62 protein-coding genes and 1 tRNA gene (1 of these 63 only partly in view) are annotated in these 55178 nt (G+C 64.1%); 40 read left to right on the top strand and 23 right to left on the bottom strand.

Annotation, left to right across the window (positions count from 1 at the left end; translation table 11 throughout):
• The 3 genes from HAH_RS05695 to HAH_RS05685 all read right to left on the bottom strand — a co-directional run.
• Positions 1-789, bottom strand: the 5' end (the start) of a protein-coding gene (locus HAH_RS05695; protein ID WP_014040059.1) for a type II secretion system F family protein. It extends 1659 nt beyond the left edge of the window; 789 of the gene's 2448 nt are visible here — the first part of the coding sequence; the start codon lies at positions 787-789; the stop codon falls past the left edge of the window.
• A gap of 1 nt (position 790) precedes the next feature.
• Positions 791-2410, bottom strand: a complete 1620-nt coding sequence (locus HAH_RS05690; protein ID WP_014040058.1) for a type II/IV secretion system ATPase subunit — start codon at positions 2408-2410, stop codon at positions 791-793.
• Between the two features lie 133 nt (positions 2411-2543).
• Positions 2544-3044 carry a TIGR04206 family protein gene (locus HAH_RS05685; protein ID WP_014040057.1) on the bottom strand — a complete coding sequence of 167 codons (501 nt, stop codon included), beginning with the start codon at positions 3042-3044 and terminating at the stop codon, positions 2544-2546.
• A gap of 102 nt (positions 3045-3146) precedes the next feature.
• On the opposite strand from HAH_RS05685, the gene HAH_RS05680 reads away from it, so the two are divergent.
• Entirely contained in the window at positions 3147-3572 is a 426-nt protein-coding gene (locus HAH_RS05680) for a DUF5793 family protein (protein ID WP_014040056.1), read from the top strand.
• A 15-nt stretch (positions 3573-3587) separates the two neighbouring features.
• On the opposite strand, the gene HAH_RS05675 is transcribed toward HAH_RS05680, so the two are convergent.
• Complete coding sequence (locus HAH_RS05675; RefSeq protein WP_014040055.1) at positions 3588-4370, bottom strand: NAD-dependent protein deacylase; 783 nt, start codon at positions 4368-4370, stop codon at positions 3588-3590.
• Positions 4371-4596: 226 nt separating this feature from the next.
• Between HAH_RS05675 and sucC the strand changes: the two genes are divergently transcribed.
• The 5 genes from sucC (at position 4597) to HAH_RS05650 (ending at position 9465) form a co-directional block, all read left to right on the top strand.
• The gene (sucC, locus tag HAH_RS05670) at positions 4597-5745 is read left to right on the top strand and encodes an ADP-forming succinate--CoA ligase subunit beta (protein WP_014040054.1); all 1149 of its coding nucleotides are present in this window, start codon (positions 4597-4599) and stop codon (positions 5743-5745) included.
• Positions 5742-6614, top strand: a complete 873-nt coding sequence (sucD, locus tag HAH_RS05665) for a succinate--CoA ligase subunit alpha (RefSeq protein ID WP_014040053.1) — start codon at positions 5742-5744, stop codon at positions 6612-6614. Before sucC ends, sucD begins: the two co-directional genes overlap by 4 nt.
• A 43-nt stretch (positions 6615-6657) precedes the next feature.
• Positions 6658-7650: an ATP-binding protein gene (locus HAH_RS05660; protein ID WP_014040052.1), complete on the top strand. Its 993-nt coding sequence runs from the start codon at positions 6658-6660 to the stop codon at positions 7648-7650.
• Positions 7651-7893: 243 nt separating this feature from the next.
• The gene (locus HAH_RS05655) at positions 7894-8130 is read left to right on the top strand and encodes a hypothetical protein (protein ID WP_004593153.1); all 237 of its coding nucleotides are present in this window, start codon (positions 7894-7896) and stop codon (positions 8128-8130) included.
• A 264-nt stretch (positions 8131-8394) separates the two neighbouring features.
• The gene (locus tag HAH_RS05650) at positions 8395-9465 is read left to right on the top strand and encodes a sensor histidine kinase (RefSeq protein ID WP_044951770.1); all 1071 of its coding nucleotides are present in this window, start codon (positions 8395-8397) and stop codon (positions 9463-9465) included.
• 20 nt (positions 9466-9485) lie between these two features.
• Here HAH_RS05650 and HAH_RS05645 read toward each other — a convergent pair whose 3' ends face one another.
• Complete coding sequence (locus HAH_RS05645) at positions 9486-9917, bottom strand: SRPBCC family protein (RefSeq protein ID WP_014040050.1); 432 nt, start codon at positions 9915-9917, stop codon at positions 9486-9488.
• A gap of 60 nt (positions 9918-9977) precedes the next feature.
• Here HAH_RS05645 and HAH_RS05640 point away from each other — a divergent pair, with 60 nt between their 5' ends.
• The 3 genes from HAH_RS05640 to HAH_RS05630 are packed head-to-tail and all read left to right on the top strand — an operon-like array spanning position 9978 to position 13836.
• Positions 9978-10880, top strand: a complete 903-nt coding sequence (locus HAH_RS05640; RefSeq protein ID WP_008309802.1) for an ABC transporter ATP-binding protein — start codon at positions 9978-9980, stop codon at positions 10878-10880.
• Entirely contained in the window at positions 10881-12755 is a 1875-nt protein-coding gene (locus tag HAH_RS05635; RefSeq protein WP_014040049.1) for an ABC transporter permease family protein, read from the top strand.
• Positions 12748-13836: an ABC transporter permease gene (locus HAH_RS05630; RefSeq protein WP_014040048.1), complete on the top strand. Its 1089-nt coding sequence runs from the start codon at positions 12748-12750 to the stop codon at positions 13834-13836. Before HAH_RS05635 ends, HAH_RS05630 begins: the two co-directional genes overlap by 8 nt.
• Before the next feature lie 23 nt (positions 13837-13859).
• On the opposite strand, the gene HAH_RS05625 is transcribed toward HAH_RS05630, so the two are convergent.
• Positions 13860-14273: a CopG family ribbon-helix-helix protein gene (locus HAH_RS05625; protein WP_014040047.1), complete on the bottom strand. Its 414-nt coding sequence runs from the start codon at positions 14271-14273 to the stop codon at positions 13860-13862.
• Between the two features lie 103 nt (positions 14274-14376).
• Here HAH_RS05625 and HAH_RS05620 point away from each other — a divergent pair, with 103 nt between their 5' ends.
• The 3 genes from HAH_RS05620 to HAH_RS05610 all read left to right on the top strand — a co-directional run bounded on the left by HAH_RS05620 (position 14377) and on the right by HAH_RS05610 (position 16663).
• Positions 14377-15264: a sulfite exporter TauE/SafE family protein gene (locus tag HAH_RS05620; protein WP_014040046.1), complete on the top strand. Its 888-nt coding sequence runs from the start codon at positions 14377-14379 to the stop codon at positions 15262-15264.
• Between the two features lie 70 nt (positions 15265-15334).
• Positions 15335-16312, top strand: coding sequence for an aldo/keto reductase (locus HAH_RS05615; protein ID WP_044951766.1), 978 nt, complete (start codon positions 15335-15337; stop codon positions 16310-16312).
• Between the two features lie 57 nt (positions 16313-16369).
• Positions 16370-16663, top strand: a complete 294-nt coding sequence (locus HAH_RS05610; RefSeq protein WP_014040044.1) for a hypothetical protein — start codon at positions 16370-16372, stop codon at positions 16661-16663.
• A 7-nt stretch (positions 16664-16670) separates the two neighbouring features.
• Here the strand turns inward: HAH_RS05610 and HAH_RS05605 are convergent, their stop codons facing one another.
• The gene (locus HAH_RS05605; RefSeq protein ID WP_014040043.1) at positions 16671-17171 is read right to left on the bottom strand and encodes a macro domain-containing protein; all 501 of its coding nucleotides are present in this window, start codon (positions 17169-17171) and stop codon (positions 16671-16673) included.
• Between the two features lie 119 nt (positions 17172-17290).
• On the opposite strand from HAH_RS05605, the gene HAH_RS05600 reads away from it, so the two are divergent.
• The 12 genes from HAH_RS05600 (at position 17291) to HAH_RS05555 (ending at position 24915) form a co-directional block, all read left to right on the top strand.
• The gene (locus HAH_RS05600; RefSeq protein ID WP_014040042.1) at positions 17291-17995 is read left to right on the top strand and encodes a YqjF family protein; all 705 of its coding nucleotides are present in this window, start codon (positions 17291-17293) and stop codon (positions 17993-17995) included.
• Between the two features lie 21 nt (positions 17996-18016).
• A complete protein-coding gene (locus tag HAH_RS05595) occupies positions 18017-18691 on the top strand; it encodes a DUF2071 domain-containing protein (protein WP_014040041.1) in 675 nt (224 codons plus the stop codon).
• An 80-nt stretch (positions 18692-18771) separates the two neighbouring features.
• Complete coding sequence (locus tag HAH_RS05590) at positions 18772-20157, top strand: response regulator (RefSeq protein WP_014040040.1); 1386 nt, start codon at positions 18772-18774, stop codon at positions 20155-20157.
• 36 nt (positions 20158-20193) lie between these two features.
• Positions 20194-20988, top strand: coding sequence for an HAD-IIA family hydrolase (locus HAH_RS05585; protein ID WP_044951763.1), 795 nt, complete (start codon positions 20194-20196; stop codon positions 20986-20988).
• A gap of 66 nt (positions 20989-21054) precedes the next feature.
• Positions 21055-21645, top strand: a complete 591-nt coding sequence (locus tag HAH_RS05580) for a DJ-1/PfpI family protein (RefSeq protein WP_014040038.1) — start codon at positions 21055-21057, stop codon at positions 21643-21645.
• Between the two features lie 227 nt (positions 21646-21872).
• Complete coding sequence (locus HAH_RS05575) at positions 21873-22097, top strand: zinc ribbon domain-containing protein (RefSeq protein ID WP_004962392.1); 225 nt, start codon at positions 21873-21875, stop codon at positions 22095-22097.
• Between the two features lie 2 nt (positions 22098-22099).
• The gene (locus HAH_RS19685) at positions 22100-22270 is read left to right on the top strand and encodes a hypothetical protein (RefSeq protein ID WP_158307636.1); all 171 of its coding nucleotides are present in this window, start codon (positions 22100-22102) and stop codon (positions 22268-22270) included.
• 170 nt (positions 22271-22440) lie between these two features.
• Positions 22441-22689, top strand: coding sequence for an MTH865 family protein (locus HAH_RS05570; RefSeq protein WP_008309827.1), 249 nt, complete (start codon positions 22441-22443; stop codon positions 22687-22689).
• A 129-nt stretch (positions 22690-22818) separates the two neighbouring features.
• Positions 22819-22968 carry a hypothetical protein gene (locus HAH_RS19895; RefSeq protein ID WP_008309829.1) on the top strand — a complete coding sequence of 50 codons (150 nt, stop codon included), beginning with the start codon at positions 22819-22821 and terminating at the stop codon, positions 22966-22968.
• Between the two features lie 82 nt (positions 22969-23050).
• Complete coding sequence (locus HAH_RS05565) at positions 23051-23743, top strand: metal-dependent transcriptional regulator (RefSeq protein WP_023843205.1); 693 nt, start codon at positions 23051-23053, stop codon at positions 23741-23743.
• Positions 23740-24447 (top strand): TMEM165/GDT1 family protein, encoded by a 708-nt coding sequence (locus HAH_RS05560; protein ID WP_014040035.1) that lies wholly within the window; start codon positions 23740-23742, stop codon positions 24445-24447. Before HAH_RS05565 ends, HAH_RS05560 begins: the two co-directional genes overlap by 4 nt.
• Positions 24448-24516: 69 nt before the next feature.
• A complete protein-coding gene (locus HAH_RS05555; RefSeq protein WP_023843204.1) occupies positions 24517-24915 on the top strand; it encodes a hypothetical protein in 399 nt (132 codons plus the stop codon).
• Between the two features lie 75 nt (positions 24916-24990).
• Here HAH_RS05555 and HAH_RS05550 read toward each other — a convergent pair whose 3' ends face one another.
• Genes HAH_RS05550 through HAH_RS05540 form a run of 3 tightly spaced genes read right to left on the bottom strand, consistent with a single transcriptional unit; the run spans position 24991 to position 27853 of the window.
• On the bottom strand, positions 24991-25965 hold the full coding sequence (locus HAH_RS05550) for a metal ABC transporter permease (protein ID WP_014040033.1): 975 nt from the start codon (positions 25963-25965) through the stop codon (positions 24991-24993).
• Positions 25962-26759: a metal ABC transporter ATP-binding protein gene (locus HAH_RS05545; protein ID WP_014040032.1), complete on the bottom strand. Its 798-nt coding sequence runs from the start codon at positions 26757-26759 to the stop codon at positions 25962-25964. Before HAH_RS05545 ends, HAH_RS05550 begins: the two co-directional genes overlap by 4 nt.
• 8 nt (positions 26760-26767) lie before the next feature.
• A complete protein-coding gene (locus tag HAH_RS05540) occupies positions 26768-27853 on the bottom strand; it encodes a metal ABC transporter substrate-binding protein (RefSeq protein WP_014040031.1) in 1086 nt (361 codons plus the stop codon).
• Positions 27854-28007: 154 nt separating this feature from the next.
• Between HAH_RS05540 and HAH_RS05535 the strand changes: the two genes are divergently transcribed.
• The 3 genes from HAH_RS05535 (at position 28008) to HAH_RS05525 (ending at position 33171) form a co-directional block, all read left to right on the top strand.
• Complete coding sequence (locus tag HAH_RS05535; protein WP_014040030.1) at positions 28008-28598, top strand: winged helix-turn-helix transcriptional regulator; 591 nt, start codon at positions 28008-28010, stop codon at positions 28596-28598.
• Positions 28599-28727: 129 nt separating this feature from the next.
• On the top strand, positions 28728-31364 hold the full coding sequence (locus HAH_RS05530) for a heavy metal translocating P-type ATPase (protein ID WP_023843203.1): 2637 nt from the start codon (positions 28728-28730) through the stop codon (positions 31362-31364).
• Positions 31365-31416: 52 nt separating this feature from the next.
• Complete coding sequence (locus tag HAH_RS05525; RefSeq protein ID WP_014040028.1) at positions 31417-33171, top strand: ABC1 kinase family protein; 1755 nt, start codon at positions 31417-31419, stop codon at positions 33169-33171.
• 30 nt (positions 33172-33201) lie between these two features.
• Here the strand turns inward: HAH_RS05525 and HAH_RS05520 are convergent, their stop codons facing one another.
• A complete protein-coding gene (locus HAH_RS05520; protein WP_014040027.1) occupies positions 33202-34728 on the bottom strand; it encodes a cryptochrome/photolyase family protein in 1527 nt (508 codons plus the stop codon).
• Positions 34729-34898: 170 nt separating this feature from the next.
• Here HAH_RS05520 and HAH_RS05515 point away from each other — a divergent pair, with 170 nt between their 5' ends.
• A complete protein-coding gene (locus tag HAH_RS05515; RefSeq protein ID WP_014040026.1) occupies positions 34899-35456 on the top strand; it encodes a halocyanin domain-containing protein in 558 nt (185 codons plus the stop codon).
• Positions 35457-35477: 21 nt separating this feature from the next.
• Here the strand turns inward: HAH_RS05515 and HAH_RS05510 are convergent, their stop codons facing one another.
• Together HAH_RS05510 and HAH_RS05505 are read right to left on the bottom strand one after the other, a co-directional pair.
• On the bottom strand, positions 35478-35780 hold the full coding sequence (locus HAH_RS05510) for a DUF7521 family protein (protein ID WP_014040025.1): 303 nt from the start codon (positions 35778-35780) through the stop codon (positions 35478-35480).
• Positions 35777-36139, bottom strand: coding sequence for a winged helix-turn-helix domain-containing protein (locus HAH_RS05505; RefSeq protein ID WP_014040024.1), 363 nt, complete (start codon positions 36137-36139; stop codon positions 35777-35779). The genes HAH_RS05510 and HAH_RS05505 overlap by 4 nt, the downstream gene beginning before the upstream one ends.
• A gap of 319 nt (positions 36140-36458) precedes the next feature.
• Here HAH_RS05505 and HAH_RS05500 point away from each other — a divergent pair, with 319 nt between their 5' ends.
• Positions 36459-37283, top strand: a complete 825-nt coding sequence (locus tag HAH_RS05500; protein ID WP_014040023.1) for a halocyanin domain-containing protein — start codon at positions 36459-36461, stop codon at positions 37281-37283.
• 41 nt (positions 37284-37324) lie between these two features.
• On the opposite strand, the gene HAH_RS05495 is transcribed toward HAH_RS05500, so the two are convergent.
• On the bottom strand, positions 37325-38098 hold the full coding sequence (locus HAH_RS05495; protein ID WP_014040022.1) for a fumarylacetoacetate hydrolase family protein: 774 nt from the start codon (positions 38096-38098) through the stop codon (positions 37325-37327).
• 163 nt (positions 38099-38261) lie between these two features.
• Between HAH_RS05495 and HAH_RS05490 the strand changes: the two genes are divergently transcribed.
• The 4 genes from HAH_RS05490 to HAH_RS05475 are packed head-to-tail and all read left to right on the top strand — an operon-like array spanning position 38262 to position 42253.
• A complete protein-coding gene (locus HAH_RS05490; protein ID WP_014040021.1) occupies positions 38262-38996 on the top strand; it encodes a prephenate dehydrogenase/arogenate dehydrogenase family protein in 735 nt (244 codons plus the stop codon).
• Entirely contained in the window at positions 38993-40477 is a 1485-nt protein-coding gene (locus HAH_RS05485; RefSeq protein WP_014040020.1) for a small ribosomal subunit Rsm22 family protein, read from the top strand. The genes HAH_RS05490 and HAH_RS05485 overlap by 4 nt, the downstream gene beginning before the upstream one ends.
• A gap of 36 nt (positions 40478-40513) precedes the next feature.
• Complete coding sequence (gene surE, locus HAH_RS05480; RefSeq protein WP_014040019.1) at positions 40514-41323, top strand: 5'/3'-nucleotidase SurE; 810 nt, start codon at positions 40514-40516, stop codon at positions 41321-41323.
• Between the two features lie 6 nt (positions 41324-41329).
• The gene (locus HAH_RS05475) at positions 41330-42253 is read left to right on the top strand and encodes a DMT family transporter (RefSeq protein WP_014040018.1); all 924 of its coding nucleotides are present in this window, start codon (positions 41330-41332) and stop codon (positions 42251-42253) included.
• 1 nt (position 42254) lies between these two features.
• On the opposite strand, the gene HAH_RS05470 is transcribed toward HAH_RS05475, so the two are convergent.
• From HAH_RS05470 to HAH_RS05445, 5 genes are all read right to left on the bottom strand, one after another.
• Positions 42255-43514: a serine-tRNA(Ala) deacylase AlaX gene (locus HAH_RS05470; protein WP_023843202.1), complete on the bottom strand. Its 1260-nt coding sequence runs from the start codon at positions 43512-43514 to the stop codon at positions 42255-42257.
• Positions 43515-44116: 602 nt separating this feature from the next.
• Positions 44117-44515, bottom strand: coding sequence for a hypothetical protein (locus HAH_RS05460; protein ID WP_044952198.1), 399 nt, complete (start codon positions 44513-44515; stop codon positions 44117-44119).
• 62 nt (positions 44516-44577) lie between these two features.
• Positions 44578-45390 carry an HD domain-containing protein gene (locus HAH_RS05455; RefSeq protein WP_014040015.1) on the bottom strand — a complete coding sequence of 271 codons (813 nt, stop codon included), beginning with the start codon at positions 45388-45390 and terminating at the stop codon, positions 44578-44580.
• Positions 45391-45436: 46 nt separating this feature from the next.
• On the bottom strand, positions 45437-45904 hold the full coding sequence (locus HAH_RS05450) for a peroxiredoxin (RefSeq protein ID WP_014040014.1): 468 nt from the start codon (positions 45902-45904) through the stop codon (positions 45437-45439).
• A gap of 56 nt (positions 45905-45960) precedes the next feature.
• Entirely contained in the window at positions 45961-46206 is a 246-nt protein-coding gene (locus HAH_RS05445; protein WP_004515651.1) for a hypothetical protein, read from the bottom strand.
• 639 nt (positions 46207-46845) lie between these two features.
• Between HAH_RS05445 and HAH_RS05440 the strand changes: the two genes are divergently transcribed.
• On the top strand, positions 46846-47085 hold the full coding sequence (locus HAH_RS05440) for a twin-arginine translocase TatA/TatE family subunit (RefSeq protein ID WP_014040012.1): 240 nt from the start codon (positions 46846-46848) through the stop codon (positions 47083-47085).
• A 77-nt stretch (positions 47086-47162) separates the two neighbouring features.
• Positions 47163-47236 (top strand) — tRNA-Arg (locus HAH_RS05435).
• Here the strand turns inward: HAH_RS05435 and HAH_RS19450 are convergent.
• Positions 47205-47570, bottom strand: coding sequence for a hypothetical protein (locus tag HAH_RS19450; RefSeq protein WP_144443751.1), 366 nt, complete (start codon positions 47568-47570; stop codon positions 47205-47207). The two genes, HAH_RS05435 and HAH_RS19450, sit on opposite strands and share 32 nt — an antisense overlap.
• Before the next feature lie 247 nt (positions 47571-47817).
• Between HAH_RS19450 and HAH_RS05430 the strand changes: the two genes are divergently transcribed.
• Positions 47818-49449, top strand: a complete 1632-nt coding sequence (locus HAH_RS05430) for a GMC family oxidoreductase (RefSeq protein ID WP_014040011.1) — start codon at positions 47818-47820, stop codon at positions 49447-49449.
• On the opposite strand, the gene HAH_RS05425 is transcribed toward HAH_RS05430, so the two are convergent.
• From HAH_RS05425 to HAH_RS05415, 3 genes are all read right to left on the bottom strand, one after another.
• Positions 49446-50024, bottom strand: a complete 579-nt coding sequence (locus tag HAH_RS05425; RefSeq protein ID WP_014040010.1) for a metal-dependent hydrolase — start codon at positions 50022-50024, stop codon at positions 49446-49448. The genes HAH_RS05430 and HAH_RS05425 overlap by 4 nt on opposite strands.
• 84 nt (positions 50025-50108) lie before the next feature.
• Positions 50109-50561: a hypothetical protein gene (locus HAH_RS05420; RefSeq protein ID WP_008309881.1), complete on the bottom strand. Its 453-nt coding sequence runs from the start codon at positions 50559-50561 to the stop codon at positions 50109-50111.
• A 48-nt stretch (positions 50562-50609) separates the two neighbouring features.
• Entirely contained in the window at positions 50610-51308 is a 699-nt protein-coding gene (locus tag HAH_RS05415) for a chemotaxis protein CheC (protein ID WP_004962484.1), read from the bottom strand.
• A gap of 255 nt (positions 51309-51563) precedes the next feature.
• Between HAH_RS05415 and hisC the strand changes: the two genes are divergently transcribed.
• From hisC to HAH_RS05395, 4 genes are all read left to right on the top strand, one after another.
• Positions 51564-52646 carry a histidinol-phosphate transaminase gene (gene hisC, locus HAH_RS05410; protein WP_014040009.1) on the top strand — a complete coding sequence of 361 codons (1083 nt, stop codon included), beginning with the start codon at positions 51564-51566 and terminating at the stop codon, positions 52644-52646.
• Positions 52643-53149: an adenylate kinase family protein gene (locus HAH_RS05405; RefSeq protein ID WP_014040008.1), complete on the top strand. Its 507-nt coding sequence runs from the start codon at positions 52643-52645 to the stop codon at positions 53147-53149. Before hisC ends, HAH_RS05405 begins: the two co-directional genes overlap by 4 nt.
• Positions 53146-53754, top strand: a complete 609-nt coding sequence (locus HAH_RS05400) for a CDP-alcohol phosphatidyltransferase family protein (protein WP_014040007.1) — start codon at positions 53146-53148, stop codon at positions 53752-53754. The genes HAH_RS05405 and HAH_RS05400 overlap by 4 nt, the downstream gene beginning before the upstream one ends.
• A 163-nt stretch (positions 53755-53917) precedes the next feature.
• Positions 53918-55159 carry an RNA-guided endonuclease InsQ/TnpB family protein gene (locus HAH_RS05395; RefSeq protein ID WP_014040006.1) on the top strand — a complete coding sequence of 414 codons (1242 nt, stop codon included), beginning with the start codon at positions 53918-53920 and terminating at the stop codon, positions 55157-55159.
• Positions 55160-55178: the final 19 nt, after the last annotated feature.

The following is a 55178-nucleotide window of genomic DNA, read 5'->3' as shown; positions in this document are numbered from 1 at the left end:
CTCGCGGAGGAACGGGGCCAGCGACTGGCCGCTCTGGAGGACGCTGGAGAGGTTCTCGGTGAACGTCTTGAACCGTTCGCTGGGCGTCCGCCGGGAGACGTGTTCGAGCGCCGTTATCATGTCCCGGCCGAACAGGTCCATCTCCCTGACAGCGACGCCGACCTCTCTGGCTGTGTCACCGTAGATTTCTTGATTCCGGGCCAGGACACGCATCACGTCCGGGAAGGACATCCCACCGCGGGACAGCGCGTACATGAAGGCAATGGTGCGGGCCATCCCCTCGTCGATGTTCCGGCTTCGCACGTCTGCCTGATTCTTGAGCCGTTCCCAGCGGTAGAGGTACGTGAGGCCGGCCGTCGCCGCGCCCGAAAGCACGCCGCCGCCGATGAGGATGTAGAGAGTCCCTGTCGGCGTCAGCACGAGTTCGAACGTTCGCAGGCCGAAGGCGTTCACCATCGTCGAGGGGAGCCCCTGTGCAAGGTTCACTAGCGCCGGTAACACAAGCAGAAAGCCGCCGATGGCGTACGCGCCGGTGATAGCGCCGGCGACAGCCCCCACACAGGCGTACACCAGCGTTCTGGCGGCGTAGCCGCGGTACGTCTCGTCGACGTATGCGGCTTCGAGCTGCCGTTCGCGTTTTGGCGACTGGCCTACGTACCGGCCGAAGAGCCGTCGGGACAGCCGCGTGACGTTGCGGTCGAAGCGCTCGTTGACGGTGCTGTAGCCGACCAGCCCGAGAATCCCGACGACGACGGCGAGCGGAGCCAGACCGAGCGGGTTCAGCGCCATGTCAGGCTATCGCATCGTCGATGTTCGCCATGACCTGTTCCTTGTCCGCGTAGTACTTGTTGACCATCGCCGTGAACTTCCGGTAGTCGGTGATGCCCTCGGACTGGAGGTAACGGAGGAACCGCTGTCGGTTGCGGAGCTCGGTCAACAGCTCCGACTGCGTCCAGCCGCGCTCGTCGCGGATTTCGTCCAGTAGCTCGCTGTTGTTCTCGGAGAAGCGGTCCTCTGTGGCCCGCCAGTTGTACGTCGTCGAGTAGTCCAGTTCGCCGGTCCGCTGGTCGATGCCTTCGATTTCGGCGAGCGTCTTCGCGCGGCGGACGCGCTCGTCGCCCGAGCGGGCCAGCACCTGCACACAGAGGATGTCGAGGCTCTGGACCATCGGCCGCGGGACGTTGATCGGCTCGTTCTCCAGCCGGTTGATGACGGTCTGGACCGAGTCCGCGTGCATCGTCGAGAACGTCGTGTGGCCAGTGTTCATCGCCTGGAACAGCGTGATGGCTTCTTCGCCGCGCACCTCGCCGACGATGATGTACTCGGGGCGGTGCCGGAGCGCGGACCGCAGCAGGTCGTACATCGTGATGTCCGAATCGTCCAGTCGCTCGCGGGTGACTGAGGAGAGCCAGTTGTCGTGATACAGGGATAGCTCGCGGGTGTCCTCAATTGAGAGTACCTTCGACCGGGGCGGGAGGAACATCGCCAGCGCGTTCATCGACGTGGTCTTGCCGGCCGCCGTTCCGCCGGCGAAGATGAGCGACTTGTTGGACTCGATGGCCAGCCAGAGGTACGCGAGCATCTCGACGGAGAACGTGCCATAGTCCAGCAGTTCAATCGGCGTGAACGGTTCGTCGGCGTATTTCCGGATGGTGAATGCCGAACCGCGGGGAGTCACCTCCTCGCCGAGCGCCAGTTCGATACGGGAGCCGTCCGGGAGCGTCGTCGAGACGACGGGGTCAGAGACGGAGACGTGCCGACCGGAGCGCTGGGCCAGCTGGATGACGAAGTCGTTCAGTTCGTCGGCGTCGTAGGTGATGTTCGTCTCGATGTCCGTGTAGCCGTCGTGGTAGACGAAGATGGGGAGGTTCGCCCCGTCACAGGAGATGTCCTCGATGTCCGGGTCGTGCATCAGGGGGTCGATGTGGCCGTAGCCCTGGAAGGAGCGATGTAGGTAATAAAACAGGCGGTAGAACGTCTCGGGTTCGATGACGACGCCGTACTCCTCAAGCCTGGCTTCGAGTTCTTCGGCGAGGACGCGCTCCGGGTCGGCGTCGACATCGTCGCGGTAGATAAGCGGGATGCGAATGTCCTCGAACAGACGGTCGAGCAGTTCTCGCTCGATGTCGGTCAGCGACGGCTCGACGACCTGATACAGGTGCTCGTCGCGGTCCGGGTCGTGGTTGATAGAGGCGAAGGCGAAGGGGGCGTTCAGCCAGTAGCGTTCGACCTCGTTGTAGCCGTTCAGGCCGTCGAACTCGACCAGCGTCCCGTGGCGGCTGGGGTCGTAGTTTGCCGTCGGAACCGCTGACCCGCTCAACACCGTCGCGGTCCGCGAGAGCCACGACTGGATGTGGCCGAGCGGGTCCGAAACGAAGGCACCGGGTTCGGGAGATTCTGGGTTCGACATCGGTGGTTCAGTGGGGAGCACACGGTGCTCCGCGGAATATACCTCTGCTATCGTATCCACCTACTTAAATTCGCTCGCCAAATTATCAGGAGTATAATCGCCAGCGGTCGAACGAACGAGACGGCACTGCCCGTCAGGCTCGGTCGACGGTCAACAGGAGATAGGCGAACACGAGCGCGACAAGCGCGCCGACGGGAACGGTGACGCCGGGAAACGACGTGATGAACAGCCCGCTGGCCGCGAGCGTGAGGACGCCGACGAGTCCAAGCAAGCCGCCAAACAGGCGAACCGGGTCCACGGGGAAGGTCGCTTCAACACGGTCCTCAGCGGCGTAGTAATAGAGGCTGAGGCCGAGCGGGAACAGGAAGCCGACCAGGGCCGCGACCCCGAGTGTCCCGGCGAGCGCAAGCGGCTCCGACTCCTGGAACGCGGCGACCTGCCACGCCCAGAGAAACGGCCGCTCTCCGGGGAGCGTCGCTCCGAAGATGAACTGGAACCGGAACGGAAGAAAGCGAAGCCCGACGACAGTTACCCCCTCAATCTCGAACAGCGACACCGACCACGGGGCCAGTCCCACGAGCCACGTCGCAAGCACCGCGAACTCGCCGGCGTACTCTGATTTCACCCAGGCCATGCTACTGTCAGAGGGTGGGCCGGTCCGGTAAAAGCTACCGATACCGACAGTCGGTGCGCCGTTACGTTCATTTGGCCGGGCCACGTACCTGTAAACACCGGAATGAGGCGTGATTACTTCACCGTCGACATCCAGGCTTCGGCCACCGACAACGACGACCCGACGATCGCGATTGTATACGATGGGCCGACAGGAGAGCTCCGCGAGCGCCTCAGTAAAGTAGACGGCGGCACACTCGATGGCGAAGAGATCGACGTGACCTTCCGCCGCCAGCCCGAAAGCGACGGGGTGCTTTCGCTGACGAACCGCCTCACCGGTGAGTACATTTTCGAGGCGACAGCACCGACGGCGGACATCGACGCGCTCGTTTCCGCGGCGGACGCTCAAGAAGACCCACAGTTTACAGTCCATCTCACCGACGGCGAAGACGAGTCACGGACCTACGAACTGCGGACGCTGCTCGTCTACGACCCCGACGGGAGCCTCCTGCGCGGGCAGAGCCTGATTCCCGGCGGCGTCGAGCTGTAGACCGCCTCCGCGCTGTTACACCCGCTCGACAAGCGTCGGAAGGACCTGCGTGACATCCGCACGAAGTACGTGCGCCGCACTCGCGTCACGCGGCGTTTCCTCGTAGTTTATCACGATCAGCGTGCTCCCCGCTTCCGCCGCGATTTTCGGAAGCAGTGACGCGGGCTGTACCGACAGGGACGACCCTACAGCCAGGAACACGTCGCTGTCCCGGGCGAGGCGCTGGCCTTCGTGCATCGCCACGTCGGGCATGGGTTCGCCGAACAGCACGACGTCCGGGCGGTAGACGCCGCCGCAGTCACAGCGCGGCGGTAAGTCGCTGCTTTCGGCGGCCTGTTCGAATACCGCCTCGGCCTCCCGACGGTGGCCGCAGTCGTCACAGACCACGCGCCGATGGGTTCCGTGCAGTTCGACGACCCGGTCCGTCCCGGCGGCGTCGTGCAGCCCGTCGATGTTCTGCGTGAGCACGGCGTCGAGGTGGCCGTCCGCTTCAAGCGCCGCCAGCGCCTCGTGGGCGGCGTTGGGCTCGGGGTCTATGTCGCCGTAGATGACCTCCCGCAGCGATATTCGGTCCGCCCAGAAGCCCGCCGGGTCGGCGTCGAGGCGACGGCGGTGGAAGTCCGCCGGGTCGTGGCGCTCCCAGATACCGTCGTCGCCGCGAAAGGAGGGGATGCCCGACGCTGTCGAGACGCCCGCGCCGGTGAGGGCGACGCCAGTTTCGGCGGTGCGAAGCGCCTCGGCCACAGCATCCAGCGTCTCGTCGTCGACGTCGTCGGTCCCGTGCCTGTCGTCGGCCATACGCTCGCTTCGCAGTGTGGCGCTGTGGGTCTATCGGATTGGATTCGATGTTGGGACGGCCGGAACGCTCCTTGGCATCCCGAGTCGCTTCAGAACCAGCCGTATCGCGCTACAGCGCGCTCCCGAACCACTATCCTCACCCACAGTAAACTGGGACGGATTCCGCGTGGTCGCCGGAAGAGAAACGGACGGATTTAAATCGCCACCGCTCGGCTTTCTGCATGACATGCGCTTGCACGAATACCAGGCGAAGCAAGTCTTCGCTGACGCGGGCATCCCGACGCCCGCCTCGCAGCTGGCCGAGACAGTGGACGAGGCCGTCGACGCGGCCGAGGAAATCGGATATCCGGTCGCCATCAAAGCACAGGTACACGTCGGCGGCCGCGGCAAGGCCGGCGGCATCAAGCTCGTCGAGTCCAAGGAGGAGGCTCGCGAAGCTGCCGAGGACATCATCGGGATGGACCTCAAGGGCTACCACGTCTCGAAGGTGCTCGTGGAGGAAGCCGTCGACTTCGTCAACGAGCTGTACGTCGGCGTGACGATGGACCGCGGCGAGGGCCGCCCCGTCGCAATGGTGTCCACTAAAGGTGGCGTCAACATCGAGGAGGTCGCCGAAGAGGACCCCGACGCCATCGCCCGGGAGCACATCGACCCCGCCTTCGGCATGCACCCGTTCCAGGCCCGGAAGGTCGTCTACGAGGCCGGTGTCGACCGCGAGGTCGCAAACGACGTGGCGAGCGTCCTCACGACGCTGTACCAGCTCTGGGACGACCGCGACGGCGCCGACACGGAGATCAACCCGCTGATGATCACGGCCGACGACGAGGTCATCGCGGCCGACGCTGTCATGAACATCGACGGCGACGCGCTGTTCCGCCAGCCCGAAATCGCGGAGATGGGCGAGGAAGCGGCGGAGGGCGACGAACTCGAACAGAAGGCCGACGAGTACGGCTTCGACTACGTCCGACTGGACGGCAATGTCGGCATCATCGGCAACGGCGCGGGCCTCGTGATGACGACGCTGGACCTCGTGGACTACTACGGCGGCGAACCCGCCAACTTCCTCGACGTGGGCGGCGGCGCGAAGGCCGACCGCATCGCCAACGCGCTCGACATGGTGTTCTCCGACGAGAACGTCGACTCGGTCGTGTTCAACATCTTCGGCGGCATCACCCGCGGCGACGAGGTCGCTAACGGCATCAACCAGGCGCTGGAGCAGTTCGACGAGATTCCGAAGCCAGTCACCGTCCGACTCGCGGGGACCAACGCCGAGGAGGGGATGGAGATTCTGAACGAGGACCTGGTCACGGTCGAGCACACGCTGGAGGACGCCGTCCAGCGTGCGGTCGAGTACGCAAAGGAGGTGGAAGCATGAGTGTTCTAGTCGACGAAGACACACGCGTCGTTGTACAGGGAATCACCGGCGGAGAAGGGAAGTTCCACACCGAACAGATGCTTGAGTACGGGACGAACGTCGTCGCCGGCGCAGTGCCCGGCCGCGGCGGCCAAGAAGTCGCCGGCGTCCCGGTGTTCGACACCGTGCAGGGCGCGGCCCGCGAGGAAGACGCCAACGCCGCCGTCGTGTTCGTGCCGCCGGCCTTCGCCGGTGACGCCTGCTTCGAGGCACTCGATGCAGACGGCATCGACCTCGTCGTCGCCATCACCGAGGGTATCCCGACCCAGGACATGGCCCGGGTCTACCGCAAACTGCAGGAGACCGACACGCATCTCGTCGGTCCGAACTGCCCCGGCGTCATCACGCCCGGCGTCGCCAAGCTCGGCATCCTCCCGGGGAACATCTTCTCAGAGGGGAACGTCGGTCTCGTCTCCCGCTCGGGGACGCTGACCTACCAGGTCGTCGACAACCTCACCAACCGCGGCATCGGCCAGTCGACGGCCATCGGTATCGGCGGCGACCCCATTATCGGGACGGACTTCATCGGCGCGCTCGAACAGTTCGAGGCCGACCCCGACACCCACGCCGTCGTGATGTGCGGCGAAATCGGCGGTGAAGACGAGGAGGAGGCCGCGCGCTTCATTGGCGAGCACATGGACACGCCGGTCGCCGGCTTCATCGCCGGTCGGACCGCACCGCCCGGAAAGCGCATGGGCCACGCCGGCGCTATCGTCTCCGGCTCCGGTACCGGGACCGCGCAGTCGAAGATTACCGCGCTTGAGGACAACGGCGTCCCTGTCGGTGACACACCAGAGGAAGTCGCCGACCACGTCGAAGACCTGCTGTAGGGCACCGTCGGTTTCTTGTCGTCCGTTTTCGTAGTGTCAGGTGATGACGCCTGCTCGTGGGACCGTCTATCTCGTGGTCGGTACCGAAGCGACAGACCTAGCTGCGGCACTCTCCGAAGCACTGACGACGGACGAGACAACCGCCGAGGCAGTCCCAGACACGAGCACCGTACAGGACCGGCTGAACGACGGGGACGTCAGGGGTGTCGTCGTCAGTGACGACGGCGACCACGACGGGATAGCGGTGTTCGAGGAACTGCGAGCGGCCGGGGCCGAGATTCCGATTGTGCTCGTCGCGACCGACCCCGAACCTGACCGGGTCACCGAGGCGCTCCGGGCCGGCGTCACCGATTACGTGACCGCGGAGACGCCGGCATCCCTGTTGGCCGCGAAACTCGAAGCGTACGCGACCCGGTGGCCGACCGACTGGCGGGTCGGTGCCGTACAGTGGGACGACATATCGAGCGGCGTCTCTCACGACGCGAAGAACCCGCTGAACGTCGTTATGGGCCGATTAGAGCTACTCGACATCGGTGAGCCCCACGAAGACGCATTGAATCGGTCCGTTCGCCGAGTCGAGACACTGCTCACCGATCTCTCGCGCATCGGGAGCACCGCGTGTCCCGTCTCGGAAACGGACTCGCTCTCGCTTTCTGACGTAGCCACTGAGGTCTGGGCCGCAGAGAGCTACGAAAATGCGACGCTGGAAGTGGTGACTGACACGTCTGTCGACGCCGAAAACGACCGACTGCAGTTGCTCCTCCGCGAACTGTTCGACAACGCGGTCACACACAGCGAGGGACCCGTAACCGTCACCATCGGTGCAACCGAGTCCGGGTTCTACGTGGCCGACGACGGCCCGGGGATTCCCGAAGCGGACCGCGACGAAGTGTTCGACCAGGGCTTCGGGACGACGCGGGAGGGGGAGGGATACGGACTGTTCCTCGTCGAAACTGCGGCGCGCGCCCACGGCTGGACAGTATCGGTCGGGAGCAGCGAATCCGGCGGCACGCGGATCGACGTGACGACAGCCTAGCGGTTATCTCACCCACAATCGCTGTCGGTATCTGGAAGACGGCGGCTGGGCTGGTCCCGAACTGGCTGTGGCCGAGATGTGTCGATAGCTATTCGGCCCTGTCGACCATTACTGTCCAAGATGTGAGATGTATGTGGTGCCGAAAACCGACGGACGGCGGCCGACCTGAACCTTCCGTCAACGGAAAGAAGCGGCCGTGAACGTTCCGGTATCGCTATAAGGGATGAATCTGTAGTTTCGAATATGCCTCATATTTGTCGGAACTGCAAGCGGACCTTCGGCACAGAACTCGAACTCGAACTCCACCGCGACACATGTTCGGACGGGCAGCTCTACTGCGACGAATGTGGCGACCGGTTTACCGAGCGAGCGGCGACGGAAGACGGCTGGCACTATCGATGTCCGAATGACGACTGTGACGGCACCGGGATCGACGACGACATCCACAAAGTATCGGACGCACGCGTAACCAAACAGTAGCTGGCAGGAAAACAGGCCGAGCCGACAGTAACACCGACGATAATGCTGGGAAATACGCCGCACACCTGTTCCGTTGGCCAGCAGATGTAAATGCACGTCTAACAAATCGATGCGGAAGTGACAGACCCAGATCGCCGCTCAGATCGCCTGCCAGCCCTTATTCAGGGAGTCGGGTGGCTGCTCCTCCTCGGAGGCGTCGCTAACTATTTTTATTTCTCTGATTCCGGCCTATCAGCGCTTGTTACTGCTGATTTCGTGGTCAGTATGCTGGCAATCGTTCCGTTTGCAGCGGCGATCATCGTCGGCGGGTTCTGGCTCAGCAACTCGGAGATCGAGCCGGACCACTACCGGCGTATCGGGGTCTGGTTCGCTGGGGGGCTGGTTTCTTTTCTGCTGTTGAATGTGGCGATGATTCTAACCTGGCCGACGGGGTCGCTAAGTGAAGACATCGGCTGGGCGCTGTTTGCGGCTATCGTCGGCGGCTTCGGTGGCCTCATGATGGGAATCTTCGAAGCGCGCGCGATATCCCGAGCCGTCGAGGCCGAGCGACAGCGACTCCGCCGGGAGGCCATCGAGCAGCGCAACGAACGCCTCGACGAGTTCGCGGCCGTCGTGGCACACGACCTCCGGAACCCGCTCAACGTCGCGTCCGGTCAGTTGGAACTCGAACGAATGGACCGGGACTCGGAACATCTGGAAACGGCTGCGAGAGCGATGGACCGAATGGAAACGCTCATCGACCGGACGCTGACGCTGGCTCGAAGCGGGCACGTCATCAGCGAGACGGAGGCCGTTGATCTCGCAGAACTGGTCGATAGCTGCTGGGAGGCCGTGCCGACGGCGGATGCGACGCTCGAAAACGAAGTGACAGCCGTCATCGACGCCGACCCGGATCGGCTCCGTCACCTGTTCGAGAACCTGTTTCGGAACAGTGTGGAGCATGGCTCCACAGGCAGTCGAACGGGGCCCGACGACAGTGTTGGGCATGGGTCCACGGGCAGGCAGTCACCGTCAGAGGACGCCCTCGAACGTGGCAGTGCTAACCTGACGATTCGTGTCGGCGAGATGTCTGAAGGGTTTTACGTCGCCGATGACGGCTCCGGAATTCCGTCTGAAAAGCGTGATGCGGTGCTCGACGACGGCTACACCACCACGGACGGCGAAGGCGGGCTGGGGCTGGCAATCGTCCAGCGCATCGTCGAAGCCCACGGCTGGGACATCGACGTGACCGAAAGCGACGGGGGCGGGACACGCTTCGAGATTACGGACATCACGAGAACGGATAGCTCCGAGAAAGACACCTACACGCGCTCGAAGACGCCGATACAGCCCTGACGGGTCGACGCGGTCACTGCCTACGCCTCTCGTCGTCGTGCGATAGCAGCGACGTGCTGGCACGCTCGGGCACACACCGGAGCGTAGCCGGTCGCCAGCGGCGGGATCTCGAACCCAACGACGGAGCCGGAAGCCCGTTCCTCGGCGAAGTGACCTGTTGCGGGGAGCCGAGCGACGTTCCACGTCCAGCGATACGGCGCACACGCCGTCACTTCAAACGGGAGCCACACCACGCCAGCAGCGCGAACGCGGCCGGCCGTCCCGTCATCGATATATCGGGTGTCTGTTTCGACGGTTGTGACCGACGGCCCCCAGTCGGACCAGCAGTCGGTGTCGGTCAGGACATCCCACACGGTGTCGACCGACGTATCGACGTCGTGCCGGACGATCAGCCGTCGCCCGTCCGGTGTTTTCTCGATCGAAACACTGCTCGTGCCGAGTTCGAGTGCCATTATCAGAAGCAATAGGCCGGAGCCAAGGTATAGGTTAGTTCACCCACAATCAATCGCCAGATGATTGACGCCCGGGATATTCGGAAGGAGTACGGCGGTTTCGTCGCTGTACAGGGCAGTTCGTTTTCGGTCGACCGCGGCGAGGTGTTCGGTATCATCGGGCCGAACGGGGCCGGCAAGACGACGACGCTGAAGATGCTGGCGGGTCTATTAGAGCCGACAAGCGGCTCCGCCGAGATAGCTGGGCTCGACACCGAGACCGCGGAGATGCGCCAGCAACTGGGCTTTCTGCCCGAAGAATCGCCGCTGTACGAGGAGATGACGCCGATCTCCTATCTGAAATTCTTCGCCGACCTCTACGACGTGGACCCGGACGTGGCCGAGGAGCGGATGCACGACACGCTGGACGAACTCGAACTCGAACACCGCGACCGGAAGCTCGGCGATATGTCCAAGGGGATGAAACGGAAAGTCGCCATCGCCCGCTCGCTCATCAACGACCCCGACGTGCTCATCTACGACGAGCCGGCGTCGGGACTGGACCCGCTGACGACGAACTACGTCATCGAGTTCACGGAGCAGTTGGCGAAGGAAGGCAAGACCATCGTTTTCTCTGCACACAACCTCTTTCACGTCGAATCTATCTGCGACCGGGTCGTCATCATGAACGAGGGCGAAATCGTCGCCCGCGGCGACCTCGAACAGCTTCAGGCCGAGTACGGCCACACGCGGTATCACGTCTACACCACCGTCGACGTGCCCGGCGCAGCCAAGGAAAACGGCACCTACGAGCGCGTCGTCGAGAGCATGGAGGCAGTCGAAACGACACGCAGGCAGGCCGAGAACCGGGGCGGCGACGTGGTCGACATACGGACGGAGGAGTCCAGCCTGGAGGAGGTGTTCCTCAACGTCGCCGAGGCCGGGACCCGCGGCACGCGGTACGTCGAGGAGGACGCGGAGTAGATGCAACCCGACAAGCTCCTGCGCGTCGCGAAGTGGGAGGTGACGAAAAACGCCGGCGGCGTCGACAAGCGGACCATCGTCGTAATGGCGCTGTCCCTCGTTGCGATGGGCGCGGTCGCCGCGATAGCCGTCAGCGGCGGCACTGGTGCGGGCATGGACGACGGCATCTACCGAATCGGCGTCGACGAGAGCAGTCCCTACTACGGCGTCGCGGCCGATGACCAGACCTTCGACATCCGTGAGCCGGACCCCGCTGCCATCGAGCGACGCCAGCAAGAACTCCTGTATCGGGGGACCCAGCTCCAGAGCGTTCCACGGACGGCGAAAGAACGGGCAGCGCTGGCCGAACTCCGCGACAGTACGGCGCAGTACAACGACCGGACACTCGCTCGGGACGACAACCAGACCGCCGCGTTCCCCGTTTCTGTGACGCTTGTCTACGAGCAACAGTCGGGGAGCAGCCAGCTCGACCCCCGAGGCGGCGACAGCAGTGACGGGTCGGGTTCCTCGGACGGCAGTGGGACAAGTACCGGCGGCAGCGGTGACGGGTCGGACACGAGCGGTACTGGCGGGTCAGCCACAACCGGCGGCGGGGACGGCGGAACCGCCGGCGGCAGCGGTGCGAACCTCGGCGCTATCGGCGCGCGGTTGACCGGCGACGTGCAGGGTGGCACCCCCTCGGACATCTCGCCGCCGTTCCCCTTCGAGTCGCTCGTGCTCGCCTTCCTCTACATCGTCCCGATGAACTTCGTTATCCAGGCCTACGGCTCGTCGATGCTCTCCGAACGGCTGAATCGCCGCGGCGAACTGCTGCTGGTGACGCCCGCCTCGCGGGGTGACATCATCGGCGGGAAGACGCTTCCGTACTTCGTCGGTGCTGTCGGCGTGGCGGCGCTCATCACCGCGGCACTGCGGTTCGGGAACATCGCGCCGGCGGGGAGCTACGTCGCGGTGCTGGCGGTGGTCCCGCTCGTGGTCCTCTTCCTCTCGGCGACGTTCTGCGGGGCGATGTTCGCCCGTTCGTTCAAGGAACTCACCTTCGTGACGGTGACGATAACGGTGACGCTGACCTCATACGCGTTCGTCCCAGCCATCTTCACCGACGTGACGCCGATTGCGCTCATCTCACCGCTGACGTTGGTCGTGCTCGACCTGACCGGTCAGTCGGTTGGGCTCTCGTCGTTCGTGTTCTCGGTGACGCCGCCGCTACTGACCGGACTAGTGCTGTTCGGTCTGGGAGCCGGGCTGTACCGGGAAGAGGATATGTTCACCCAGCGTCCGATTCCGCTGAAGGTGCTCGATGCGCTGGCCGGTGGTATCAACTCCCGCCGGAGCGCGCTAAAGATGAGTATCGTCCTGTTGCCGCTGGTCATCGTCGCCGAACTGGCAGCCATCGCGTTCTTGTTCGTCCTCGATTCGGTGTCGCTGAACGTCTTCGGGACGAACCAGTCGCTCGGCATCGTGCTCGTGCTCGGCGTCATCGTCATCGTCGAAGAACTGGCAAAGAGCCTGCACGTCTACGCCGGCTACGAGCACGCCCGTTACGAGCGGACGCTTCGGTCGGCGCTCGGCATCGGTGCGCTCTCAGGACTCGGCTTCTTCATCGGGGAGAAAGGGCTGCTTATCGCCAGGCTGTCCGACCTCGAAAGCCTGCCCATCGGGGAAGCCGCCCTGCAGGGCGCGACGTTGCCAGCCGGCCTGCCGCTGTGGGTTGCCGGGCTGCTGTTCCTGCTCCCACTGGCACTGCACACGCTGACGGCGGCCATTTCCTCGGTGGGCGCGAGCCGCGGTCGCCGGGCCTATCTCGGTGGGCTCGGGCTGGCTATCGTCATCCACTTCGCCTACAACTTCGCGGTGGTGAGCACCCTTGTCTGACGACCGCCCCATCTGGCGCGACCCGCGGGTCGTCGTGGCCCGCCGGGACATCCGGTCGCTGTCCCGCGAGAAGACAATCGTCCTGGCGTTGCTCATTCAGCTGTTCGTCGCGGGGTTCTCCTCGTTCCTCGTCGTCGGCCTCACGTCGCTGTACGACCCCAGCTCGGTCGCGGCCGGTGAGGTGGAGATGGCCGTCACCGGTGACGCCCGCGAGGAACTTGAGGCCGCGGCCGCTGAACAAGATGGGACCAGCGTCACCGCCTTCGAGAACGAGGACGCCGCACAGCGGGCGTTCAATCAGCGACGGGTAGACGCGATACTGCGCGGCGACTACGTCCCGTCGACGCGCGGACCAGGGGAGCAGATAGCGGTCACTGCTGTCGTGCCGGAGGGGAGCATCCGGTCGACACTCATCGTCGTCGAAGTGCGCCGGGTCCTGAGCGCGCTGGAGCGCCAGGAGCGACTGGAGCGGACGCCGTATCTCGACAAGCCGCCTGTGCCGCTCCCGGACACTGTCAGCGCGAGCCAGTACTTCGGGTTCACCTACACGATCCTGATTCCGCTGCTGTTGTTCCTCCCGCCGTTCATCAGCGGATCGGTTGCCGTCGACACTGTCACCGAAGAGATCGAGCGCGGCACGATGGAACTGCTCCGCGTGGCCCCAGTGTCATTACTTGACATCATCGACGGGAAGGCCCTGGGAATGGTGTTACTTGCCCCTGCACAGGTGCTACTGTGGCTCGCATTACTGTCGACGAACGGCATCGCCGTCTCGAACCCGGCGGCGATTCTGCTGTTCATCACCGCAGTCACCGTCGTCGTCGTGACGCTCGGTGTCGTGCTGGGCATCACGCTCCAGAACCGTCGCCCGGCGCAGTTGCTGTTCTCCGTGCTCACTCTCGTGCTGTTCGGCGGGGCCGTGCTCCTCCCGGAACACCCGGCGACCACGGTGGCGAAGCTTGCGGTCGACAGCCCGACCTTGCTGACCTACGGCCACGTCGGTGGCGCAGTGCTGGTGGCGGTCGCTGGCTACGCTGCCGCAAGGGTGTACATCGGCCGCATCGCCGCGGAAGCGCTGTAGAACGGAGGGAAGAAGAGCAGGCGTTACCCGTGGCCGTGTGGCTCCGCCGCCTCGTCGCGGATGACCATCACCTTCACTCGGCGGACGGCGTCGAAGTCCCGTAGCCGATAGGTGAGGTCCCGGACCCGCTCGGCCGGGCCGCGACAGAACAGCGATTCGAGACACCACTCGCCCTGATGGGTGTGACTGGTGTTGAGAATCACGTCCTGAAACGTGTGCTGGACGGCGTGGAGGTCCCGAATCACGTCGGCGTGGCGGTAGTCGAACCCGACCAGCGCTACCACGTCGCCGTCCATCGCCGCGAGCCGTGAGTGTCGCTCGACGTACTCCTCCATAGCCTCTCGCACCGCCCGCGAGCGGTTTTCCAGGTCCTGTTCGCGCCAGACGCGGTCGAACTCCGCGAGAAGGCCTTCGGGGATGTTGACGCTCGTTCGCATACCCGGATTGCCGTCGCCGGCCACAAAGGTCCCCGTATTACGCAGCCCCCGATTCCGTAGTAACAACCCTTAGGCAGGGCCGTAGCGTCGGTGTGGTACATCGATGGCATACAGCAAGGCACTCGGCCTGTTTCTCGGGGCAATCGCTCTCGGCGCGGTTCACGGGCTCGAACCGGGCCACGGCTGGCCGGTCGCCGCGTCCTACGCCCTCGACCAGTCCAACGCGTGGCTGTCCGGCTTCGCGGCGAGCCTCCTGCTGGGCGTCGGCCACCTCGTCAGCAGCATCGCGATGGTGTTCGCGTTCTTCTACGCCAAGGCCTACTTCGACCTCACGCAGGCCAACGAGCCGCTGGAACTGGCCGCTGGCGTCCACATCGGCGGGCCGGTGAGCATCGTGGCCGGCTGTCTGCTCATCGTGCTTGGCATCCGTGAGTATCGGTACGGCCACGACCACGGGCATGGCGACGCGGCGGAGACTCACGACCACCAGGCGGCATCGGGCCACGACCACGAGCATGGCGAAGTAAATGCCAACTCCCATACTGATTCCAATTCGCAGGACCATCAGCATCAGCACCACGGGCACTCCCACGGCAGTAACCACTCGCACGGAGACGACAGCGGCGGCCTATGGTCGCGGGTGTTCGGCAGACTCCCGCTCGTCGGCGGCCACTCCCACGCGCACAATGGTCTGGACGATGCCGCCGACCGGGGGCTGTTCGGCATCGCCTGGTTCGCCTTCCTGCTGGGGTTCGCCCACGAGGAGGAGTTCGAGATTATCGCCCTCTGTGCCGGCTCGCCGTACTGTCTGGAGCTGATGAGCGCCTACGCGGCCACGGTCATCGTCGCGCTCGTCGGCCTGACGATGGCGCTCATCGCTGGCTACCAGCAGCACGAGGCGGCCGTCGAGCGGTACACGCCGTACCTCCCGTTGGTCTCCGCCGTCGTGCTCGTCACGATGGGTCTCGGGTTCGTGGCTGGCATGCTCTGACGGACGGTTTCTCACCGCAGTCCGGCCGCTCGCCCCATCCTTTTTGCTCGGAGCGCCCGGGGTGGGGAACATGGAGTACACGACACTCGGGTCGACTGGTATGGAGGTCAGCCGGCTCTGTCTGGGCTGTATGAGCTTCGGAACCTCGGAGTGGCGCGACTGGGTGCTCGATGAGGACGAGAGCCGCGAGGTCATCGAGCGGGCCATCGACCTCGGCATCAACTTCTTCGATTCGGCCAACATGTACTCGATGGGCGAGTCCGAGCGGGTCCTCGGGACCGTCCTCGACGACTACGACCGCGACAGCCAGGTCGTGGCGACGAAGGGGTACTTCCAGATGGACGAGGACAACCCCAACGCCGGCGGGCTCTCGCGGAAGGCCATCGAGCAGGAGCTGTCGAACTCGCTTTCCCGGCTCGGGATGGACACCGTCGACCTCTACCAGATCCACCGCTGGGACTACGACACGCCCATCGAGCAGACGCTCCGGGCGCTGGACGACGCGGTCCGGCGGGGACAGGCGCGCTACGTCGGTGCGTCGTCGATGTGGACCCACCAGTTCGCTGACGCGCTCCGGACGAGCGAGCGCGAGAGGCTGGAGCGGTTCGAGACGATGCAGAACCACTACAACTTGCTGTATCGGGAGGAGGAACGCGAGATGCTCCCGCTGTGTGAGAAAGAGAACGTCGGCGTGATGCCGTGGAGCCCGCTGGCCCGGGGCTATCTCACCCGCCCGCACGAGCAGGTCGAGGAGACGGTCCGGGGCGAGACGGACGACTACGCTCGCGAACACCCCTACTACGAGGGTAACGGCCGCGAGGTCAACGAGCGCGTGCAGGAACTGGCCGACGAGTACGACGCCTCGATGGCACAGATCGCGCTGGCATGGGTGCTCGACAAGGAGTTGGTCGACGCACCGATTATCGGGACAAGTAGCCTCGAACACCTCGAAGAAGCGGTCGCGGCGCTCGAAATCGACCTCTCGGCGAGCGACGTGGAGTGGCTGGAAGAGCCATACGAGCCAGTTCGGGTGTCTGGCCACGAGTGAGCCCCCAAAACGGTTAACCCGCTGTGCGATGAAGCACTATATTGAGGAAAGGTAACAATGACCAATGCTCGGGGGCCGAGCAGCGAGACACTCGAGGAGACGGCGGGCAGTGACGCCTGCGTCTGTTCGATAGGTAACGCGGTCGAACACTACGTGACCGGGATACTGGGGCTCGTCGCGACGCTCGTCATCGGCGTGCAGGCCTACCCCTGGCTCCAGTCCGTCGCCGATACCACGTCGTATCTCGGGTCGACGTGGCTGGTGTTTAGTTTCGCCGCGATATGGCTCATCTGCTGGATCGCACTTGAAGTCGCCTGGGAGTGGCGTGCCGGACGGGTACACCTGCTGTAACAGACAGTTAGTCGCGAACGTCAGCCGCGATTCGTTGCATCCCTTCGAAGTCGTCGTCGGAGTAGGCGATGAGTCGCACGTCTGTCAGGGATTCGGGCTCGTACTCGTCGATGACGGCGCAGATAATTCGGATACCTTCCTCGAAGTCGAACCCGGCGATACCACAGCCGAGCGCCGGGAGAACGAGCGACTCACAGTTCAGTGCGTCCGCTTCCGCCAGTGCGTTCCGGGTCGCCGTGCGGATGCTCTCGGCGGTTGACTGGCCGCCCGGCGGCATCGCGGCGGCGTGAATGACGTACTCGGCGTCGAGGTCGTAGGCGTCGGTCGTGGCGACACCGCCGAGGTCGACCGGTCCCTTCGCGACGGCCTCGTCATTCAGCCCCGACCCGGCCGCGCGCTTGAGCGCCCCCGCGACGCCGGAGCCCATCTGCAGGCTCGTGTTCGCCGCGTTGACCAGTGCGTCCGCCGACTGTGCAGCGATGTCGCCCTGGATCACCTCGAACTCCATGCACGATGCTGGGGACGGAGCGGTCAAAGTTCTAGTGCCGATTCGGCCGGACGCACTCATTGCCATCTGTCACCGCGTCCCACGACAGGCAGAAACCTGTTTGGCCTTTACTACCAGATATGGACCTGCTGACGATGACGTGGCGGGACGTGGGGTTCATGCACTGGCCGGTCGAGCCCGACATCGTCCAGTCGACGCTGCCGGACGGGCTCACTGTCGACACGTACGACGGACAGGCGTGGCTCAGCGTGGTCCCGTTCCAGATGGCGGACATCAGGCCGCGAGGCAGTCCGATCGGGCGGTCCTTCGGCGAGCTAAATCTCCGGACCTACGTGGTCGCCGACGGAACGCCGGGGGTGTACTTCTACAACCTCGACGCCGACGACCGCCTCAGCGTCACGCTGGCCCGGCGGCTGTTCCAGTTGTCCTACTACCGGGCATCGATGCAGGTCCGGACCGACGGCGACAGCGTCGAGTTCCGGAGCCGTCGGACCAGTTCGCGCGCACCGCCGGCGGATTTCCACGCCACCTACGAGCCGACTGAGCCGCCGTCGACACCCGAACTGGGCTCGGTGGAGTCGTTCCTGGTGGAACGGTACCGCTTCTACGCCGCGAGCGACGACGGGACAGTGTACTACGCCGACATCGACCACGAGCCGTGGCCGCTCCAAGCGGGGCGAGCCGACATTCGGACGAACGGCCTGTTCGCCGCGTCGGGGTTCGACAGGCCCGACGGCGAGCCGCTCGTCCACTACTGCGCCGAGATTCCGGTGACTGCGGGGCGACTCCACCGGCTCGACGGGGTCTCCCAGTACACTGATTAGCGTGTCGGCCCCAGTGAGGGTGTGGTCGCCCTCCGTCCGCTGCAGGTCACGCTCGACGACGTTTGCTTCTGTCACTGGCCGGTCCCCGAGACAGCGGTGCAGGCGACAGTCCCCGACTGGCTCACCGTCGAGACGGCTGACGGCGACGCCTGGGTGTCGGCCGTTGGGGCAACTGTCGACCGCGTCGAGACGTTCGGTATCGAGGTCGCCGGGCCGTCGGAGTTGCTCACGGTTCGGACCTACGTCCGCGGACCGACCGGTCAGCGCGGGGTCTGCGTGCTGGCGCTGTTCGGTGACGACAGGCGGACAACGACGGCGGTTTCGGAGCTGTTTCGCATCACAGTCGGTGACGCTACCCCGCGAACGCTCTCAACGGCCGACCGTCGCCGGGTCCTCGACGCCGGGGAGCGGCGACTGTTCGAGTGCCGGTACACGGCTGGCGGTGAGCCGGTGGCGATTCCACCGGACTCACTGGCCTCGTTCCTCGTCGACCGACAACGGTACTTCACAACCGGGCGCTTCGGGACGCATCTCGTTGGGAGCGTCGGCCACGACCCGTGGCGACTCGACCGCGTTGACGCCACTGTGACCGGGTCAGTACTCCCACTGGTTGACATATCTGATCGTGAGGCAGAGCCGTTAGTCCATCACAGTCCTGGGCTTCGGGTTTCGATTGCCCCACCGGTACCGCCCTAGCCGGGACCAGCGGGCAACCTAGCTCCCTTGAAATATAAGTACGGACAGACCGTTGGGGGAACAAGGACCCTGCCGCCCATATGACATCTGAAAGTAATATACGAACGCTTGTTGTTGACGACAGCGATTTTTTCGCGGAGATGACCGCTGATACGCTCACGCAACAACACGGCATCGAGTCCGTTGCTGCAAACAGCGCTACGGAAGCGCTGGAGCGACTCGACGGGGGTGGGTTCGACTGCGTCGTCAGTGACTACGAAATGCCGGAAATGGACGGGCTGGAGCTTCTCGAAGAGATCAGGGAGACAAACCCCTCTATCCCGTTCATTCTGCTGACTGGGCGGGGAGACGAAGAGACGGCGAGTGCGGCGATTGCGGCGGGCGTCGCCGACTACCTCCTGAAACTCGAAGTCGTCGAAGACAAACAGTACGGTCGGCTTGCAAACCGGATCGAGAACGTCGTTTCACAGGAGCGAACGCGCAAGAAGTTCGAATCGCTCGTATCGGATTCGCCGGATGGTATCGTCCACCTGACGACTGACGGGACCCTCCTCTCAGTGAATCCCTCGATGGCACGCAGACTGGGTGCCGACCCCGATGCGCTCATCGGACAACAACTGAGCGAAGTGATGGACAGCGAGGCGGCCAGCCAGCGTCTCGAAGCCGGGAAAAGCGCGGTCGAGAACGGTACTGCGACACGGTCCGAGGACGCCGTCGGGGGGCGGCATTACCACAACCAGTATATCCCCGTCGACAGTCACCGCAAAGCCGATACCTTCCAGTTGGTCTCACGCGACATCACTGAACGCGTCGAACGCCAGCGCGAACTGGAGCGCCAGAACGAGCGGTTAGAGGAGTTCGCCAGCGTCGTCAGTCACGACCTCCGGAACCCGCTGAACGTCGCGCAGGGCGCGGTCGATTTGCTCGGGGAGCCTGCCGACAGCGAAGAGGCCGAACTGATCGCCAAGATCGACCGGTCGCTGGACCGGATGGGCTGTATCATCGAGGACGTACTCACACTGGCACGGCAAGGCCAGACTGTCAGTGATCCGAAGGAGACGGAGCTATCCACGCTGGCGTCGACTGCGTGGACCTGGATCGAGGCGGAACAGGCCTCCATGTCGGTCGAGTCGAGCACGGAACTCGCCGCCGACAGCGGGCGCGTGCAGGACCTGCTGGCGAACCTGTTTCGAAACGCCATCGAACACAACGATGGTGACGTCGAAATCGAGGTCGGACTGCTGGAATCCAACGACGGGTTCTACATCGCGGACAACGGCGAGGGTGTCGAGGACGACGCAGACGACGTGTTCGAGATGGGCTACTCATCGACGGAGGACGGAACCGGGTTCGGCCTGGCTATCGTCGAACAGGTCGCCGAGGCCCACGGCTGGGAAGTGTCACTGACTGATAGCGACAGCGGCGGGGCGCGCTTCGAAGTGACAGACGTCGAACTGCACGACTGAGACGGATTTTTCACCGCCGGGTCCCGAGTGGTGGTAATGACAGTCGAGGGGGTCATCGTCGACCTGGACGGAACGGTGTACCACGGAGAAACGTTGTTGCCGGGCGCGGCGTCGGCAATCGACGTGCTCAGGGAGCGAGGCCTGGGAATCTGCTTTTTTTCGAACAATCCGATCCACGACGGGAGCGAGTACGTCGAGCGCTTGCGTGGGATGGGCGTCGATGCCCGCGAGGGTGAGGCCTGTTCCTCCGGCGTCGTCACCCGCGAGTACCTCAACGGGTCCCACGCGGAGGACAACGTGTTCGTCATCGGGAGCGACCAACTCCGCGGTCTGGTCGAAGGGACGAACGCACGCTTAGTCGAGGACCCCGCCGAGACCGACGTGTTACTGGCCTCCTGGACGGACGGCTTCCACTACCACGATATGGTCGACGCGCTCCGGGCCATCGACGAGGAAACCGTCTTCCTCGGGACTGACCCGGACCGGACGTTCCCCGGCGAGGACGGCGACCCGGTCCCCGGTTCCGGGGCGATAATCAATGCCGTTGCCGGCGTCATCGAGCGGGATCCGGACCGGATACTCGGGAAGCCGTCAGAGATTGCTGTTCAGGCGGCGCTAGAACGGCTGGACTGTGCGCCGGCGGATTGTCTCATCGTCGGTGACCGGCTGGAGACGGACATCGCGATGGGCGAGCGGAACGGGATGACGACTGTGCTCGTCCGGACCGGCGTATCCAACGAGCGGTCGCTGGAACGGAGCGCCGTGACGCCCGACTACGTCATCGATTCACTGGCGGATATCGAGCAGGTGCTTACATCGCTCGACAGGTGACACGAAACTGGTAATTCACCTGCGACTTTATTTCGACTGCGACCGTAGCTTTGACTGGTGTTTCCAATGGGCAAAGACATCCTCATGATCGTCGGCGATTTCGGTGAAGACTACGAGATAATGGTGCCGTTCCAGGCGCTGCAGATGGTCGGCCACGAGGTCGACGCGGTGTGTCCCGACAAAGCGGCCGAAGAGACGATCAAGACAGCGATACACGACTTCCGCGGCGACCAGACCTATATGGAGTCCCGCGGCCACGACTTCGTCCTGAACGCGACGATGGCCGACGTGACCCCCAGCGACTACGACGCGCTGTGCGTCCCCGGCGGTCGCGCCCCCGAGTATCTCCGGACCTACGACGAGGTGCTGGACGCGGTACAGCACTTCTTCGAGGAGGACAAACCCGTCGCGGCGCTGTGTCACGGCCCGCAGATCCTCGCTGCCGCCGACGTACTGGACGGCTACGAGATGACGTCGTACCCGGCCTGTCGCGCCGAATGCGAGGCCGCCGGCTGTTCGTGGGTCGACGAGGTGGTCACCGACGGCAACCTCGTCACCGGCCAGGCCTGGCCCGACCATCCCGAGTGGCTCGCGCAGTTCATGACGCTCCTTGGCGACGACGTGTCCCACGGCGAGCCGATTCCCGCTGACGACTGAGGCCACAGAAGTTTGGTGGGATTCATAACAAACAAATAACGTGGGCGTTTCCCTCCGTTGAGGCGGGTGGGAACTGGCATAGTGCACCATTACGTTCGCCCGCCTCGTTTTCAGCGCTTATAGAATATGATAGATACTAGTAACTGGTTGTGACGACTGGCAGGGAGCCACGGACGTGTCACAGTGGCACCAGATTTGTTATGCTGGGGAGAGAACAGTTGCGTGTAATGCCCTCCGACACACATTCCACTGATGACCGCGGCTGTCCGAAGTGTGGTCACACCGGCACTGACGTGGGTAGCATCTCGACCACGGGCGGCGGCCTCTCGAAGATGTTCGATATTCAGACCAACCAGTTTCAGGTCGTCACGTGTACAAACTGCGGCTACTCGGAGCTGTACCGTGACACCGGGTCTGGCGGGAGCGACCTGGCAGACATCTTCCTCGGCTAACGATGCCTGCCATGACCGGGCTGTTCCTCGTGGTCGTGTTGCTCGCGGTGGCCGCACCGCTGGCCCTGTACGCGCTGGTTCGAAGCGAGCACGATCAGCGCAACGAGATGGATCGCGAGACGGCCGAACGACTGGCCCGGCGCGATACGGACGACGACAGTCGGGTCCGGTGACCAACACGGGACCGTCGCGTCGATTGCAGGGTTGAGTCGTTCGCGTACTTCCCCACACTGATTCAGCGGCGTGAGTGCCTAGTACCGTTGTACCTCCGAATAAACTCCAAACAATGGGAAAGTGTACCGATGTCGAACCTTTTATCATAATTCTCGCACAACGTCCGACCATGGTTGACAAAGAAGACCTCCGCTCACAGTTCGTTGACGCGTTCCAGGAAGCAGACTACCCGATCTCCAGTCCGATGGACCTCGTTCCGGCACTCCCGGGCGGCCCGTCGACGAAGTTCGAGTCCGGCGACTTCTCGATGACAGCGATGGAACTGAACACGAAGCTCAACGGGGAGTTCCCATACGACAACGTCGACGCGTTCGTCGACGACGTCATGGCCTCGCTCGAAGATCAGGACCTCATCTGAGCGGGCCATACCGGCTCCGGCCGCTTCACCGGTCTCGTGCGATAACTCGGGAGATTCCCGGACGAACGGGTCGGTAGCCGTACCCGCCAGACCCTTGAGCTTTATCAGGGCAACGCTCATAGTCGGTATATGGTCGGTTTGCCGGGGATCGAGACGCTCGTTCGGACGTTCGGACCGTTTCTCATCCCCGCAACGCTGTTCGTTCTGGGTGCCATCGGCTATCTGTTCCTGTGGCTCCTGACACGGAACCGACGAGAAACGTACGCTGCTGACGACTGACGGCTGTCGGTCGAATGTGTCCGGGGCGCACAAAGTTGTTGGAATCGCCAATCTTTTGAGTTAGATTCGTCTAATTTGGTGTATGTTGAGTGCCAAGATGGAGGATTATCTGAAGGCCATCTATCGCCTCGAGCGGGACGGCGACCCGCCGATTGCTCCGTCTACTATCGCCGAGATGCTGGACGTTACGGCACCGACGGTCACCAGTATGGTCGAGAAACTGGCCGACCGCGGGCTGGTCGAGCGCGAGAAGTACAAGGGCGTGCGGACGACGCCGGAAGGCGAAACGGTGGCGCTGGAGATTATCCGCCACCACCGCCTGCTCGAGACGTTTCTCACCGAGCAGTTGGGCTACGACTGGGCCGAAGTCCACGAGGAAGCGGAGGTGCTCGAACACCACATCAGCGAGGAGTTCGAGCGCCGGGTCGCGGCGGTCCTCGACGAGCCGGAGTTCGACCCCCACGGGGACCCGATTCCCAGCGACTCGCTGGACCCCATCGACGACGAGTCCGCGACGGCGCTGTCAGAACACAGTGAAGGGGGACGACTCGAAGTCGCACGGGTCCGGGACCGAGACCCCGACGAACTCACGTATCTCTCCGACGCCGGCATCACGCCGGGGACCGTGCTGACTATCGAGGAGGTTGCCCCCATCGGGATGGTGACGGTCCAGCTAGAGAGCGGGTCGTCGGTGTCGCTCCCGGACCACATCGCCGATGCGATTCAGGTCCGCGCACCGGATACGCAGGGCGAAGACGGAGTGAGCCAGGCGTGAGCGACGCGACGTGGCTGACAGTGGTCGCGATAGCGGCCGGTGCGCAGTTGGCGGTTCTCCCCGGCGAGAAAGTCCAGTTCATCATCGCCGGCCTGTCGACGCGGTTCAACCCCCTCCTCGTCGTCAGCGCGGCGGGGACGGCCTTCGCCGGCTGGACGGCACTGGAGATCTGGTTCGGTTCCGCGATCACGTCGCTATTGCCCGGCATCGTCCTCGAAAGCCTCACCGCGGGGATGTTCCTGCTATTCGCGATACTACTGCTCCGCAGTGCCCCGGCGGCCGGCGCGGAGCAACAGGAACCCGCGTCCGGCTTCACCACTGACGGCGGACAGCTAGACGTTCGCGTTCCCGTCGTCGACTGGCAAGTGCCGAACAGACTCGGCGGCTTCCTGCCCATCTTCGCGATGATGGCCTTCGGCGAGTTCGGCGACAAGACCCAGCTCATTACGATCACGCTCGCCGCCCAGTACAGCGCCCACCCCAGCGCCATCTGGGCCGGTGAGATGCTCGCCATCATTCCGGTGAGCCTCGCCAATGCGCTGTTTTTCCACCGGTTCGCCCATCGGTTCAACCTGCGGAAAGCTCACTTCGTCGGCGCAGGGCTGTTCCTGTTTTTCGCCGCAGACTTCGCCCTGAGCGTGACGATGGGGTTCTCGCTGTGGGAAACGATGGTCTCGTCCATCGCGGCGCAGATGGGTGTCTGAGACGGTGTGATACCGGCTGCTGTGTGAACGACAGAAGACTTTTCGAGAACGGCCGAACAGTTCTGGATGATGCCCTCTAGACGCACCGTCCTCACAGCAGGGACACTCTTCGCACTCTCGGGCTGTTCCGCGCTCAGTCCTGCGAGCGCTCGACTTGCCGGCGTGCAGCTAACGAACACCGGTTCGACGACACAGGAGTTCGAATTCACGGTCACGGTCGACCGCGAGACAGTGTACGAGGAGACACATACCGTCGCGGCTGACGAAGACGGCGCAACCGTGGAACTGGACGATGCGCTTCCGGACAGACAGGGCACGATAACGATAGCGACGACCATCGCCGGGACCGATATCTCGGAGGAGACGACGTTCGACGACGACAACTGTTACGACGTCATTGTCGAATACACCGGTGACAACGTAGTCCACTGGCAGAGCGGGAGCAGCGACTGTGATGCATTCCAGTGACTCGCCCATAGGTCAGCGTTTAGTCGCCAGCCATGGCTCTCAGTTGCAACGATCGACCCCAGTAAAAGGCGTCGTTCAGTCGTGACTGATGCTGTCGAGTTCCCGCGTTTCATCGGGAGCGCCCGTCTGTCGGACTTTCCCGGCAAGGACCGAGAGGACGTAGATCCCCACGGCGACGAGAACGATGACGCCGCCGGCTGTCGCACCGGCGTAGTACGAGATACCGATACCGAGCAGGACGGCCAGTTCGGCCAGTACAATCGAGACCAGCAGTGATTCCGAGAAGCTCCGGGACACCTGTGTCGCGCCGGCGACCGGGACGACCAGCATGGCCGCGACGAGGATGACGCCCATTATCTGCATCGCGCCGACGACGACGAGCGCCGTCAGCATCACCATAATCCGGTTGTACCAGGCGACCGGGAGCCCGGCGACGGCGGCGGCGGTCTCGTCGAACGTGACGTACAGCAACTGATTGCGGGTGAGCGCGACCGTCCCAACGATGACGCTGAACAGCCCGAGCATGATGACCGCGTTCTCGGCAGAGACGGTCGAAAGGTTCCCAAAGAGGTACTGATTGATACCGACGGCCAGTCCGCCGGCGTTGAGGCTGATGAGGACCGTCCCCAGCGCGAATCCTGTCGAGAGGACAATTGCCATCGACACGTCGTTGTAGGCGTCGGTCGCCTCGGAGATGAGTTCGATGAGCAGCGCTGCGATGACGGCCACGACGACGGCGGTCAGATACGGCGAGACGCCCAGCTCGAAGACGCCGTTGAGAAACAGCCCGACGGCGACGCCGGCGAAGGCCGTGTGGGCGAGTGCGTCCCCGATGAGCGCGAGTTGGCGGTGGACGAGGAAGGTCCCGATGAGCGGCGCGATAACGCCGACGCACAGCCCGACGAGTATCGCCCGGTACATGAATGTGTACTCAGGGTTGATGAGTTCCAGTCCAGTCAGATGGTAGAGCTGTGTCAGGAGCCAGTACCACAGTTCGAGGATCGGGACGAACGCCTCGTAGACGCCGCCGGCGGCCAGCGCGAGCGTCATCCGTTGCCTCCAGTCAGCGACTGTGCACCCGTCCCGAAGGCTCTGGCCAGCGCCGCGCTGTCGGTGAATTCCGCCGACGGACCGTCGAAGTAGATTTCACCGTTCAGGCAGATGACGCGCTCCGCGTGTTCGGTGACGGCCTGCAGGTCGTGTTCGATGAGCAGGACGGTGATGCCGTCGTCGTGGAGCGATTCGAGCAGTCCGTAGAAGGCGTCGACCGATTCGGTGTCCACGCCGACGGTCGGTTCGTCCAGCACGAGCAGGTCGGCCTCACCAGCGAGTGCCCGGGCGATGAACGCCCGCTGGCGCTGCCCGCCGGAGAGCTGGGTGATTCGCCGGTCGGCGAACGCCGACATCCCGACTGTGTCGATGGCTCTGTCGACGATACGCCAATCGGCCGCGGAGAGACGGCCGAACCCGACGTGTGGGAACCGGCCCATCTTCACCACTTCGCGGACCGTTATCGGCATTTCCCGGCTCGTCCCAGCACGCTGTGCGACGTAGCCGACTCTGGCGCCGTCGTCGAACGCCGTTGCGTCGACGCCGAACAGCTCTGCAGTCCCGGCATCGGGCTCCAGCAGGCCGAGCAGCAACTGCATGAGCGTCGACTTGCCGGAGCCGTTCGGGCCGACCACGGCGACGTACTCCCCGGCGTCGATACTGACACTGATGTCTTCGACGACGGGCGTGGACGTGTACCCGAACGACACGTCCGCGAGTTCGACGACAGATGGCTGGCTCTCGCTCGATTCGGTCGGCGCTTCGTCGGCATCGTCTCTGTGTTGTGAACGCATTGTCGGTTTCATTCGAAGTTCCGCCAGGTCTCGCTCCAGCCGTCGGGACCAGCGTCTTCAGGTTCCTTGTTACCCAGAACGACCTCGAACGTCGGCATATTTATCCGATAGGCGATTTCCTCGTATCCCCAGTCGTTTTCGACCCACTCCTTGCGGACGCCAGCATACGGTGTCACCGGGTAGTAGGCTTTGACCGGTGTCTCGGCGATGAGCTGTTTTGCGGGCTTGCGCGTCTCGAAGACGCCGGCCCCGATGTACCGGATGTCGTTGTCCTCGATGACCGATTTCGCCTCGGTGATGTCCGAGGGCTTCACGTCACCGCTGGCCGCGAGGTTGACCACGAGCGGGCGCATCTTGACGCCGTAGCGCGAGCCGATGTACTGGAAGGCGTTGTGTGCCGCGAGCTGGACCACGTTCCTCTCGGCGCGGTCGAAAATCTCGGCGTAATCCGCGTCGATGCGGTCGAGGACCTCAGAGTTGTACGTCTCGGCGTTGTCCCGGAGCGTGTCTTCGGCGTCCGGGGCGAGCGCGACCAGCCCCTCGGTGATGTTGTCGACCGACTGTTTCGCGCGCCGCGGGTCGAGCCAGAAATGGGGGTCTCTGGCTCTATTCTGTCCGACGCCCTCTTCGTCGCGGTCGAGACTCGCCGCGAGCGATTCGAGTTCGATGCCCTCGCGGACGTTGATGAGTTCGGTATCGACGTTGTCGTCTTTGAGTGTCTGAATCGCGCGGTCCGCCCACGGCTGGAAGTCCGGGCCGACGTGGATGAACGCGTCCGCGTCGATGATATCTCGCGTGATGCCGGCGTCCGGTTCCCAGCCGTGGCCGTGCAGTCCGGTCGGAATGAGGTTCTCGACCGTTATCGGCGTCCCGCGTGCGATCTTACGGGCAAAGTCGTAGAAACTGAAGAAAGACGCCACCGCGACCGGTCCGTCCGCGCCACTGGTGCTGTCGCTGCTGTTCGATGCCGCTTCCGTCCCGCCACCGGTCAGACAGCCGGCAAAGCCGGACGCGAGGCTCCCCGCGCCGGCACTGAGTACCTGCCTGCGGGTGACGCTATACGGCTGGTCGCCACAGGGTTGGTTAGTTGCCATGTGTGGGTTGCTGTCGGAGAAGGATATAATAGTTTCTATCTAACTATAGAATTAGACGGATCTAATCGAGTGCACTGCTCCTGTCTGAAACGCGATCTTTGGCACAGGAACAAGCGGACACAACGCATAAACCGACGCTCCAAGTTGGTCCGATATGCCCGGACTCGACGATACTGACCACGAAATCCTCCGGTTGCTGCTCGAAGACGCGAGGCGACCATACAGCGACATCGCCGAACGAGTTGACCTCTCGGCCCCTGCAGTCTCCGACCGCGTCGACCGGCTCGTCGAAATGGGACTGATACAGGGGTTTACCGTCGATGTCGACCGCTCACTGTTACAGGCCGGCGTGCCGGTCCTGATCGAAGTAGACGCGAAGCCGGGTCGGGCCGCCGACATCGCTGCGGCGGTCAGCGACGCTGACACCGTCGAGCGTGTCTATCGGACCGCCGGCGGCCGGGTGGTGCTGGCGGCAACCGTCTCCCAGTCTGACGCAAGCGAACTCCTCGCCGAACACGTCGACCTCGGGGACGTGGACCGCTACGAGGTGCGGATGATCGCAGACAGCGAGTGGACCGTCGGACTGGGTACGGCAGAGTTCGCGCCCGACTGCGCGGAGTGTGGCAACTCCGTCGACGAGGAAGGCGAACAGCGCACGCTCGACGGGGAGCGGTACTACTTCTGCTGTGGGTCCTGTGCGGAACGGTTCGTCGACCAGTACGAGTCGCTGAAAGACAGGGTCTGAGCTGCGAGTGGTACTTCAGAATAGTATCTAAGCGGCTGTTTGAGTTTACTTCTGAATCTATTAGTCGAATCTGACCTTCGTATCGAAGGCACAAACCGCATGAACATGAGGGGCGTATAGGAAGACAAGATGAGTGACCGAACCACCCGGCTCGAACTGACGGGAATGAGCTGTGCCAACTGCGCGGGCACGATTGAGGAGTCGGTGGGCGAGTTGGACGGGATTGCGTCCGTCGACGCGAACTACGCCACCGACGAGGGGAGCGTCGAGTACGACCCCGATGTGGTATCGCTAGCTGATATTGTCGCCGCCGTCCAGGACGCCGGCTACGGCGTCGCGACGGAGACGGTGACCGTCGGTATCACCGATATGTCGTGTGCGAACTGCGCGGACACCAACGAAGAGGCGCTGAAAGCGACTGCGGGCGTCATCGAAGCCAGCGTGAACTACGCCACCGACGAAGGTCAGGTCACCTACAACCCGGCCGACGTGTCGCGCTCGGACCTCTACGACGCCATCGAGTCCGCCGGCTACACGCCTGTCAGAGAGGGTAGCGGGAGTGAAAACGGCGGTGACGGCTCCGGCGGTGAGCAGTCCAGCGCTGACCGCCGCGCCGCCGCACGTAACGAGGAGACGCGAAGACAGCTCCGGCTCACGCTGTTCGGAGCGGTGCTGTCGGCCCCACTCCTGCTGTTCATGGCGGACCACCTGTTCTCGCTCGGCCTCGTCGACGAGACGGTTCTGGGGGTGCCACAGGGATGGGTCGCCTTCGCGCTGGCGACGCCGGTCCAGCTGCTGCTCGGCAAGCCGTTCTACGAGAACTCCTACAAAGCGCTGGTCAACAACCGCCGGGCGAACATGGACGTGCTTATCGCCCTGGGTTCCTCGACGGCGTACGTCTACTCAGTGGCCGCGCTGGCGGGTCTCATCGCGAGCACGGGGCTGTACTTCGACACGGCCGCGCTGATTCTCGTGTTCATCACGCTCGGGAACTACCTCGAAGCCCGCTCGAAGAGCCAGGCCGGGGCCGCCATCCAGCAACTCCTTGAGATGGAGGCCGACACGGCGACGGTCGTCCGCGAGGACGGCAGCGAGGAAGAGATTCCCATCGACGAGGTGGGGGTCGGCGACCGGCTGAAAGTCCGCCCCGGGGAGAAGATTCCGACAGACGGCGTCGTGGTAGACGGCGACTCGGCCGTCGACGAGTCGATGGTGACCGGCGAGTCCGTCCCGGTCGAGAAAGGCGAGGGCGATGAGGTCATCGGCTCGACGGTGAACCAGAACGGCGTCCTCGAAGTCGAGGCGACGAAGGTCGGCTCGGAGACCGCCATCCAGCAGATCGCCGAGCGGGTCCGGCAGGCCCAGTCCCGCCAGCCCGACATCCAGAACGTCGCCGACCGCATCTCGGCGTACTTCGTCCCGGCAGTCATCGGTAATGCCGTCCTCTGGGCGGTGCTGTGGGCGGTCGCGCCGGAGACGCTGGCCGCCGTCGTCGACGCGCTCCCGCTGTGGGGACTGGCCGCGGGTGGCCCGGCCGGCGTCGGCGTGAGCGAGTTCGCCGTCGTCGTGTTCGCCTCCGCCGTGCTCATCGCCTGCCCCTGCGCGCTGGGGCTGGCGACGCCCGCTGCGACGATGGTCGGGACGGCAATCGGCGCACGCAACGGCGTTCTGTTCAAGGGCGGCGATGTGCTCGAACGCGTCCACGAGGTCGACACCGTCGTCTTCGACAAGACGGGGACGCTGACGAAAGGTGAGATGGAACTCACAGATGTCGAGGTCGTCGGTCCCGCTGCGGACGGCGGGGCGCTCAAGCCCGAGCGCGAACAGAGCGAGGAGTTCGTGCTCGAAGTCGCCGCCAGCGCCGAACACGCCAGCGAGCACCCGCTGGCCGAGGCCATCGTCGAGGGCGCACGCGAGCGCGGTATCGAGGTCGAAGACCCCGAAGAGTTCGAGAACGTCCCCGGCCAGGGCGTGAAAGCGACGACGCGCCACGGTCGCGTCCTCGTCGGCAACCGGAAACTGCTGTCCGAGGCCGGCGTCGACACCGCACCGGCAGAGGACCGGATGGACACCCTCGAACGCGAGGGTAAGACGGCGATGCTGGTCGCGCTGGCCGAGGACGCCGGCGGTGACGACACCGAGGGCGACAAGGACCCGGACTACCGGCTCCTGGGCATCGTCGCCGACGCCGACACGGTCAAAGAGTCCGCGAAGGCGGCCGTCAGCGGGCTGCGCGAGCGCGGACTCGGCGTCTGGCTCATCACCGGCGACAACGCGCGGACCGCCCGCGCCGTCGCCGAGGAGGTCGGTATCGACCCCGATAACGTGATGGCCGACGTGTTGCCCGAGGACAAGGCCGACGCCGTCGATGACCTCCAGAGCGACGGCGATCAGGCGATGATGGTCGGCGACGGCGTCAACGACGCGCCCGCGCTGGCGGCCGCGAGCGTCGGCTGTGCCATTGGTTCGGGGACCGACGTGGCAATCGAGGCCGGCGACGTGACGCTGCTCCGGGACGACCCCGCCGACGTGGTGAAGGCCATCCGGGTCTCTGAGGCCACGCTCGGGAAGATCAAGCAGAACCTCTTCTGGGCGCTCGGGTACAACACCGTGATGATTCCGCTTGCCTCGCTGGGACTGCTCCAGCCGGTGCTGGCCGCTGCCGCGATGGCCGCCTCGTCCGTGTCGGTGCTCGCAAACAGTCTCGCGTTCCGCCGGTACACGCCGGATTCGGAGTATCGCCTGCTCGGCTTCCTCCGTCGCTGAGCGGGACCCGTCTCCAGCAGACTCATCTGTCGCCGGGCCTCATCTACGAACAGTGACTGCTGAGGAGCGTGTCGCCGACGAACCGACGGGAGGGACAGTGTCACAGCCGGGCGGTGTCGGCGTCAGGCTCCGGGCGCTCTGGCGGGCGCTCGTCATCGTCTGGCAGTTCGTCCCGCTGCTTTGGCAGTGGGGGCGGGACCGCAAGCGGTTCCTCCTGTTCGGTCGGTCCCGGTCAGTGACCCCCGAGACACGGATGCGGCGCGCTCGTTACCTGAAAAACACATTCGTCGACCTCGGACCGGCGTTCATCAAGCTCGGGCAGATGCTGTCGACCCGGCCTGACGCCCTGCCGCGGGCGTACGTGGACGTGCTCTCGGAGCTACAGGATAACGTTCCACCGGACGCGTGGGCCACCATCGAGCCTGTCATCGAACGGGAACTGGGCGACGACATCGACGCGCTGTTCGAAGAGTTCGACACGACAGCCATTTCGGGAGCCTCGCTGGGCCAGGTGTACGAGGCACAGATCGGCGGCCAGCGGGTCGCCGTGAAAGTGCTTCGACCCAACATCAGAACGCGCGTCGAATCCGACCTGCGCGTGCTGTCGACGCTGCTGCCCGTGCTCACCTACGGCGCGGACCCGGGCCAGGCATTTACGCTGGAAAATCTCACCGAAGAGTTCGCAACGACGGTCCGCCGGGAGATGGACTACGGCCACGAGGCGCGAATGCTCCGTGAAATCGGCGACAACTTCGCAAACGACGACGACATCGCCATCCCGGACGTCGTCGGGAGCCACTCGACGGACCGCGTGCTGACGATGACGTACCTCGACGGCGTGAAAATCGACGACGTAGAGCGTCTGGACGAACTCGGCATCGACAGGCCGGCACTCGTCCGGCGGCTCGAAGAGGTGTACATCCAGATGATCGTCGAGGACGGCCTCTTCCACGCTGACCCCCATCCCGGCAATCTGGCAGTCCAGCCCGACGGGACGCTCGTCTTCTACGATTTCGGGATGACCGGCTACCTCGGTCCCCGGACACAGGACCAACTGCTGGATTTCTACGTCGGGCTGGCGACCGATGACGTGGACCGCGTGATGGACGCCTTCGTCGAGATGGGCGCACTGGACCCGATGGCCGACCGCGAGGTGATGCGAGAGGCGTTCGACATCGTGATCGAGCAGTTCCGCGGCGAGGACATCAGCGAGTACCGAATCGAACAGTTAGTCGGCCAGTTCGAGACGCAACTGTACGAGTTCCCGATGCGCCTGCCACAGGACCTGGCGCTGGTGGTCCGGGTAACGACGGTCCTCGAAGGCGTCTGTCGGACGCTCGACCCCGAGTTCGACTTCATCGAGATCATCTCCGAGTACGTCATGGAGCAGGGCGCTGGGGACGATCTCCGGGAGCGGATCAAGACGGAAATCCAGGAGACGGTGACGGACTCGACCCGGTCGGCGGTGCGGACAGCGCCGAAGATGGAGAACGCACTCGATAGGGTCGAGCGCGAAGAACTGCTCGTCAAGACCGTCCTCGAAGACTCCGACGGACTGAGCCGGGTGCTCGCCAAGCGGCTCCTGCTCGGTATCGTCGCCAGCGCCGGCGTGCCGGTGAGTGCCTACCTCTACACCGTGAACGGGCTCCAGCCCACCGGACTCGCGCTGGGCGGGAGCGCCGCGGTGCTTGGGATTCTCGCGTGGTCGTTCCGCCGACGCCGCGGATCGGCGCTGTCGTCGCCGCAGTTCACTCGTCACGAGATGCAACAGCGGCAGGCGGCCGATGCGGTGGAGGGAGAAGAGTAGCCGAGCGGCGCTCGCGGGGCACGGTCGCGCTCAGAGGTCGCCAGCGGCCGCCATTTCCCGAATCTCTGCGGCTCGCTCGCGTATCTCTGTGAGTTCCTCGTCGCTCTTGTTGTCGACGTGGCTGTACATCAGCCCCATTCGATGGTTGGACCGGAGTGTATCTTCGTTTCGGTCCAGGAAGTCCCAGTACAGCGCGTTGAACGGACAGGCACCCTCGCCGGTCGTCTTCGTCTTGTAGTACGGACAGCCCGAGCAGTAGTCGCTCATCTTGTCCACGTAGTTCGCCGACGAGGCGTAGGGTTTGGTGGCGAACACGCCCGCGCCGTATAGCCCCATCTCGACGACGTTCGGCGTCGTCACCCAGTGGAAGGCGTCGACGTAGCCGGCGTGGAACCAGCGGTTCAGTTGCGCCGGCTCGACGCCGTAAATGAGACCGAAGTTCGCGAGAATCATCAGCCGCTCGATGTGGTGTGAATACCCTCGTTCCCGGACGCCGTCGACCACGTCGGAGAGACATGCCATGTCGGTGTCGCCGTCCCAGTAGAAGTCCGGCAGGGCCTCGCTCGCGCCGAGCTGGTTCGCCGCGGCGAGGTCCGGCATCTCCCGGCGGTAGACGTGCCGGAGGAACTCGCGCCACCCGAGCACCTGCCGGACGAACCCCTCCACGCTGTGCAGCGGCGCGTCGCCGTCCTCGTAGGCAGCGATAGCGCGTTCAATGACCTCGTCAGGGCCGAGGAGTCCCAGATTGAGCGACGTGGAGAGCAGACTGTGGCTCATCGCCCACTCGTCCTCCAGCATCGCGTCCTGGTACGGCCCGAACTCCGGTAGTCGGCTCGTAACGAAGTGGTCCAGGGCGCGGACGGCCTGCCGCCGAGTGACGGGCCAACGGAACGGGTCGGGATCGGCCCAGTCACCGCCGTAGGGCTGCTCGTCGTAGCTCCCCTCGAACGTTTCCTCGACCCACTCGATGACGTCCCGGGTCACGTCGTCCGGCTCGAACAGCGGTGGCTCCGCCGGGGTCCACTCATCGGGTGGCGTCTCCCGGTTCTGGTCGTCGTAGTTCCACTCGCCGCCGACCGGGTCGCCGTCGGCCATCAGATAGTCCGTTTCTCGGCGCATGAACCGGTAGAAGTCCTCGTGGCGGTAGCGTCCGTCCCCAACCCACCCGTCGAACTGCGAAGGGGGGCAGAGGAAGCGTTCGTCGGGGACGAACTCGACCGCTCCGCCAGCGTCGGCAACCAGTGATTCGAGTCGCGCCTGCGCGGACTCGGTCTGTGGTCGGTGAGTTACGAGCGCGTCGTCCGGATTGGCCTCGAAATGTGCCGCCAGTCCGTCCTCGAAGGTCTCCGTCTGGCGGTACTGGACCGTCCGACCGGCGTCCCGGAGGTCGTCGCGAAAATGCCGCATTGCGCTGAACAGCAGAATCAGCTTGTGTGGGTGGTACGGCAGTTTGCGGGCGAACGACTGCGCCTCTATCAGGAGCACCGGCTCGTCGGGTCGGTTGTCGACGGGGCCGGACCGGCGGAGGAGGTGGTCGCCCCGGAGCCAGACGGTCATTTGTGAACGGACACTCCCATTGGCTGTACTGTGGGCCCGAGTCCGCATCAATCCCCGTCCGAACTGTGTTGGTATCGCCACACCGCAGGGCGGTACAAACCTCAATTATTGTTCCCGTCCAAACGACAGAAACGACTTCCTTATAAGTGCAGAGTCATAACTCTAGTTGCATGACAGACGACCTCGACAGGCGGACGTTCATCCGCACGACGGCAGCCGTATCAGGCGCTGGACTCCTTGCTGGCTGTGGCGGGTCCGGCGGCGATGGTGGCAGCGGCGAAACGGAAGCCACCGAAGCAGAGGAGATGGCTACCACTGAAGCCGAGGAGATGGACACCGAGAGCAGCGGTGGGATGGAGACCGTCGAAGCATCGAGCGAAGTGGCGGACTACGTCGGTGAGTCGTCCAACTTCGACGGCAACACGGTCGTGATGACTGACCAGAACGAGGTCTCCGTTGCAGTCGGCGCCGAGGGGAACGGCGGCGCGTTCGCCTTCGATCCGCCCGCGATCAAAGTCTCGACCGGAACGACGGTCGTCTGGGAGTGGACCGGTGAAGGGGCCGGCCACAACGTCAAGTCCGAAGGCGACGGCCCGCTCGACTCGGGCTCGGCTGTCTCAGAGGAAGGAACCACCTACGAGTACACGTTCGAGGAAACCGGCACCTACCTCTACAACTGTGTCCCGCACAAGGCGCTCGGGATGGTCGGCGCAGTCGTCGTCGAATAACCCATAGTTAGCGGCCAGTTTTTATCGCTTTACTAGCGCGGAGCGACTGGTGACGTACAGCGAGTACGCGATGACCGCGAAGCCGACCGCGGTGAGCGCGTTCTCGAAGATCAGTGCAGCGTTGGTACTCAGGCCGAACAGTTGGTCTGCGACGCCGGCGATGAGCGACCCAACGGTGATAGTCGCGAATCCGACGGCGAGATACGTGAGTCCGGTCGCCCTCGTTTTCAGTGCCGCGCGGGTTGCGAAGTAGGTGATGAGCCCGCCAAGCAACACTGTCACAGTCTTGAATCCGATGACGATGAGTGGGATATCTCCGTTCATAGTTCCTCGCTGACGCGCGACCACAGGAGTGCGAGCCGTTCGCTCGGCCGCTCCTCGGCCGGCAGAACGTCGATCTCGAACGCGCCGTCGGCATCGACGCCAACGAACACGCCGCCACAGTCCCGGACGTACGCCGTCGCGTGATGGCCGTCGGGGCGCACCTCCGTCTCCTCGGCGACCAGTTCGGCCTCGCTCAGCTGTTCGAGCTTCCGGTAGGTGCTTGTCTGGGGCAGATCACAGACCGAGGCGACCTCCTTGGCTGGCAGCGGCTCGTCGAGCACCCTGAGTATGTCGCGACAGTCAGGGTCGGCGAGGGCGTCGAACAGCGCCTGTGTCTCGCTCGCGTCGTTGTGTGCCACGGAGGGACCCTCTCAGGTGGACGGTCGGGGGTGGTTCTGCGGGCGGTTCGATTTCGATATGACGGGGCAGCGACGTGAAACCTGTGGGATACTGCGACTCCGGAGTCCTGCGATACTCCGGTAGCAGCTCCCACCCAGTGTCGGGAATATAAAACACCCTCAGATAAAGGGCGACCGTTTGTTTCCAGAATCTGGAAAGGGCACACCCCATTTTCTATCATCCAATAATAACAACTAGCTTGCTATGCAACGGCCCTCCACTCGCAGACAGTTTCTCGCAGGCACAGGATTGGCAGCCCTCGCCGTTACCGCCGGGTGCGTGTCCTCGGGGAGTAGCTCTGAGCCAGCGGCGGAAACCGGCACCGAGACCGCGACTGCAACCGAAACCGCTACAGCGACCGAAACTGCAACGCCTGAATCGACACCCGAGTCCCTCGACGACTGGCTCGACGACGCCAACGGCTACGACGGCGAGACCCGCAGATACGGACCGCAGTCCCGGCCAACGATCCTGATTGGTCAAGAGATGGACGATAGACTGGCGTTTAGCCCACCAGCCATCGAAGTTCCGCCGATGACGCACGTTCGGTGGGACTGGACGGGCCACGGCGGCCAGCAGAACGTTGTCGCGCTCGACGGCACCTTCGACAGCGGCCGGACGAACGCCCAGTCCGGGACGATGTATCACTACTTCTTCGAGGAGCCCGGCGAGTACCGCTACGTCTCCGAACCCCATCGCGACGATGGCATGAAAGGTGCGATTATTGTGAAAGAGCCACCGTCTTCAGGCAATGCAACTGTCGACGAGTGGCTCGCAGCCGCGAGTAACTTCGACGGCACCATTGCCGACCGCACCGACACAGACACTGCAACTGTTACGGCCGGTGTGGAAGGGAACGGTGGGGAGTTCGCGTTCGGCCCGCCTGCACTGAAGGTCTCGACTGAGACGACCGTCCGCTGGGACTGGACCGGCGACGGTGGCCCGCACAACATCGTCTCCAAAGGCGATGGCCCGCTCGATTCGGAACTCGTCGCCGACGAAGGGAGCACCTACGAGCATACGTTCGAGGAGACTGGAACGCATCTGTACTCCTGTAAACCACACGAGGGAGTGGGGATGAGAGGCGCAGTCGTCGTCGAATAACAACCGTCGCGGGATTGCTTCAGACCTGGTGTCCCGGTCGCCTACGGAATCTTGACGCTGTGTTTGAGCGTGCCGATACCTTCGATTTCGACTTCGACTTCGTCGCCGTCCTCCATCGGTCCGACGCCTTCGGGCGTCCCCGTGGCGATGACGTCGCCGGGCTCTAGGGTCATGTACGACGTTATCTCCGCGATCAGTTCCGGGATTGAGAAGATGAGGTGCTCGCGGGAGGAGGACTGCTTCGTCTCGCCGTTCAGTCGGAGTTCAATGCTGGCGTCCTCCGGGACGTGTTCCGGCGTGGCCACAAGCGGGCCGATGGGACAGGCGTTGTCGAAGGCCTTCCCGCGGACCCAGTTCTGTTCCTGTCGCTGGTCGTCGCGGTTCGAGATATCGTTGACGCAGGTGTAGCCCGCGACGACGTCCATCGCGCCCGATTCACTGACGTTCCGGCACTGCTCGCCGATGACGACGCCGAGTTCGGCCTCGTAGTCGATGCGCTCTTTCCCCGAGGGCATCGTGAGGTGCTTGCCGTGGGACGCGACGGCGTTCGGAGCCTTGAGAAACAGCATCGGCCTGTCCGGGAGGTCCGAGTCCATCTCCTCGGCGTGGTCGGCGTAGTTGCGCCCGATACAGACGACTTTCGTCGGCTCACAGGGCGGGAGGATGTCTACCTCGTCGGGGTCGTAGGACTCGTCGCCAAAGGCGATACGGCCGTACGGTCCGGCGGCGGCGGTGACGACGGGGTCGCCGTCCTCGACGGTCCAGCGGCCTCCCCGGACGTTCCCCGCGGTATCACGGAATCGAACGCGCTTCATGTCACCGTTCTCTCAGGGCCGACAGATAAGCGTTTAGGAGGGGGAAACCGGACCACAGCGGGCTGTTCGACGGCTGTCTACCCGGCCATCGTCACCTGCGGAGTCGCGGTGAGTGGGAGTGTGACCGAACGGCTTTTGAGACGGGACGGGCTACGCTGGGCCGATGAACGTCCTCGTCGTTGGCGCCGGCGCGATGGGCCAGTGGTTCGCGCGCACGGTCCGGACCCACGCCGACGCGGCCGTCGCCTTCACCGACCTCGACCAGTCGGCCGCCGAAGCCGCTGCCGACGCGGTCGGCGGGCGCGCTGTCGCCAGCGACGCGGCCGAGACTTTCGACGTCGTCTGTATCGCGGTGCCGATGCCCGTCGCCGAGACGGCCATTCACGAGTTCGCGCCGCTGGCTACGGGTGCAATCGTCGATGTGACTGGGAGCATGGCCGGCCCCGTCGCAGCGATGCAGGACGCGATGCCTGACGGCCAGCGACTGAGTCTCCACCCGCTGTTCGCCCCCGAGAACGCGCCCGGCAACGTCGCCGTCGTCAACGACGCGTCAGGTCCCGATGCTGCTGCCGTCGTCGACGCACTCGCCGAGGCCGGCAACAACTGCTTCGAGACGACAGCGACGGAACACGACGAAGCCATGGAAACAGTCCAGGCCAGTGCCCACGCGGCCGTGCTCGCGTTCGCGATGGCCGCCGCCGACGTGCCCGACCGGTTTCAGACGCCGATTTCGGCTGGCCTGTTCGACCTCGTCGAGCAGGTCACCGGCGGCGACCCGCGGGTGTACGCCGACATCCAGGACGCCTTCGACGGCGCGGACGCGGTCGCCGACGCCGCCCGACAGATCGCCGATGCCGACGCGGACACCTTCGAACGGCTCTACGAGCAACTTTCATGAACCAGGAAACACGCCAGCAGATACGCGAAAACGCCCAGTACCTCCGCAACGTCCGACCGCTGGACCCCGAGGAGCTACACGAGTACGTCGAGGGCCAGCCCCACCCCGCCGTCGTCAAGCAGGTGCTTCGGGAGGAGGCGTTCGATTTGGGCATCGTCGAACAGGACGACGGGACCTTCGCTCCGGCACCTGAGGGTCGTCTTTCGGTAGATTTCGACGGTGTCGAGCGGTTCCCCGACCGCTACGAACAGCAGGTCATCGACCTGTTGACAGAGTGGGGCGGACTGGAGTGGCACAGCGGCGACAGCGGTGACGAACTCCGTGAGCGCATCCGCGACATCAAGGAGCGGTATCTCCAGGGCCAGGCCGTCGAGTACGACGAACTGACGGCGCTTGGCTACGCCGTCTATCACTTGCCCGACTACTACGCTGTGGCCAAGTACGTCCTTGCGGACCTCGCCGCCGACGGCCTGCTCCCGTCACAGCTCCGAGTTCTGGATGTCGGGGCCGGTGTCGGCGGCCCGGCGCTCGCCCTGCGCGACCTGCTTCCGGACGACGCGCTGCTCGACTACCACGCGGTCGAACCGAGCGCCGCCGCGGACGTGCTGGAGAGCCTACTGGAAGACAGCGGTCAGAACGTCCGCTGGGAGATTCACCGGGCGGTCGCCGAGGAGTTCGATCCGTCGTCGCCGGTTCCCGGCGACGACAGCGGTGGGGCTGGTGGCGATGACAGCGGCGGCGATAGCGATGGCGGCGACAACAACGCCGAGGGCTACGACCTCATCATCTTCGGCAACGTCCTCAGCGAACTCGACGACGCGGCGGCGACCCTCTACCGGTACGTCGAGGCGCTTGCCGACGACGGAACGTTGCTGGCGCTGGCCCCGGCTGACCGGAACACGGCCATACAGCTCCGCCAGGTCGAGCGCGAGGTGGCCGACGGCGGCCCGGCGACGGTGTACGGGCCGACGGTGCGGCTCTGGCCCCACCAGTCCCCCGACAGCGAATCGTGGTCGTTCGACCGCAAGCCCGACATCGAAGTGCCGACGATGCAACAGCGCCTCGACGACCCGGCGGGCGGAACGGGCGAGTTCGTCAATACGGACGTGCAGTTCGCCTACAGCGTCCTCCGGACCGACGGCAAGCGAAAGCACGACGTGACGCCGGACCGGGGCATCCACGCGCCGATGGCCGACGCCGAGAACTACGTCACCGACCGGGTGAACTTCCTCGGCGTCAAGCTCAGCCACGACCTCGCCGAACGGGAGGGGGCCAACCCGCTGTACCTGCTGGGCGACGGGAGCCAGCAGGTCGACCACTTCGCCGTGCTCACGGAGGCGTCGATACTGAACGAGGTCCTCCGGAAAGCCGACTACGGCGACCTGCTGTCCTTCGAGAACGCGCTGGTGCTCTGGAACGACGACGAGGAGGCCTACAACGTCGTCGTCGACGGCGAGACGGTCGTCGACCGTGCCCGCTAGCGGTGGGCTTTTCTCGCAGACGGCCCGACAGAGCGTATGGACGAGCCGACGATTCTGCTGACGAACGACGACGGCATCGAGAGCGCCGGCCTCCGGGCGGTGTACGACGGTCTCTCGACAGTCGGCGACGTGACTGCGGTCGCCCCGGCGGAGGACCAGAGCGCGGTCGGCCGAGCTATTTCCCACGAAGTGACCGTCCACGAGCACGAGCTCGGCTACGCCGTCGAGGGAACGCCCTCGGACTGCGTCGTGGCGGGGCTCGAAGCGCTCGTCACCGACACCGACCTCGTGGTCGCGGGCTGTAACCGCGGGGCGAACCTCGGGGCGTACGTCCTCGGCCGCTCGGGGACCGTCAGCGCCGCCGTCGAAGCCACCTTCTTCGACGTGCCGGCGATGGCCGTCTCGATGTATATCCCGGTCCGCGAGGACGCTGCTTTCGCGGACATCGAGGCCAACGGCGACAGCTACGGCGAGGCCGCCAGGGCGACGACCTACCTCGCCGACCACGCCGTCGACGCCGGCGTGTTCGAGCAGTGTGACTACCTGAACATCAACGCCCCCGTTGCCGAGTGGGGCGACGCACAGATGACGGTCACGCGACCCTCGCACGAGTACGAGATGGACGCCGTCCAGGAAGGCGACGCCGTGACGCTCCACGACCGCATCTGGGAGCACATGGCTGAGGGCGACATTCCCGACCCCGAGGGGACCGACCGCCGTGCCGTCGTCGACGGGAAGGTCAGTGTCTCGCCGCTGACCGCGCCACACACGACGGAGCACCACGAAGCCCTCGACGCCATCGCAGAGACGTACGAGCCGGGCGACGGCGGCGAGGCGGCCGACTGACCGGAAATGCGGTTCCGCAACGCCATCCTCTTCGTCGCGCTCGCCGTCGCCTGGGGCAGCGCCTTCACTGCTATCAAAGCCGGGCTGGAGTACTTCCCGCCGGTCCTGTTTGCGGCGTTCCGGTACGACCTCGCCGGGCTGTTGATGCTCGGCTACGCGGTGTACGCTACCGACCAGTGGCTCCCGAAGAGTCGGACCGACTGGATCGTTGTGGGTATCGGCGGCTCACTCCTGATCGCCGCGTACCACATCTTCCTGTTCGTCGGCGAGCAGGGTACCACCAGCGCCGCCGCCGCTATCGTCGTCAGCCTCTCGCCGATTCTCACGACTGGGTTCGCCCGCGCGTTCCTCCCGGACGAACGGCTCACGGCGCTGGGTATCGTCGGCCTGCTCATCGGGTTCGTCGGTGTCGGCGTTCTCAGCAACCCCGATCCGGGGAACCTTCTGGACCCCCGAACCGTGTCGCTGTTCTTGGTGTTCCTCGCAACCACGTCGTTCGCCCTCGGGAGCGTGCTGACCCGGCGGTTCGACGACGATTTAGAGATCGAGACGATGGAGGCGTGGTCGATGCTCCTCGGTGCGGTGCTTATGCACGGCGTCAGCCTCGGGGCCTCCGAGTCGATAGCTGACGTCCAGTGGACTGCTGAAGCCGTGCTGGCCCTGCTGTATCTGGTCATCGTCGCCAGCGCGCTTGGCTTCCTCATCTACTTCGACCTGCTGGAGCGACTCGGGCCCATCGAGATCAACCTCGTCTCCTACGCCGCGCCAGTCGTCGCCGCCGCCACTGGGCTGCTGTTCCTCGGTGAGACACCGACAGTCTACACGGGTGTCGGATTCGCCTGTATCCTCGTCGGGTTCGCGCTGTTGAAACGGGATGCGCTGCGAAACGAGGTCGCCCGGTTCAGCGGGACGCCGAACCGAGGCGATTGAGTCAGTCGCCGTGGTCTGGCGCCGCTGACACGTCCCGGAGGAACGCGACGATATCGTCCCCCTCAGCAGCGAGTCCCCCGCCCTGTGCCACCGTCGGCCGCCCGCCGCCACCGCCACCGAACTCCGACGTCACTCGGTCGACCACCGCGCCGGCATCGACGCCGCCTGTCGTCGCGACACCCAGATACTGGCCGTCGGCGTCCACCAGCGCGGCCACGTCGACCTCATCACCGACGGCTTGCTCCGCTCGGTCGGCCAGTCCGTTCGCGTCGAGCCCTGCCACGGTGCCGACGAGCCACCGCTGCCCGTCCATCTCGATGGCCTCGTCACGCAGGTCAGCGAGACGAGAATCGACGAGACGCTCTCGAAGGGCCGACACCGTGTCCCGGAGATCGTCGCGCTCTGACTGGAGGCTATCGACAGCATCCGGGAGTTCGGCAACGTTCGTATCCAGCGACTGGGCGGCAGCCATCGCCCGCTCGTGTTCGGTCGCCCGCTGACGGATTGCTCGCGGCCCGACGGCGAACTCGACACGAGTCAGCCCCTCGCCGGGATTGGATCGACCGAGCACCGTCACCGGTCCGATCTCTCGCGTGTTCCCGACGTGTGTCCCACCGCAGGCCGCCACGTCCCAGTCTTCGATGGTGACGACCCGGACTGTCTCGCCCTCGATTCCCTCTTCGGTCTTCGTATTGAACGCGATATCGTCGCGGTCCAGTGCCTCGTCACGCGGGATTTCTTCCCAGGTCACGTCGTAGGACTCCCAGACGGCGCGGTTAGTCAGCCGCTCAAGTTCGGTGAGTGTCTCGTCGTCGATTTCGGTCGTCGTCTCGAAATCTACCCGCACCTTCCCGGTGATAGCCGGCCCAAAGTCGTCGTCACCGGCGTCTTCCGGGACCGTCGCGCTGATGTCGAAGCCGCCGTAGCCGAGGTCCGACAGCAGCCGGCGACCAGCGCCGTAGAGGACGTGGCTGGCCGTGTGGGCACGCATACAGTACGTCCGAAACGCCGTGTCGATCTGGCCTTCGACCGTCTCGCCCGGGTCGAACGCCGGCGGCTCGGCCAGTTCGTGGACGATATCGCCGTTTCGGTGCTGGACGTCGACGACTTCAACGCCACCGAGAGTTCCCCGATCGGCCGGCTGGCCGCCGCCTTCGGCGTAGAAGTACGTCTCCGTTAGCACGACAGCGGTCGTGTCGGTACGCTCGACAGTCGACGTGAACGTCGTCACAGTGGGCTCGGCTGCGGCTATTCCCGTCATCAGGCGTGGCTACGTCGGCGCGAACAAAAACATCTGGGCGTGCCCCGGACGGACGAGTGTCCGGGACCATTCGGCCGACAGTAGCGCGGTTTTCGTGCGTGCCGGGGTAGTGTGGCCCAATCAATACTGCTCTGGCTGTTCGCAGTCGTGCTGTTCCCGACGCTTCTGTACGCAGCCGGTAAGCGGGACCGGCGTGAGCTAACCTGCGCGTAACTGGGGGAGTGGACAGGCTGAACGGTGGGACAGCGGCGTCTGACGCTCGGCAGACGGGCCATCAGGATCGGCGTCACGTCCTGCGGTTTTCACTTTCACCGTGAATTACCCGATTATATAGGGCCTGGCTCCCTGTCTGGCAATATGATCGAGCGATTACGCCGGGTCGTGGGGACTCGACAGCGGTCACATCTGGAGTGTCGACGCTGTGGAACCACCATCGAAACGGATAGCTCGACCTGCCCGGCCTGTGGCTCCGGCAACATCGCGCAGTACGAGCTCTGACCGCGGTCTCGGCCGGTCGTTCTGCTGGTTTCCGATTTTCAAACGCCGCCAGAAAGGTCTGAAACCGTTCGCTCAGCGACGCAAGAACGGGACAGTAGAAGCACTTACTGCTCGACAGATTCCCACACGTCAGACGAAATCTTCGCCGCAGAGTTGTCCGGATGTGTCATAGTGAGTTGGTCTCCAGATTCGACTGCGATGAGGTCGACAGTGTTGGTTTCCGTGTGATTTCGGGTCGGATACGTAAACGGTCGTGACCGCGTCGGAAGGTCGCTGATCGACGGACACTCCGGCGGCGTAACGACGTCGTCAGCGAACCCATCGGTGTGAATCGTCGACTGTGGCTTGTCTCGACCACGTCTATCAAGCCACTCAGAACATTTCTCCCCAAACGAAATGGTCTCAATGGCTGAGCGCACGCGGTACCTGACCCGGTCCAAAAGCGAGGGTGGCGGCACGTCGCCGTCGTCCGTCCTGGCCCGGGCACCCCGTGGCTCATCCATGGGTGTGAGACTCATAGACATAGCTAGGGAAGCACGGTACAAAACCGTTGTGTCGATCCGGTTTAGAGTTCGATTCGCTCGACGATCTGATTGCCGTCCTCCCGGGTGTTGAGCGCGACGATACGGACGTGTTCTTCCAAGCCAGAGTCCCTGAGTTTGGCTTTCAGAAGATTATCGACCTGGTAGACGCCGGCCGCGTTGTTCATCGAAATTTCGACGAGGACGGGATAGTCGTCGCCTGGGCTCAGCGTAACCGTCTCGATGGCCTGGCTGGAGACGGTATCGATACCGCGGCCGCCGTGCTTGTACGGAATGCGCGACCGACCGCGCTCCATGTCCAGCGCGTCGGCGACGCGAACGACGCCGGCTTCCAGCGTCAGCGGGTTTTCCTCGGTGTGATGGCAGAGAATGGCATGGAGAACCTCACCCTTTACCTGAACCGCCTGACGGATGCCGTAGAACTCCGGGAGGATGTCATCGAGGATGTCAGCCGCCAGCGGGATCGAATAGTACGGGTGTGAATCGCGGTGGACGACGTGCCCGATGTCGTGGAGCGTCGTCGCAAGTGCGATGATGACAGCCTCGTCAGCCTCGTCGAGGCCGTGGTCGGCCGCACCGTTGAACTCGACGCCGCCCTGCTTGAGGAGGTCATACAGGCACAGTGCTCGGTTCCGAACGATACCGATGTGTTTCGCGCCGTGGTCGTTGTACTGTTTGCGCGCGACGGGATTGATGTTCTGGGCTTCGAGATACGCCTGGATCTCCTCGTCAGTCGTAATAGTGTCGAGAACTGCGTTCAGTCGCCCGTCCGGGAACGCGTGGTCTGCCTCGGGGTCGTAAATCCGGCCGCTGGCATTGTCTCTATCAACGCTCATACCACATCCCAAACGACCCACAGCGAAAAATCCCCCACCGGCGCGATCAGGTGGCGGCGTCGATAACTTCGTCGTAGTCCGGTTCGACGCCAGGGTCGTCGCTGACCCAGGCGTACGTGACTTCCCGGTCTTCGTCGATAACGAAGACGGCCCGCTTGGCGACGTTCGGAACGCCCAGCGCCTCGAAGTCCATCGAAATGTCGTAGGCGTCGACGATTTCGCGCCCGGAGTCGCTGACGAGGTCGAACTCGAGTCCCAGTTCGTCACGGAACGCGTTCTGTGAGAACGGCGTATCGATGCTGACACCGTACAGCGTCGCCCCCGCCTCGGTGAGTTCGTCGAGTCGGTCCTGGAACGAGTTCATCTCGTGACTGCAAACGCTGGTGAACGCGCCCGGGAAGAACGCGAGCACGACCGGCCCATCGTCAACTGCCTCGGATAGCGTTATCTCATCAACGTCGCCATTGGCAATCGGTGCCGTGAAATCGGGTGCAGCGTCTCCGACTGATACCATACTGGCGACCTGGGTCGTGGCAGATAAAACCCTTTCCGACGCGGACGAGTCCCGAATCAGAACTGCGCGAACTTCGCGGTGACCTCGTCGATCCACTCCGGCAGTTCGCGGTCCGCGAGTGTCCCGTCGGCGTCACGGGTCGTGACGACATCTGCGATTTCGCCCTCGCGCGTGATATCGAGTCGCCACACCCCATCAGCCTCGATATCGACCCGAACGACGTCCTCTCCGACCGGTTTGATCGGTCGAATCGTTACCTCTTCCCCGCTCCTGACTTCCATCGTGTGACTATCGGCCGGCATCTGGTCTCTCTGAGCGCCCGACGGTAGTTATATCCCCGGGCGGAGAGTGCACCTGTCCGGCACTGTGGCTGGTGATACTGTCGGCTGTAACTATTTCAAGATATTCCTCACCCCGGGCGAAATCTTCACAGACTTACAGCCGACAGTATGAGCAGTGGCTTAACCAGAATATAATAAATTGACAGGACCGTGTAGCCGGTACTGCGGGTGCGAACCCGCACGCAGGCAAATCCGACGCCGGACATGGCTACGGAAATCGTGTCACCTGAACAGCCCCAGCTATCGACTCAGTCCCGTGGACATGCTGCGGTGTATCTGTCGACGTGCCAACCCAAGCCAGCGACACCGGGAAGTCAGAGACCGAGTGCCTCGTGTTGCCACTTCCGAGCCACACCCATTCCCCACTCCTCCTGTGTCGGGCCTCGCCGTCGGTTCCTGGCGAGGCCGTTTCGACAGACTAAGCCGCCACGGCTCGGTGATGACTAACGGTCTGTCTGCTGGCCACGCCAGACAGTACTGGAGAGTCGGCCTTGACGGCAGTGACTCGCCTGCCAGGCCGTCCTGAGCAAAAAGGTTATAATAGCAACCACGTAACCTTCGGATACAATGTTAGGGACATCCGGAGTACTGTTCCCGGGGATGCCCGGGACGACGGAGATGATGGTCATCCTCCTCATCGCCGTCCTGCTGTTCGGCGCGAACAAGATTCCGAAACTAGCGCGGTCGACCGGCGAAGCCATGGGCGAGTTCCAGAAGGGGCGCGAAGAAGTCGAGCAGGAACTCGAAGAGATGCGTGAGGGCGGCGCTGCAGAAGGGGCCGATGCATCCACCGTGGACTCGGCCGAGTCGACCGAGACGGCGACGGAAACCGAGACGTAATCTCGACCACTTCTCCGTTTTCAGCGGTCTGTAGTGATAACGAAAGGATTTTTCACCGCTCAATCGACCACCCGATAGGGCGTGTGGCCTAGTGGACCAGGGCGAGGGGTTCCTAACCCCTAGAACGCGGGTTCGAATCCCGCCACGCCCGTTTTCCGGCGAGCGACAGCGAGCCGTGAAAACGGCCCGGAGATTCGAACCCTACGAGACGAGCGGAGCGAGTCTCGGTCCGGTTCGAATCCCGCCACGCCCGCTTCGTGGTTTCTCGCGTCCGCTCGAAACACACTCGCGGCCGTGGCGACCCTCGCGAAACCTTCGGTTTCGCTCAGTCCCGCCACGCCCGTCGTGCGACGAACGGATGTGAGGAGTCGACGGACCCGGAGTTCGAACCCTGCAAGTCGCAACGGCGAGCGAAGCGAGACAACCGTCTTGCTCCGGTTCGAATCCCGCGAGACCCGCTGCAGCGGGTCTCGCGTAGTTCGCAAATGCTTCGCGTTTGCTCAGTCCCGCCACGCCCGTGCAGGGAACCGACGAGCGAAGCGAGTCTGTGACTGAACCGGCATGGCGGGATTCTAATCAGGGAGGTCGCGCGCAGCGGAGCGAATACGTCTGACCGTGACGTCGCGCAAAGAGGATGCGATACAATTGGGATACGTCGCAGTTGCTGTGCAGACTCCCCACAGCGCCTGAGATGCCAACGTATAAGTTTAGGCTTGCCTAACTCCTGCTGAAATGGACCGGGAGCCGTCCGAGCGGGCGGATGTCTGTGTCGTCGGGGCCGGGCCGGCAGGGGCACTCGTCGCGAGCCAACTCGCCAGCGACGGTCGCGACGTGGTCGTGCTGGAGGCCGGGCCGCGGTTCGACAGGTCGAAGCGCGAGCAGCAGATGGAACAGGCGATCCGGCCCGGCGACCACGGCTCTGTCTGGGAGATGGGCGGGGACCGCGACGCATTCAGTGCGAGCGGCGAGCGGTACTACCCGCTGAATATCTCGCGAGTGAAAGGGGTCGGCGGGTCGACGCTGCACTGGCAGGGGATGGTGATGCGGTTGCACCCGTCGGATTTCGACGGGAGCCACGACACCGACGACCCGGCGTGGCCGATCAGCTACGACGACCTGCGGCCGTACTACGCCGACGCCGAGCGGGCGCTGGGGGTCGCCGGGGACGCGGACAACCCCTTCGCACCACCGCGGGACGGTGCGTACCCGTTGCCCGGCTTTCCGCCGTCGTACAGCGATTCGTTGTTTGCTGAGGCCTGCGAGCAACTGGGCATCACGATGCACTCCGTTCCTAACGCCCGGAACTCCGAACCGTACGATGGCCGGGGGCCATGCGTCGGCTACGGGACCTGCCAACCGGTCTGTCCGTCCGGCGCGAAATACGACGCCAGCGTCCACATCGAGGACGCCGAGGCCGAGGGGGCACGCGTCATCGACCGCGCGCCGGTCCAGCGCCTCGTTACTGACACCGACGGACGCGTCGAAGCAGCCGTCTACGCGACACCGGACGGGACCGAACACCGACAGACGGCCCGCGAGTTCGTCATCGCGGCGGGCGGCGTCGAGACGCCGCGACTCCTCCTGCTATCGGAGAGCGACGGCTACCCGGACGGACTGGCGAACAGTTCGGGACTGGTCGGCCACTACTTCATGGACCACCTGTTTGCCGGCGCTGGCGGCACCCTCGACCGGGAGACACGCCAGAACCACGTCGGCTTTCTCACGAGCGAGTGCCACCAGTTCTACGACGACCCCGGGCAGGCAGTCGAGCGCGTCGCGGACGGCGAGACGGTGGTCGGGGCCACCGACGAGGCGCTGTCACCCCTCAAACTGGAGTTTCTGAACTACGCCGGTCCGTCGCCGGTCGAACTCGCGCTCTCCGGCGAGGAGTGGGGCGATACGCTGCTGTCGAGCCTCCGCGAGAGCTACGGCAACAGCATCGCGATGGGCGGGCTGGTCGGCCAGCCGCCGCGGAAGGAAAACCGGGTGACGCTGGACACGTCGACGACAGACGATCACGGCAATCCGGTTCCAGATATCCAGTGGTCGTGGGGCGAGCGACTGGAACGGTCGCTCAGTCGTGCGAACGAGATTCAACGCGCCGTGCTGTCGGAGCTGGGCGTCGACATCTCGTGGACGGTCGGGCCAGCGGACACCGGGCCGGCGTACCACCACATGGGCACGACGCGGATGGGGACTGAGCCTGAAAAGAGCGTCGTCAACCCACAGTTGCAGACCCACGACGTGGCGAATCTCTCAATCGCGTCCTCGTCGGTGTTCGTCACCGCCGGGTCGATGAACCCGACGCTGACTATCGCCGCGCTGGCGCTGAAGTGTGCTGACCACGTTTCCGAACGGCTTTAATCGGCGAAGTCCGTGAACACAGCCTTGCTTCGCCGAGTGACCGACCGGAGCCCGGGTACACCGTGGGCGATCCACACGGCGACAGCCAGGCCGAACAGCCCGAACTGGAACAGGACGTACGGCTCGACGGAGAGCGAGGCGAACTGCTCGACGAAGGAGGTGTCGTTGGCGTACGGCGGCGGTGGCCGGAGCGGCCAGACCAGAAAGCGAAGCCACTGTAGCTGTGTCAGGTCACCGCCGAGTAGCCCCGCTACCGCTGTCGGACTCATGTCGGTCAGCGTGTGTGCGAACGCACCGACCGTGAAGGCCTTTGAGAGGTCCGTTCTGCGATAGCAGACAGCGAGTCGGTGCAAGGCCACAGCGATGATGAGGAGGGTAAACACCGAATGGGCGAGCGACCGCCCTGACGGCAGGACACCGAACGTCCATGCGAGGGGCTTGTCGATCAGGTCCGGGAACTGCGACCCCACTGCCAGCGCGGTCAGCGTCGCCGCCGTCTGGCGACGGGTCGGGTCAAGGCGAGTGTAGACGACGTAAACGAGGTAGGCGACGGCGAGATGTCCCCACGGCCACATTGGGTACTGGTACGCCGGATGGTGATTTGTATCTGCTGATACAGGTCTGTCTGCACAGCGATCGGCAACCGAGATGCCGGCCGTTCAGTACAGGCCGAGAATCGCGCCGGCGTCGAGCAGGAGGAGAATCGACACAACGGACGCTCCCAGCAGGAACGGGCGTGCGTTCCGGGCCGGTTCGCGCACCTTCTGCTGATTGAAGCCGTCACTGAGCTTCGAGGCCCCGACTTCGACGAGGCCGGCCAGGATGAACCACAGGACGATCATCGTGATGACGAGGTGGCCGCGCCCGGTCCCCGTCAGCGACTCGGCGGTGTAGCGGGTCGCTGCCAGATGCCCGCCCGTCAGAAACAGGAGCAGTGCGCTCGCCCGTGACACCGTCTTGAGCTTCCCGGTAATCGCCAACAGCGGTCCCGGCGAGGAGTCGCCGTTCAGCGCCGTCGGGAGGACGGCGTAAGTCATGAACAACACGGTGCCAGCCCACAGCGCGGCGAATATCAGGTGAACCCCGAAGACAGCCGCGTTTACGACACTCATATGCGGCGGTTGGACGCGACCCTCTTCAACGTCGTGGGTTCGGTGTGGTTACTCCGAGGAATCGAAGGCATCGAGCGCGTCCGCGTCACCGGACATATCGAGTTCTTTGACCGCGTCGGTGTCGGCCGAGATATGCGTCTCGCGGTCCGTGTCGTAGTCCAGTTGGTCGATGAGGTGGACGAACGAACCGGGGTCGGGGATGAGGAAGATGCGGAGCGAGAACGCCACGTCGCTCTCCTTGATGTCGACGAGCGAGTCGAGCACGATGGTCAGCGAGTCCCGCCGGACGTGCGAGAGGGCCTTGTCGGCGATCTCGGTCGCGTCGTCCTGTACGACCGTCGGCGTCCCCATATTGATGGTCGCGTTCAGCGTGTTCGCGATGCCGTCGATGAAGCCCGAGGTGAGGATGTTACACATCTCTTGCAGCGCGGACTCGTGGAGCTGTGTGAACCCATCTTCGACACTGGAGCCGGTCATCAGCTCCGCGATTTCGGCGGCTGTCTCCGTCTCGAATGTCATCAGGAAGACGCCGTACGGCGGCTCTGTCAGCCGAACACGAGCGCTGTAGATGGTCCCGCCGCCCATTTCGGTGGCGATGTCCTCCGGCTGGACGAATGAGAGGCTCTTGATCTCGACGGCGGCGTCGACGCCGGCCAGTGTCGCCAGCGAGTCGGCGACCTGCTCAGCCCCGTCCTGAATGAGTCTGGTGATGAGCGTGAGTTTCCGAATATCGATGAGAAGCGGCATTGCACGCTATCAGGGCCTATGGTGTGTTACCGTTTTCGGTGGGGGCGGCGTCCCGGGGCTGCACGGTGGATCACCGTAACGCTCATTACCACTGACTGACAGGGCTTCGGTGGGGAGCGTGCTATTCCGTGCCTTACCCGTCCTCGACGGGTTTCACACGGGAGCCCACCAGCGTATTTCTACGGGTCTGGCTGGGGAGCCACGGCCACGCCCGATGTGAGCACGCTTAAGCCGCCCCGTCCGTTTTGCACAGCCATGGAACCACGGGACCTCTCCGCTCACACTGTCTATCGGGCAGGTCGCGGTATCGAGGAGGTCGCCCGGGAACTCGGTCTCGACCCGGACGACATGGTGAAGCTGGCGTCAAACGAGAACATGTTCGGGCCGAGCCCGGACGCCGTCGAGGCGATTCGCGGGTCGGCCGAACGGATGCATTCCTATCCGAAGGCCTCCCACGCCGACCTCGTCGACGAACTGGCGGCCATGTGGGACGTAACGCCCGAACAGGTGTGGCTGAGCAACGGCGGCGACGGCGCGCTGGACTGCCTCGCCCGGGCGATGCTCGACCCCGGCCAGGACGTGCTCGTCCCGTCGCCGGGCTTCGCGTACTACGCGATGAGCGCCCGCTATCACCACGGCGAGGTCAACGAGTACACGCTCTCGAAGGCCGACGACTTCGCTCAGACCGCCGACACCGTCCTGAAGGACTACGACGGCGAGCGCATCGTCTACCTCACCAGTCCGCACAACCCGACTGGCGCGGAGTTTTCGACCGACGCGGTCCGGACGATTGCCGAGGAGACCGACGAACAGACCCTCGTCGTCGTGGACGAGGCCTACGGGGAGTTCTCCGACCGGCCGAGCAAGCGGCCGTTACTCGACGACCGTGACGACGTCGCGCTCCTGCGTACGTTCTCGAAGGCCTACGGGCTCGCGGGCGTTCGCCTCGGCTACGCGGTGGTCCCCGAGGAATGGGCCGACGCCTACGCACGTATCAACACGCCGTTTTCGGCCAGCGAACTCGCCTGTCGCGCCGGGCTGGCGGCGCTTGACGACGACGACCACGTCGAGCGCTCCGTCGACACCGCCGCGTGGGCTCGGGAGTACCTCTCCGAGGAACTCGACTCGCCGACCTGGGACAGCGCCGGGAACTTCATTCTCGCGGAGGTCGGCGACGCGTCGGCCGTCGCGGACGCCGCCCAGGAGCGGGGCGTCATCATCCGCGATTGCTCCTCGTTCGGGCTGCCCGAGTGTATCCGCATCACCTGCGGGACACGCGAAGACACGGAGCGCGCCGTCTCGGTACTGAACGAAGTCATCGAGGTGGTCGAGGCGTGAGAGTCGCTGTCACCGGGACGCCGGGCACGGGCAAGACCACGGCGACGGAGCGCCTCGACACTGACCTCGACGTTCTACACCTCAACGACGTCATCAAAGAGGAGGGGTTCTCGACGGGCATCGACGAGGACCGCGGGAGCCTCGTCGCGGACCTGGACAAATTGTCCGAGTGGCTCGACGGCCGCGACGACGTGCTGTTCGAATCCCACCTCGCGCATCATTTCGCCGCCGACCGGGTGATTGTGCTGCGAGCCCATCCTGAAACCATCGTCGAGCGGCTTCGTGAGCGCGGCGACGACGATTCGAAGGCCTACGAGAACGCGGAGTCGGAAGCGCTCGATGTCATCCTCGGGGAAGCCGTCGAAGAGCACGGCATGGAATCGGTGTGCGAAATCGAGACGACGGACCGGGACCCCGACGCGGTGGCGAGCGAAATCCGGGCCGTCGTGGACGGCGAGCGCGAGCCCAGTGCGGGCACCGTCTCCTACATCGACTGGCTATGACGCTCGATAAGTTCCGCCCGCTGGCCGACCGCGCGCTCGGCCCGTTCGTCAGCGCCGCCAAGGTGGCCGGCCTCTCACCCAACGGCGTCAGCGTCATCGCGTTTCTGCTGGCCCTTGGAGCGGGCGGAGTGTACGCCGTTGCGGCGCGGGAGCCCCTGCTGTATCTCGGCGGTGCCGTTCTCGTCTTTTTGAACGGCTGGCTCGACCTCGTCGACGGCGCGCTCGCGCGTGAACTGAACGTCGCGTCCTCGGGCGGCGACCTGCTCGACCATGTGCTCGACCGCTACGCCGACATCGGTATCATCGTCGGCCTCGCCGCCGGCGTGAGCCAGTGGGAACTGGGCATCGCCGCCGTCACCGGCGTTTTGATGACTTCCTATCTCGGGACCCAGGCGCAGGCGGTCGGCCTCGACCGCGTGTACGGTGGCCTGCTCGGTCGCGCTGACCGGCTTGCACTTGTCGGTGTGGTCACGGGCGTCGCGGCGTTCGTCCCGAACGCACTGGCCGGCCTGTCGCTGGTCGGTTGGCTGCTGGTCGTGTTCGCCGTTGTCGGCCACGTCACCGCCGCTCAGCGGTTCTATCACGCGATGCGGGCGCTCGACTGAACATCGGCTCAGCAATTGACGGACCGGCATCCCGCTGAGAACGACCAGTGCACTATTTATACTGATCAGCGTGGCGAATCCCCCGACACACCATGAACGGGGATGAAGCCGAAACTCCATGTCACAAACCATTAAATAAACATGTCGACAATCAAGGATAGCGATGGAACACAGTTACCGCTACCGTGCCTATCCGACAGAAGGGGTAGCGGACGAACTGGAACATCAGGTAGATATTCATCGCCAACTATACAACCACGTCCGATGGGACTACACGAACAGCCCCGTGGATGCTAAGCCGAGTGAGTTCGACCAGAACAACAAACTCCCTGAGTGGAAGCAAAAATGGCCAGTGTTCGCGGAAACGTATTCGAAAGCCGCGCAAGCTACCGTTGCCCGCTTCCACCGCAACCTCTCGAACCTTCGTAAACAAAAAGAGAACGGGCACACCGTCGGTCGTCTCAAACGGCAAGCACCTACCGATTACCGGAGCGTGACGTACAACCAGTCTGGTTTCGACCTCGATGAAAAGAGGGGCCAAGACGGGTTTGCGTACGTTCGCTTCAGCAAAGTCGGATGGGTCAAAATACGGTACTCCCGTCCAATCCCTGCTGATTCCTCAATAAAGGAAGCCACGTTCAAGAAAGAGACTACCGGTGAGTGGTTCGTTTCCTTTGGGTTGGAAATCGACGACGCTAACTTGCCCGAGAAGCCCGATGTGGACTCACTCAACCCGAGCAACAGCGTGGGTATTGACCTCGGCATCTTGAACTACATCCATACCAGCGACGGGAAGACCGTGGATTGGCTCGACCTCGAAGGCGAATACGAACGACTCCGACGTGCGCACCGCAAACTCTCGCGGAAAGAACATGGGTCGAACAACTACGAGAATCAGCGAGTCGAAGTGGCGAAGGCCAAACGCGACATCCACCGGAAAGTACTGGACTACCAGCACAAAATAACGACGTGGCTCGTCAAGGAGTACGATGCCGTGTTTGTGGAGGACTTGAACGTTCAGAGTATGCTTCGAGCGGATGGAAGCGGTCGGAACAAGCAGGATGCGGCGTGGCGACAGTTTATCACTTTGCTTGAATACAAGGGCGATGTGTACGGTACGCACGTTGTGCAGGTCGAAGCGGCAGGGACGACAAAAGAATGTGCGGTGTGTGGTGTGGAGTCATCGAAGTCCATCTGGGTCCGGGAACACTCCTGTCCATCATGTGGGTTTGAGACAGATAGGGATGCGAATGCAGCGATGAACGTCTTGCAAAGGGGGTTTTCTGAACTAGGGCTGGGATGGCCCGAATCAACGCCTGTGGAGACTGTGACCGCTACGGACACCGCTGATCTTCAGCGAATGTCTGCAAGTCACGTCATCGAAACAGGAAGCCTGTCTACGTGAGAACAGGATTCCCCGCGCC

The sequence above is a fragment of the Haloarcula hispanica ATCC 33960 genome, from assembly GCF_000223905.1.
Taxonomy (GTDB): domain Archaea; phylum Halobacteriota; class Halobacteria; order Halobacteriales; family Haloarculaceae; genus Haloarcula; species Haloarcula hispanica.
This window is presented reverse-complemented; position numbering and strand designations above follow the sequence as displayed.

Coding starts and splice junctions, on each gene's coding strand:
- HAH_RS05690 (WP_014040058.1), bottom strand. CDS start 2,410: ATGTCGAACCCAGAATCTCCCGAACCCGGTGCCTTCGTTTCGGACCCG.
- HAH_RS05685 (WP_014040057.1), bottom strand. CDS start 3,044: ATGGCCTGGGTGAAATCAGAGTACGCCGGCGAGTTCGCGGTGCTTGCG.
- HAH_RS05680 (WP_014040056.1), top strand. CDS start 3,147: ATGAGGCGTGATTACTTCACCGTCGACATCCAGGCTTCGGCCACCGAC.
- HAH_RS05675 (WP_014040055.1), bottom strand. CDS start 4,370: ATGGCCGACGACAGGCACGGGACCGACGACGTCGACGACGAGACGCTG.
- sucC (WP_014040054.1), top strand. CDS start 4,597: ATGCGCTTGCACGAATACCAGGCGAAGCAAGTCTTCGCTGACGCGGGC.
- sucD (WP_014040053.1), top strand. CDS start 5,742: ATGAGTGTTCTAGTCGACGAAGACACACGCGTCGTTGTACAGGGAATC.
- HAH_RS05660 (WP_014040052.1), top strand. CDS start 6,658: ATGACGCCTGCTCGTGGGACCGTCTATCTCGTGGTCGGTACCGAAGCG.
- HAH_RS05655 (WP_004593153.1), top strand. CDS start 7,894: ATGCCTCATATTTGTCGGAACTGCAAGCGGACCTTCGGCACAGAACTC.
- HAH_RS05650 (WP_044951770.1), top strand. CDS start 8,395: ATGCTGGCAATCGTTCCGTTTGCAGCGGCGATCATCGTCGGCGGGTTC.
- HAH_RS05645 (WP_014040050.1), bottom strand. CDS start 9,917: ATGGCACTCGAACTCGGCACGAGCAGTGTTTCGATCGAGAAAACACCG.
- HAH_RS05640 (WP_008309802.1), top strand. CDS start 9,978: ATGATTGACGCCCGGGATATTCGGAAGGAGTACGGCGGTTTCGTCGCT.
- HAH_RS05635 (WP_014040049.1), top strand. CDS start 10,881: ATGCAACCCGACAAGCTCCTGCGCGTCGCGAAGTGGGAGGTGACGAAA.
- HAH_RS05625 (WP_014040047.1), bottom strand. CDS start 14,273: ATGCGAACGAGCGTCAACATCCCCGAAGGCCTTCTCGCGGAGTTCGAC.
- HAH_RS05620 (WP_014040046.1), top strand. CDS start 14,377: ATGGCATACAGCAAGGCACTCGGCCTGTTTCTCGGGGCAATCGCTCTC.
- HAH_RS05615 (WP_044951766.1), top strand. CDS start 15,335: ATGGAGTACACGACACTCGGGTCGACTGGTATGGAGGTCAGCCGGCTC.
- HAH_RS05610 (WP_014040044.1), top strand. CDS start 16,370: ATGACCAATGCTCGGGGGCCGAGCAGCGAGACACTCGAGGAGACGGCG.
- HAH_RS05605 (WP_014040043.1), bottom strand. CDS start 17,171: ATGGAGTTCGAGGTGATCCAGGGCGACATCGCTGCACAGTCGGCGGAC.
- HAH_RS05600 (WP_014040042.1), top strand. CDS start 17,291: ATGGACCTGCTGACGATGACGTGGCGGGACGTGGGGTTCATGCACTGG.
- HAH_RS05590 (WP_014040040.1), top strand. CDS start 18,772: ATGACATCTGAAAGTAATATACGAACGCTTGTTGTTGACGACAGCGAT.
- HAH_RS05585 (WP_044951763.1), top strand. CDS start 20,194: ATGACAGTCGAGGGGGTCATCGTCGACCTGGACGGAACGGTGTACCAC.
- HAH_RS05580 (WP_014040038.1), top strand. CDS start 21,055: ATGGGCAAAGACATCCTCATGATCGTCGGCGATTTCGGTGAAGACTAC.
- HAH_RS05575 (WP_004962392.1), top strand. CDS start 21,873: ATGCCCTCCGACACACATTCCACTGATGACCGCGGCTGTCCGAAGTGT.
- HAH_RS19685 (WP_158307636.1), top strand. CDS start 22,100: ATGCCTGCCATGACCGGGCTGTTCCTCGTGGTCGTGTTGCTCGCGGTG.
- HAH_RS05570 (WP_008309827.1), top strand. CDS start 22,441: ATGGTTGACAAAGAAGACCTCCGCTCACAGTTCGTTGACGCGTTCCAG.
- HAH_RS19895 (WP_008309829.1), top strand. CDS start 22,819: ATGGTCGGTTTGCCGGGGATCGAGACGCTCGTTCGGACGTTCGGACCG.
- HAH_RS05565 (WP_023843205.1), top strand. CDS start 23,051: ATGTTGAGTGCCAAGATGGAGGATTATCTGAAGGCCATCTATCGCCTC.
- HAH_RS05555 (WP_023843204.1), top strand. CDS start 24,517: ATGCCCTCTAGACGCACCGTCCTCACAGCAGGGACACTCTTCGCACTC.
- HAH_RS05550 (WP_014040033.1), bottom strand. CDS start 25,965: ATGACGCTCGCGCTGGCCGCCGGCGGCGTCTACGAGGCGTTCGTCCCG.
- HAH_RS05545 (WP_014040032.1), bottom strand. CDS start 26,759: ATGCGTTCACAACACAGAGACGATGCCGACGAAGCGCCGACCGAATCG.
- HAH_RS05540 (WP_014040031.1), bottom strand. CDS start 27,853: ATGGCAACTAACCAACCCTGTGGCGACCAGCCGTATAGCGTCACCCGC.
- HAH_RS05535 (WP_014040030.1), top strand. CDS start 28,008: ATGCCCGGACTCGACGATACTGACCACGAAATCCTCCGGTTGCTGCTC.
- HAH_RS05530 (WP_023843203.1), top strand. CDS start 28,728: ATGAGTGACCGAACCACCCGGCTCGAACTGACGGGAATGAGCTGTGCC.
- HAH_RS05520 (WP_014040027.1), bottom strand. CDS start 34,728: ATGACCGTCTGGCTCCGGGGCGACCACCTCCTCCGCCGGTCCGGCCCC.
- HAH_RS05515 (WP_014040026.1), top strand. CDS start 34,899: ATGACAGACGACCTCGACAGGCGGACGTTCATCCGCACGACGGCAGCC.
- HAH_RS05510 (WP_014040025.1), bottom strand. CDS start 35,780: ATGAACGGAGATATCCCACTCATCGTCATCGGATTCAAGACTGTGACA.
- HAH_RS05495 (WP_014040022.1), bottom strand. CDS start 38,098: ATGAAGCGCGTTCGATTCCGTGATACCGCGGGGAACGTCCGGGGAGGC.
- HAH_RS05490 (WP_014040021.1), top strand. CDS start 38,262: ATGAACGTCCTCGTCGTTGGCGCCGGCGCGATGGGCCAGTGGTTCGCG.
- HAH_RS05485 (WP_014040020.1), top strand. CDS start 38,993: ATGAACCAGGAAACACGCCAGCAGATACGCGAAAACGCCCAGTACCTC.
- surE (WP_014040019.1), top strand. CDS start 40,514: ATGGACGAGCCGACGATTCTGCTGACGAACGACGACGGCATCGAGAGC.
- HAH_RS05475 (WP_014040018.1), top strand. CDS start 41,330: ATGCGGTTCCGCAACGCCATCCTCTTCGTCGCGCTCGCCGTCGCCTGG.
- HAH_RS05470 (WP_023843202.1), bottom strand. CDS start 43,514: ATGACGGGAATAGCCGCAGCCGAGCCCACTGTGACGACGTTCACGTCG.
- HAH_RS05460 (WP_044952198.1), bottom strand. CDS start 44,515: ATGGATGAGCCACGGGGTGCCCGGGCCAGGACGGACGACGGCGACGTG.
- HAH_RS05455 (WP_014040015.1), bottom strand. CDS start 45,390: ATGAGCGTTGATAGAGACAATGCCAGCGGCCGGATTTACGACCCCGAG.
- HAH_RS05450 (WP_014040014.1), bottom strand. CDS start 45,904: ATGGTATCAGTCGGAGACGCTGCACCCGATTTCACGGCACCGATTGCC.
- HAH_RS05445 (WP_004515651.1), bottom strand. CDS start 46,206: ATGCCGGCCGATAGTCACACGATGGAAGTCAGGAGCGGGGAAGAGGTA.
- HAH_RS05440 (WP_014040012.1), top strand. CDS start 46,846: ATGCCCGGGACGACGGAGATGATGGTCATCCTCCTCATCGCCGTCCTG.
- HAH_RS05430 (WP_014040011.1), top strand. CDS start 47,818: ATGGACCGGGAGCCGTCCGAGCGGGCGGATGTCTGTGTCGTCGGGGCC.
- HAH_RS05425 (WP_014040010.1), bottom strand. CDS start 50,024: ATGTGGCCGTGGGGACATCTCGCCGTCGCCTACCTCGTTTACGTCGTC.
- HAH_RS05420 (WP_008309881.1), bottom strand. CDS start 50,561: ATGAGTGTCGTAAACGCGGCTGTCTTCGGGGTTCACCTGATATTCGCC.
- HAH_RS05415 (WP_004962484.1), bottom strand. CDS start 51,308: ATGCCGCTTCTCATCGATATTCGGAAACTCACGCTCATCACCAGACTC.
- hisC (WP_014040009.1), top strand. CDS start 51,564: ATGGAACCACGGGACCTCTCCGCTCACACTGTCTATCGGGCAGGTCGC.
- HAH_RS05400 (WP_014040007.1), top strand. CDS start 53,146: ATGACGCTCGATAAGTTCCGCCCGCTGGCCGACCGCGCGCTCGGCCCG.
- HAH_RS05395 (WP_014040006.1), top strand. CDS start 53,918: ATGGAACACAGTTACCGCTACCGTGCCTATCCGACAGAAGGGGTAGCG.